This is a genomic window from Ensifer sp. 1H6 (assembly GCF_001976035.1).
In the GTDB taxonomy this organism is placed as follows: Bacteria; Pseudomonadota; Alphaproteobacteria; order Rhizobiales; family Rhizobiaceae; genus Ensifer; species Ensifer canadensis.
Genome location: NZ_MOAI01000006.1, coordinates 167,898 through 224,234, shown reverse-complemented (window position 1 = coordinate 224,234; position 56,337 = coordinate 167,898). Strand labels below are relative to the sequence as shown.

Annotated in this window: 53 protein-coding genes, 1 tRNA gene and 2 pseudogenes (1 of these 56 cut by a window edge); 23 read left to right on the top strand and 33 right to left on the bottom strand. The window is 62.5% G+C overall.

Annotation, left to right across the window (positions count from 1 at the left end):
- Positions 1–235: 235 nt before the first annotated feature.
- The gene (locus BKP54_RS09795; protein WP_025425755.1) at positions 236–706 is read left to right on the top strand and encodes an aminoacyl-tRNA deacylase; all 471 of its coding nucleotides are present in this window, start codon (positions 236–238) and stop codon (positions 704–706) included.
- A 159-nt stretch (positions 707–865) separates the two neighbouring features.
- On the opposite strand, the gene BKP54_RS09790 is transcribed toward BKP54_RS09795, so the two are convergent.
- From BKP54_RS09790 to BKP54_RS09770, 5 genes and pseudogenes are all read right to left on the bottom strand, one after another.
- Positions 866–942 (bottom strand) — tRNA-Arg (locus BKP54_RS09790).
- Between the two features lie 161 nt (positions 943–1,103).
- A complete protein-coding gene (locus tag BKP54_RS09785; protein ID WP_025425754.1) occupies positions 1,104–2,585 on the bottom strand; it encodes a HAMP domain-containing sensor histidine kinase in 1,482 nt (493 codons plus the stop codon).
- Between the two features lie 22 nt (positions 2,586–2,607).
- A pseudogene (locus tag BKP54_RS09780) lies at positions 2,608–4,033 on the bottom strand (FAD-dependent oxidoreductase).
- Positions 4,034–4,049: 16 nt separating this feature from the next.
- A complete protein-coding gene (locus BKP54_RS09775) occupies positions 4,050–4,850 on the bottom strand; it encodes a TVP38/TMEM64 family protein (protein WP_025425752.1) in 801 nt (266 codons plus the stop codon).
- A 243-nt stretch (positions 4,851–5,093) separates the two neighbouring features.
- Positions 5,094–7,097, bottom strand: coding sequence for a methyl-accepting chemotaxis protein (locus BKP54_RS09770; protein ID WP_025425751.1), 2,004 nt, complete (start codon positions 7,095–7,097; stop codon positions 5,094–5,096).
- 388 nt (positions 7,098–7,485) lie between these two features.
- Here BKP54_RS09770 and rpmH point away from each other — a divergent pair, with 388 nt between their 5' ends.
- From rpmH to BKP54_RS09745, 5 genes and pseudogenes are all read left to right on the top strand, one after another.
- On the top strand, positions 7,486–7,620 hold the full coding sequence (gene rpmH, locus BKP54_RS09765; protein WP_081788836.1) for a 50S ribosomal protein L34: 135 nt from the start codon (positions 7,486–7,488) through the stop codon (positions 7,618–7,620).
- Positions 7,621–7,640: 20 nt separating this feature from the next.
- Positions 7,641–8,039, top strand: coding sequence for a ribonuclease P protein component (gene rnpA / locus BKP54_RS09760; protein WP_025425750.1), 399 nt, complete (start codon positions 7,641–7,643; stop codon positions 8,037–8,039).
- Positions 8,036–9,834: pseudogene (gene yidC / locus BKP54_RS09755) on the top strand (membrane protein insertase YidC). The gene rnpA and the pseudogene yidC overlap by 4 nt, the downstream one beginning before the upstream one ends.
- A 192-nt stretch (positions 9,835–10,026) precedes the next feature.
- Positions 10,027–10,680 (top strand): ribosome biogenesis GTP-binding protein YihA/YsxC, encoded by a 654-nt coding sequence (gene yihA / locus BKP54_RS09750; protein WP_025425748.1) that lies wholly within the window; start codon positions 10,027–10,029, stop codon positions 10,678–10,680.
- Between the two features lie 119 nt (positions 10,681–10,799).
- Entirely contained in the window at positions 10,800–11,339 is a 540-nt protein-coding gene (locus tag BKP54_RS09745) for a DUF1269 domain-containing protein (RefSeq protein ID WP_025425747.1), read from the top strand.
- Positions 11,340–11,491: 152 nt separating this feature from the next.
- Here the strand turns inward: BKP54_RS09745 and msrB are convergent, their stop codons facing one another.
- From msrB to BKP54_RS09725, 4 genes are all read right to left on the bottom strand, one after another.
- Positions 11,492–11,992, bottom strand: a complete 501-nt coding sequence (msrB, locus tag BKP54_RS09740) for a peptide-methionine (R)-S-oxide reductase MsrB (RefSeq protein ID WP_025425746.1) — start codon at positions 11,990–11,992, stop codon at positions 11,492–11,494.
- Between the two features lie 221 nt (positions 11,993–12,213).
- Positions 12,214–12,771 carry a fasciclin domain-containing protein gene (locus BKP54_RS09735; protein ID WP_057204278.1) on the bottom strand — a complete coding sequence of 186 codons (558 nt, stop codon included), beginning with the start codon at positions 12,769–12,771 and terminating at the stop codon, positions 12,214–12,216.
- Positions 12,772–12,976: 205 nt separating this feature from the next.
- Positions 12,977–13,699: an anti-sigma factor gene (locus BKP54_RS09730; protein ID WP_025425744.1), complete on the bottom strand. Its 723-nt coding sequence runs from the start codon at positions 13,697–13,699 to the stop codon at positions 12,977–12,979.
- Positions 13,696–14,235: a sigma-70 family RNA polymerase sigma factor gene (locus tag BKP54_RS09725; RefSeq protein WP_025425743.1), complete on the bottom strand. Its 540-nt coding sequence runs from the start codon at positions 14,233–14,235 to the stop codon at positions 13,696–13,698. Before BKP54_RS09725 ends, BKP54_RS09730 begins: the two co-directional genes overlap by 4 nt.
- Positions 14,236–14,391: 156 nt before the next feature.
- On the opposite strand from BKP54_RS09725, the gene argB reads away from it, so the two are divergent.
- Entirely contained in the window at positions 14,392–15,279 is an 888-nt protein-coding gene (argB, locus tag BKP54_RS09720) for an acetylglutamate kinase (protein WP_025425742.1), read from the top strand.
- A gap of 77 nt (positions 15,280–15,356) precedes the next feature.
- On the opposite strand, the gene BKP54_RS09715 is transcribed toward argB, so the two are convergent.
- From BKP54_RS09715 to BKP54_RS09700, 4 genes are all read right to left on the bottom strand, one after another.
- Complete coding sequence (locus BKP54_RS09715) at positions 15,357–16,124, bottom strand: isocitrate lyase/phosphoenolpyruvate mutase family protein (protein ID WP_025425741.1); 768 nt, start codon at positions 16,122–16,124, stop codon at positions 15,357–15,359.
- Complete coding sequence (locus BKP54_RS09710; RefSeq protein ID WP_025425740.1) at positions 16,121–17,200, bottom strand: trifunctional transcriptional activator/DNA repair protein Ada/methylated-DNA--[protein]-cysteine S-methyltransferase; 1,080 nt, start codon at positions 17,198–17,200, stop codon at positions 16,121–16,123. Before BKP54_RS09710 ends, BKP54_RS09715 begins: the two co-directional genes overlap by 4 nt.
- A gap of 80 nt (positions 17,201–17,280) precedes the next feature.
- Positions 17,281–18,195, bottom strand: a complete 915-nt coding sequence (locus BKP54_RS09705; protein WP_025425739.1) for a DMT family transporter — start codon at positions 18,193–18,195, stop codon at positions 17,281–17,283.
- Positions 18,196–18,275: 80 nt separating this feature from the next.
- Positions 18,276–19,073, bottom strand: coding sequence for a sterol desaturase family protein (locus BKP54_RS09700; protein WP_225906198.1), 798 nt, complete (start codon positions 19,071–19,073; stop codon positions 18,276–18,278).
- A 150-nt stretch (positions 19,074–19,223) separates the two neighbouring features.
- Here BKP54_RS09700 and BKP54_RS09695 point away from each other — a divergent pair, with 150 nt between their 5' ends.
- Positions 19,224–19,937: a pyrimidine 5'-nucleotidase gene (locus BKP54_RS09695; protein ID WP_025425737.1), complete on the top strand. Its 714-nt coding sequence runs from the start codon at positions 19,224–19,226 to the stop codon at positions 19,935–19,937.
- A 128-nt stretch (positions 19,938–20,065) separates the two neighbouring features.
- Positions 20,066–20,587: an EF-hand domain-containing protein gene (locus tag BKP54_RS09690; protein WP_158071680.1), complete on the top strand. Its 522-nt coding sequence runs from the start codon at positions 20,066–20,068 to the stop codon at positions 20,585–20,587.
- Positions 20,588–21,031: 444 nt separating this feature from the next.
- Here BKP54_RS09690 and BKP54_RS09685 read toward each other — a convergent pair whose 3' ends face one another.
- A complete protein-coding gene (locus BKP54_RS09685) occupies positions 21,032–21,931 on the bottom strand; it encodes an LOG family protein (protein WP_025425735.1) in 900 nt (299 codons plus the stop codon).
- A gap of 310 nt (positions 21,932–22,241) precedes the next feature.
- Between BKP54_RS09685 and dapD the strand changes: the two genes are divergently transcribed.
- From dapD to BKP54_RS09670, 3 genes are all read left to right on the top strand, one after another.
- The gene (dapD, locus tag BKP54_RS09680; RefSeq protein ID WP_025425734.1) at positions 22,242–23,099 is read left to right on the top strand and encodes a 2,3,4,5-tetrahydropyridine-2,6-dicarboxylate N-succinyltransferase; all 858 of its coding nucleotides are present in this window, start codon (positions 22,242–22,244) and stop codon (positions 23,097–23,099) included.
- A 4-nt stretch (positions 23,100–23,103) separates the two neighbouring features.
- The gene (locus BKP54_RS09675; RefSeq protein WP_025425733.1) at positions 23,104–23,487 is read left to right on the top strand and encodes a DUF805 domain-containing protein; all 384 of its coding nucleotides are present in this window, start codon (positions 23,104–23,106) and stop codon (positions 23,485–23,487) included.
- 156 nt (positions 23,488–23,643) lie between these two features.
- On the top strand, positions 23,644–25,611 hold the full coding sequence (locus BKP54_RS09670) for a DEAD/DEAH box helicase (RefSeq protein ID WP_025425732.1): 1,968 nt from the start codon (positions 23,644–23,646) through the stop codon (positions 25,609–25,611).
- Between the two features lie 93 nt (positions 25,612–25,704).
- Here the strand turns inward: BKP54_RS09670 and BKP54_RS09665 are convergent, their stop codons facing one another.
- A complete protein-coding gene (locus BKP54_RS09665) occupies positions 25,705–26,022 on the bottom strand; it encodes a multidrug efflux SMR transporter (RefSeq protein WP_025425731.1) in 318 nt (105 codons plus the stop codon).
- 82 nt (positions 26,023–26,104) lie between these two features.
- Here BKP54_RS09665 and BKP54_RS09660 point away from each other — a divergent pair, with 82 nt between their 5' ends.
- On the top strand, positions 26,105–26,506 hold the full coding sequence (locus BKP54_RS09660) for a helix-turn-helix domain-containing protein (protein ID WP_051509149.1): 402 nt from the start codon (positions 26,105–26,107) through the stop codon (positions 26,504–26,506).
- Positions 26,507–26,508: 2 nt separating this feature from the next.
- Here BKP54_RS09660 and BKP54_RS09655 read toward each other — a convergent pair whose 3' ends face one another.
- Positions 26,509–27,420, bottom strand: a complete 912-nt coding sequence (locus BKP54_RS09655; protein WP_025425729.1) for a LysR family transcriptional regulator — start codon at positions 27,418–27,420, stop codon at positions 26,509–26,511.
- A gap of 140 nt (positions 27,421–27,560) precedes the next feature.
- Here BKP54_RS09655 and BKP54_RS09650 point away from each other — a divergent pair, with 140 nt between their 5' ends.
- The 5 genes from BKP54_RS09650 (at position 27,561) to BKP54_RS09630 (ending at position 34,963) form a co-directional block, all read left to right on the top strand.
- Positions 27,561–28,385, top strand: coding sequence for an alpha/beta hydrolase (locus BKP54_RS09650; protein ID WP_025425728.1), 825 nt, complete (start codon positions 27,561–27,563; stop codon positions 28,383–28,385).
- Between the two features lie 84 nt (positions 28,386–28,469).
- Positions 28,470–29,675: an efflux RND transporter periplasmic adaptor subunit gene (locus BKP54_RS09645; protein WP_057204285.1), complete on the top strand. Its 1,206-nt coding sequence runs from the start codon at positions 28,470–28,472 to the stop codon at positions 29,673–29,675.
- Between the two features lie 140 nt (positions 29,676–29,815).
- Positions 29,816–33,001 (top strand): multidrug efflux RND transporter permease subunit, encoded by a 3,186-nt coding sequence (locus BKP54_RS09640; protein WP_025425726.1) that lies wholly within the window; start codon positions 29,816–29,818, stop codon positions 32,999–33,001.
- 185 nt (positions 33,002–33,186) lie between these two features.
- On the top strand, positions 33,187–34,380 hold the full coding sequence (dapE, locus tag BKP54_RS09635) for a succinyl-diaminopimelate desuccinylase (protein ID WP_025425725.1): 1,194 nt from the start codon (positions 33,187–33,189) through the stop codon (positions 34,378–34,380).
- Positions 34,367–34,963 (top strand): hypothetical protein, encoded by a 597-nt coding sequence (locus tag BKP54_RS09630; RefSeq protein ID WP_084814370.1) that lies wholly within the window; start codon positions 34,367–34,369, stop codon positions 34,961–34,963. Before dapE ends, BKP54_RS09630 begins: the two co-directional genes overlap by 14 nt.
- Positions 34,964–35,001: 38 nt before the next feature.
- Here BKP54_RS09630 and truA read toward each other — a convergent pair whose 3' ends face one another.
- The 3 genes from truA to def form a co-directional block, all read right to left on the bottom strand.
- A complete protein-coding gene (truA, locus tag BKP54_RS09625) occupies positions 35,002–35,745 on the bottom strand; it encodes a tRNA pseudouridine(38-40) synthase TruA (RefSeq protein ID WP_025425723.1) in 744 nt (247 codons plus the stop codon).
- A complete protein-coding gene (fmt, locus tag BKP54_RS09620) occupies positions 35,745–36,680 on the bottom strand; it encodes a methionyl-tRNA formyltransferase (RefSeq protein ID WP_025425722.1) in 936 nt (311 codons plus the stop codon). Before fmt ends, truA begins: the two co-directional genes overlap by 1 nt.
- 103 nt (positions 36,681–36,783) lie before the next feature.
- Complete coding sequence (gene def, locus BKP54_RS09615) at positions 36,784–37,308, bottom strand: peptide deformylase (protein ID WP_025425721.1); 525 nt, start codon at positions 37,306–37,308, stop codon at positions 36,784–36,786.
- 151 nt (positions 37,309–37,459) lie between these two features.
- Between def and BKP54_RS09610 the strand changes: the two genes are divergently transcribed.
- The 3 genes from BKP54_RS09610 to BKP54_RS09600 all read left to right on the top strand — a co-directional run bounded on the left by BKP54_RS09610 (position 37,460) and on the right by BKP54_RS09600 (position 42,500).
- On the top strand, positions 37,460–38,650 hold the full coding sequence (locus tag BKP54_RS09610; RefSeq protein WP_025425720.1) for a DNA recombination protein RmuC: 1,191 nt from the start codon (positions 37,460–37,462) through the stop codon (positions 38,648–38,650).
- Between the two features lie 52 nt (positions 38,651–38,702).
- A complete protein-coding gene (locus tag BKP54_RS09605; RefSeq protein WP_025425719.1) occupies positions 38,703–39,602 on the top strand; it encodes a ribokinase in 900 nt (299 codons plus the stop codon).
- 486 nt (positions 39,603–40,088) lie between these two features.
- A complete protein-coding gene (locus BKP54_RS09600) occupies positions 40,089–42,500 on the top strand; it encodes a methyl-accepting chemotaxis protein (protein WP_084814369.1) in 2,412 nt (803 codons plus the stop codon).
- Positions 42,501–42,574: 74 nt separating this feature from the next.
- Here BKP54_RS09600 and BKP54_RS09595 read toward each other — a convergent pair whose 3' ends face one another.
- Entirely contained in the window at positions 42,575–43,519 is a 945-nt protein-coding gene (locus BKP54_RS09595) for a nucleoside hydrolase (protein WP_128090390.1), read from the bottom strand.
- Positions 43,520–43,677: 158 nt separating this feature from the next.
- Between BKP54_RS09595 and BKP54_RS09590 the strand changes: the two genes are divergently transcribed.
- A complete protein-coding gene (locus BKP54_RS09590; protein ID WP_025425716.1) occupies positions 43,678–44,109 on the top strand; it encodes an Hsp20 family protein in 432 nt (143 codons plus the stop codon).
- A 47-nt stretch (positions 44,110–44,156) separates the two neighbouring features.
- Positions 44,157–44,414 carry a DUF1150 family protein gene (locus tag BKP54_RS09585; RefSeq protein WP_025425715.1) on the top strand — a complete coding sequence of 86 codons (258 nt, stop codon included), beginning with the start codon at positions 44,157–44,159 and terminating at the stop codon, positions 44,412–44,414.
- Positions 44,415–44,534: 120 nt separating this feature from the next.
- On the opposite strand, the gene trmB is transcribed toward BKP54_RS09585, so the two are convergent.
- The 13 genes from trmB to BKP54_RS09520 all read right to left on the bottom strand — a co-directional run.
- Entirely contained in the window at positions 44,535–45,233 is a 699-nt protein-coding gene (gene trmB / locus BKP54_RS09580) for a tRNA (guanosine(46)-N7)-methyltransferase TrmB (RefSeq protein ID WP_025425714.1), read from the bottom strand.
- A 99-nt stretch (positions 45,234–45,332) separates the two neighbouring features.
- Complete coding sequence (gene metK / locus BKP54_RS09575; protein ID WP_025425713.1) at positions 45,333–46,571, bottom strand: methionine adenosyltransferase; 1,239 nt, start codon at positions 46,569–46,571, stop codon at positions 45,333–45,335.
- 197 nt (positions 46,572–46,768) lie between these two features.
- A complete protein-coding gene (locus BKP54_RS09570) occupies positions 46,769–47,185 on the bottom strand; it encodes a helix-turn-helix transcriptional regulator (protein WP_025425712.1) in 417 nt (138 codons plus the stop codon).
- Positions 47,186–47,332: 147 nt separating this feature from the next.
- Positions 47,333–48,928 (bottom strand): apolipoprotein N-acyltransferase, encoded by a 1,596-nt coding sequence (gene lnt / locus BKP54_RS09565; protein ID WP_025425711.1) that lies wholly within the window; start codon positions 48,926–48,928, stop codon positions 47,333–47,335.
- Positions 48,929–49,147: 219 nt separating this feature from the next.
- Positions 49,148–50,314, bottom strand: a complete 1,167-nt coding sequence (locus BKP54_RS09560; protein ID WP_025425710.1) for a hemolysin family protein — start codon at positions 50,312–50,314, stop codon at positions 49,148–49,150.
- Between the two features lie 12 nt (positions 50,315–50,326).
- A complete protein-coding gene (ybeY, locus tag BKP54_RS09555) occupies positions 50,327–50,833 on the bottom strand; it encodes an rRNA maturation RNase YbeY (RefSeq protein WP_025425709.1) in 507 nt (168 codons plus the stop codon).
- A gap of 18 nt (positions 50,834–50,851) precedes the next feature.
- Positions 50,852–51,907, bottom strand: coding sequence for a PhoH family protein (locus tag BKP54_RS09550; RefSeq protein WP_025425708.1), 1,056 nt, complete (start codon positions 51,905–51,907; stop codon positions 50,852–50,854).
- 26 nt (positions 51,908–51,933) lie between these two features.
- Entirely contained in the window at positions 51,934–53,331 is a 1,398-nt protein-coding gene (miaB, locus tag BKP54_RS09545) for a tRNA (N6-isopentenyl adenosine(37)-C2)-methylthiotransferase MiaB (RefSeq protein ID WP_025425707.1), read from the bottom strand.
- A 72-nt stretch (positions 53,332–53,403) separates the two neighbouring features.
- Positions 53,404–54,195, bottom strand: coding sequence for a lysophospholipid acyltransferase family protein (locus BKP54_RS09540; RefSeq protein ID WP_025425706.1), 792 nt, complete (start codon positions 54,193–54,195; stop codon positions 53,404–53,406).
- Positions 54,196–54,288: 93 nt separating this feature from the next.
- Positions 54,289–54,786, bottom strand: a complete 498-nt coding sequence (locus tag BKP54_RS09535; protein WP_025425705.1) for an N-acetyltransferase — start codon at positions 54,784–54,786, stop codon at positions 54,289–54,291.
- A 6-nt stretch (positions 54,787–54,792) separates the two neighbouring features.
- Entirely contained in the window at positions 54,793–55,452 is a 660-nt protein-coding gene (tsaB, locus tag BKP54_RS09530; RefSeq protein WP_025425704.1) for a tRNA (adenosine(37)-N6)-threonylcarbamoyltransferase complex dimerization subunit type 1 TsaB, read from the bottom strand.
- A 121-nt stretch (positions 55,453–55,573) separates the two neighbouring features.
- Positions 55,574–56,140, bottom strand: a complete 567-nt coding sequence (locus BKP54_RS09525; protein WP_025425703.1) for a NifU family protein — start codon at positions 56,138–56,140, stop codon at positions 55,574–55,576.
- 108 nt (positions 56,141–56,248) lie between these two features.
- Positions 56,249–56,337: the 3' end of a universal stress protein gene (locus BKP54_RS09520; RefSeq protein WP_025425702.1), read on the bottom strand. Its footprint extends 403 nt past the window's final position; only the last 89 of its 492 coding nucleotides appear in the window; its start codon lies beyond the right edge, outside the window — the gene reads right to left on this strand; its stop codon occupies positions 56,249–56,251.

Here is a 56,337-nt window from a genome sequence, read left to right as displayed (position 1 = left end):
GTTCTTACGGCTCCGCCGAGGCGCATCACGATCGGATGGAACGGAGAACCAGCGCGGTTTTTTTTGATCGCGGCGCTAGTGAAGCGCCGACGAAAACGCCTCGCAAACGTAGCCGGATGCTCAATCAACCGAAGCGCGCGCACGCTTGCGACCATAGGCTCGTCGTTGACTTCGCAGGCGATGAGAGGAAAATGTCTTCTTATGCGTCACAACGTAACACAAGGGGCGCCCAACGATGACTATCGCAAGGAAACTTCAGGACTATATCGACGGCGAGGGTGTCGCCTACGACACCGTCGCGCACCATCGTACGGCAACGACCAGCCAGTCGGCGCGCGCCGCGCATGTTCCGGGCAGCAGACTGGCCAAGTCCGTGGTCGTACACCACGAAATGGGGTACGTCCTCGCCGTTGTTCCGAGTACGCACCGGATCGAGCTCTCCACATTGCAGAGTGTTATGAACAGACGCCTTGGCCTCGCCTCGGAGGAGGAGGTCTGTTCGCTTTTCGCCGATTGCGACATTGGCGCGGTGCCGCCGATCGGATCGGCCTACGATGTACCGGTGATCCTCGACGAAAGCCTCGAAGACGCCAGCGACGTCTATTTCGAAGGCGGCGACCACAAGACACTGGTGCACGTCACCGGACCTAACTTTCGCAGCCTGATGAAGGATGCGCAGGTCGCCCGCTTCAGCCACCTGCCGTAGACGCCGCAATCCTGCATCGTACACCTCGCAGAGGACGACGTGGAGTTGGTGCCTGCGGGGGCAAGTCAAAGTGCTACAGCGTCCTTTGCGCGTCCAATAAGACGCGCGACGCTGTAGGGAATGCTGGAGAAGCGCCTTCAGTTAAGGCTTTGAAATTGTTGGCGCACCCGAAGAGATTCGAACTCCTGACCCCCAGATTCGTAGTCTGGTGCTCTATCCAGCTGAGCTACGGGTGCTTGCCTGAAGCGGTCGAACCGCTTGCGTGAGCGGTTCTCTAAAGGGTCCTTTCGGGGATTGCAAGCGCCGCTCGGCAAAAAATTTCATTTTTACGACGACGCGGTTTCAAGCTGTGGATTTTCACGGCGAAATCAGCGCGCAATCTCACCCGCGAACCCCTTCAATGCCGGGCTTTGGAGCGAAATGCATCGAGCGGCACCGGGCGGTCCGGTAATTCGATGCGAAAAAGCGTTCCGGGCGTCGGCTTTTCCACAAGGGCAATCGTTCCCCCATGGGCGAGCACCAATTCGCGCGCAATCGCCAGGCCAAGACCGGTGCCGCCCGAGCGCGCCGAGCCGCGGAAGGCTGCAAAAAGATTTTCGCGGGCCTTTGCCGGCATGCCTGGGCCGGTATCGTCGACGGAAATGGTGACGACACTGCCCATGCGCATCGCCGAAACGCTGACGACGCGTGGCCGCCCGTCCTCGGCCTCGTGATTCGTCAGCGCCTGGACGGCGTTGCGGCAGATATTGTGCACCACCCGGAACAGTTGCTCGCTGTCGGCGTCGACCTCAAGGTCGTCCTGCACCTGGATCTGGAATTCGATGCCGGATTGCGGATCGATCGAAAGCAGCTCGGCGACATCGGAGACCAGCGGCTTGAGGGCGACGAACCGGCGGTGCGGTTCGGCCTCGGTGGTACGGCCATAGGAAAGAACCTCGCGGGTATAGCCGACGGCCCGGTCGATCGCCCGCAGCAGCGTCGGTGCGAAGCGCTTGACGACGGGATCATCGACATCGGCGAGACGGTCGGAGATCAGCTGCGCCGACGACAGGATATTGCGCATGTCGTGGTTGATCTTCGACACCGCCAGGCCAAGCTCGGCAAGGCTCTTCTGCTGCTTCAGCGTCTTCTGCAGCTCGCGCTGCATGCTCGCCAGATGCTGGCCGGCGACCGCGAGTTCGTCGCGCCCCTCCGGCGGAACGAGCACGCGCGCCGGATTGGACGGATCGTTGGAGAATTCCTGCATGCTCGCCGTCATTCGCCGGATCGGCACGATCAGCATCCGGTTGATCGCAAGGAAGATCAACGTCGCGGTAATCAGCGAGATGATGATCGACAGGAAGAACACGTTGCGGGAATAGACGAGCATCGCCTTGTGCAGGCTGGCATCAGCCATGACCAGCTCGATCACCGCGTCGCTTTCACCGAGCGGCCCGTAGACGCGCACCACCCGGTTGCCACCGAACAGCAGCGTATCGAAGGCATCGCGGATCGCCGCCAAGGCGGTGAAATTGGCGGTGTCGTATTCGCCGTCGATCTCTGATGGCATGTCGGCGGCAGCGATCATCCGCGAGGCATCCTTGCGGCGAATGACGATCGCCTTGGTGCCCGTTGCCATCAGCGTGTCGTCCTGCACGTTTCGGGGCAGCTCGACATTCTGCAGGCCGTCGACGACGACGGCGGCGGCAGCGACGGTGTTCAGCCGATCCTGCAGCCAGCGGATGCGCATGTTTGCGACCGACGGCACGAAGATCAGCACCTCGGCCAGCATGACGAAAACGATCGTCAGCAACAGCAGCTTGCCCGAGAGCCCGCGGAGGAAGCCCGCTGCGGTTCGCGGCGCTTCACTCACCGTCGTCGGCTGCGCCTCTTCGCTCATCGTCCCGAAAAATCCCTGTCCGTCAGCCGAAATACCGCAAGGCCCTGATGGCGGACCGCACGACCGCCTTCCTCGCCAAGGGCGCATAATAGGAGATGACCGCCTGTTTTCCAATCTCGGAAAGGGTCGGATAGGGTGCGACATAGCCGCGGACCTGTTTCAGCGTCATGCCGTTGGCGACCGCAAGCGACCACATGTTGATCAGCTCCCCTGCACCTGGGGCGGCAATGCCGACACCGAGGATGCGTCCGCGGCGGCCGGCGACGATCTTGATCACGCCAGCCTCGACCCCGTCCGTGCGGGCACGGTCGCCTGCGGCAAGATCGGTCCTGATGACGTCGACGGCGCCGAATTTTTCCCGCGCCTCCGTCTCGCTCAATCCAACCTCGGCGATTTCCGGATCGGAGTAGGTGACCTTCGGCACAATCGTCCGATCTTCCCGCGCCGGCAATCGAAACAGCATCTGCTGCAGCACCAGCCGTGCATGATAGCTCGCCACATGGGTGAACTGCAGCCCGCCTGCGACATCGCCGATCGCATAGACGCGGCGATTGCTGGTGCGAAGGTTGGGCCCGACCTCTATGCCTTTCGCATTGTGGTCGATGCCGGCGGCGGCAAGGCCGAGCGATGCGTGGTTCGGCCGACGACCGGCGGCAATCAGGAGATCGCTGCCTTCGACCTGGAAAACGCCGCCTCCATTCTCGCATCGCAGAACGACCCGCCCGCCATCCTGCTCGGCGCCAAGGATCGTCGTTGCCTCGTGCAGGACCACGCCCCCCGTGCCGAAGTGCGGCAATCGCGATCGATGAAAGCTCGGGATCGGCATCCGAAAGCGCGCGCCGGCTCTCGATGACGGTGACGCCGGCGCCAAGCCGGCGATAGGCCTGCGCCATCTCGATGCCAACAGGACCCGCACCGACAATGATCAAATGGGCCGGAAGCCGGGTCAGATCGAACAGCGTCTCGTTGGTCAGGAACGACACTTTGTCGAGGCCCGGAATATCAGGGATCGCCGGCGACGAGCCGGTGGCGACGACGAAACGGCGGGCGCGGACGAGATGGTCTCCGGCGGCAACGGTATTTTCATCGACGAACCGGGCCGAGGATTGCAGCACCTCGACGCCGAGGCCGGTAAAGCGCTCGACGCTATCGTGCGGAGCGATACCGGCAATGACCTCGTGGATGCGGGCATGAAGGCGTTGATAGTCGACGACGGGTTGGCCAGCGGCCAGACCGAAGCGACCCGCCATACGGATCGCCTGCGCGTGCCTGGCGACGGCAATCAGCGTCTTCGACGGCACGCATCCGTGGTTGAGGCAATCCCCACCCATGGTGCCGCGTTCGATCAGGACCACGGGAACACCGAAGGCGGCGGCACCCGCCGCCACGGAAAGCCCGGCGGCACCGCCACCGATCACGCAGATATCCGGATTGATGACTTTCGCCACGCCTGCCCCGTACCCGTCAAACAGCCTTGCGGCGCGACCATACCCGCTTGAAAGCGAGTGGCAATGCCGCAAACAACGCTAATACCACAAGCGCCAAGGTCAATTTCGGCGTTGCGAAATCCGACACCGACAGCTCGCGGCCAACGGCAGCCGAACTGGCGATCACCTCGTCGAGCCCACCGCCGAGCCAGGCATAGGCGAAGGTGGCGGGAACGATACCGATCAGAGTTGCCATCGCAAACGTTCTCAATCTCACCTCGAAGAAGGCGGGCGCGATGTTGACGACGAAGAACGGGAAGATCGGCGTGAGCCGCAGGACGAGAAGATAGAGAAACGCATTGCGGCAGAAACCATCGGCAAAACGCGCGAGGAATGGCCCGGCACGCCGCCGCAGGAGATCGCCGAACATGCTGCGGGCCGCCAGAAACAACAGGCACGAGCCGAGCGTCGCGGCTGCAACGACGAGAAGGCCGCCACCGGCGCAGCCGAAGAGAAAGCCGGCAAAGATCGTCAGAACCGAAGCAGCCGGGATCGAGAAGACCACCACTGCTACGTAGACCAGGAAAAACAGACCGGCGGCCTGAAGCGGATAGGCTTCGACATAGAGGCGCAACGCCTCACGGTGATGGACGAGTGCGCTCAGAGACAGATAACGCTGAAGTCCGAAGGCATAGGAGGCAAACCCGCCGGCGACAAGAAGGGCCAACAGCACCAGACGCCACGCGACCTTGCCGCGGTCTTCGGGCGAGCCCTCGTCCGGTGCCTCCGACGGCGTTGGACGGGCATCCCCGGCTCTGTTGATGGCGCTTCGGTTCATGTGATTTCGTTTCTTGGAAAAGTCTTTCCTTGCAGTATCGGCAATCCATACCGGAGACCAATAACGAATGGTCGCGTTGCAAAACGACAGCGTGAACGGGCCGACAAGACAACTCACGTTGCCGTTACACGAGAGCGTGGCGGCAACGACGGGGCGATGATTGCAGATTATCCACGGAAAACGCCCGCGGAGACGTCAGTCGTCCGCGGGCGTCGATTGGTGCGATCCGTCAAACTGGTCGGATCAGAACTCTTCCCAGTTGTCCCTGGCGACGGCCGCCGAAGATCCGCCGCTGAAGGCGCGGGCGACGTTGCCCATCATCCGGCGGGCGGGCGAATCCACCGGACGGCTGGTTTCCCGCGCCGGTGCGATCGTGCGTGCCGCCGAAGTGCCGTCGAGCTTGAAGTAGGCGATCAGGCTCGCAAGGTTGTTGGCTTCCGCCGACAGCTTGTGGGTCGCGGCATTCGCCTCTTCCACCATGGCGGCGTTCTGCTGGGTGACCTGGTCCATCTGGTTGACGGCGGTGCTGACTTCGCCGAGGCCGGTCGACTGTTCGCGTGCGGCCGTTGCGATCGAGTGGATATGATCGTTGATCTTGAGCACGCGCTCCTCGATCTCGCCAAGCGCCGCGCCGGTTTCCTGCACGAGCCGGACGCCGGTTGCGACTTCCGAGCCCGACTTCGAGATCAGGGCCTTGATGTCCTTGGCAGCACTGGCCGCACGCTGAGCAAGCTCGCGAACTTCCTGAGCGACAACGGCAAAGCCTTTACCGGCATCACCAGCACGGGCAGCCTCGACGCCGGCATTCAGCGCCAGCAGGTTGGTCTGGAAGGCGATCTCGTCGATGACATTGGTGATCTGGCCGATCTCGCTCGATGCCTGCTCGATCCGGCCCATGGCCTCGACCGCGTTGCGCACGACTGCGGCCGATTCGGCAGCGCTTTCCTTGGCTTCGTTGACCATTACGGTCGCTTCCTGCGCCCGCTCGGTCGAACTCCTGACGGCGACGGTGATCTCGTCGAGTGCCGCAGACGTCTCTTCGAGTGCTGCGGCCTGCTGCTCGGTGCGCTTCGACAGATCGTCGGCGGCGGAGCGAAGCTCGGACGAATTGCCGTTGATCGAGTCCGTGGTGACACGCACTTCGCGCAGCGTCTTCTGCAGCGTCGACAGCGTCTCGTTGACGTTCTTCTGCAATTCGGCGAAGGCGCCATGGAACTGGCCGTTCATGCTCTGGGTCAGGTCGCCGGCGGCAAGGCTGGCGACGACGCGGCGCGTTTCGGCAATGCCGGCATCGACGCTGCCGACGAGTTCGTTGACGCTCGACGCAAAACGATTGAGATCGTCGTTCTCGTAGTCCTTGCCGATGCGCTTGGTGAAATCGCCGGCGGCCGCAGCCGAGACGACGACGCCGATGCTCATCTGCAGATCGGCGCTCTTTTCGCGCAGCGCCGCTTCCTGGGCGTTGAGATCGCGAACGGCAAGGCCATTCTGCTTGAAGATCTGCACGGCCGCAGCCATCTCGCCGATTTCGTCCTTGCGGTCGGCAAAGGGTACGTTGGCGGAAAGATCGCCGCCGGCGAGCAGCTTCATCTTGCCGGTGAGATCGAGGATCGGACGGCTCAGATGATTGGTGCCGATATAGAAGGCGGTGCCGATACCGACGGCGAGCCCGAGCCCGGCGATGCCGAGAATGATGACGATGACCGAACGTTCGAACGAAGCGATGTCAGCCTTGACGGTCTCGAGCGTTGCCAGGTTGGCTTCGACGACGGCGTCGATCTCGCCCTGGAAGGCCTTGCGGTTGGCGCGGTTGGCGTCGGTGTTGCCCTGCTCGTTGGCCGCCTGCGGCGATACCTCCTGGCCAAGACGCGCGGTTTCGACGCGGAACGTCTTGAACTCCTCAGCGCGCTTGACCAGCGCATCGAACGAGCCGAGCTTGTCGGCCGGCACCAGGGGTCGCCACTCGGCAAACAGCGCATCGATTTTTTCGAGGTTCTTCAGAATGCCTTCGGCGAAGGGCTTTGCCTTTTCGATGGTGGGCGCTGCGTAGATTCCGCGCGCTTCCATGACGACGCCGGTCACCAGTCGATTGAGATGCTCGCCGTTGAAGGCACGCTCAGAAGCGTTCTGGTACTGATGGAACCGGCTGTTGTATTGAGAAACCACCAGCAGCGACATGCCGGTCACCGCGATCGCCAGGAGGCTCATTACCCCGACGATCAGATTGATCTTACCACGTATTTTCATCCCTGCCTCCACGACACCGCAAGACTTGCCCGGTTATCGGAAGGGTCGCGGCCTCATTGCACCGCAGTCACGCTAAAACATTCATGGTTAATAAAGATCGCGGTGGCCGGCCGGCATTCTGGGGAGTGCCGGTTAGCTCCCTGTTTACCAGTCTGAGATAGTGCGTCGCGGCTTGTGCCTGCGAAATCGAGGTCGCCCGGATATCGGGATGCGATCACTTTTGCCCATCGAAGGCCTCGCGTGATTGACTTTCCGGGAAATTTGCCTTTATAAGCCGCCCACGTCCGGCCAAGCCTGCCTGCCCGACAGGCGGAGCTATGTCCGGAACGTAAACGCTCCTTGCTACATGCAAACCCAAGAAGGGCCGCACACCGCGGTATTAAAATAAATGAAGCGTACTTACCAACCGTCCAAGCTTGTTCGCAAGCGCCGTCACGGCTTCCGTGCACGCATGTCCACCTCGGGTGGCCAGAAGGTCCTCGCAGCCCGCCGGGCTCGTGGCCGCAAGCGTCTTTCGGCTTAAGCCGAAGTTGCCCGAAACCAGTGTCCGGGCACATGACGTCAGATAAAGACAAAACGACTGTCGGGCGGCTGAAAAGCCGTCCGCAGTTTTTGGCCGTTCGGGCAGGAGAAAGCCGTAGAGGCCCGCTGTTTCTCCTCGAAGTGCTCGACCGCAACGATCCGGAGGGAGAGGCCCGCGTCGGCTTCACCGTTACCAAGAAACACGGCAATGCCGTCGAGCGAAACCGGATGCGCCGACGCCTGAAAGAGGCGGTGCGGCTTTCCGCCGGGTTTGCAATGAAACCCGGACACGACTATGTGATTGTCGCCCGACGCGATCTCCTGAATGCCCCCTTCGACGCCTTGACCCGGGGGCTTGGCGAGCGCATCGAAAACAAGCCGAAACAGAAGCGGCCGCCGGCCGGTTCCAGGAAACAATGATGGAAAAAAACCGCAACTATTTCGTGGCGATTGGCCTGTCCGTGCTGATCCTCGTCGCCTGGCAGTTCCTTTACGTCAATCCGAAGATGGAAAAGGAACGCATCGCTGCGGAAGCGCTGCAGGCCCAGCAGGCTCAGCAGACCCAATCGCAGCCGGGCACCACGGCTCAACAGCCGGCGACCGGTCAGGCCCTGCCTGGCGGCACAGTTCCCGGGACGGGCGAAAACCGCGACAAGGCGCTTGCCAAGTCGGCGCGCGTTGCCATCGACACGCCTGCGGTTTCCGGCTCCATCAACCTGACCGGCGCGCGCTTCGACGATCTCAAGCTCAAGGCCTATCACGAGACCGTCAGCAAGCAGAGCCCGATCATCACCCTGTTCAGCCCGGCTGAGACACCGACGGTTACTTCACCGAAATCGGTTATGTCGGCGATGCGGCAAGCGGCAGCGTGCCCGGCCCGCAGACCGTGTGGACGCTTTCGGGCGGCGACAAGCTGACGCCCGCAACGCCGGTGACGCTGAGCTTCACCAACGAGAAGGGCATCACCTTCAACCGGACGATCTCGATCGACGAACGCTACATGTTCCAGGTGGTCGACAGCATCAAGAACGGTGCCGCAGAACCGGTGTCGCTCTCCTCCTACGGTCGTGTGACGCGCTTCAACAAGCCGACGACACCGAGCGTCTATGTTCTGCATGAAGGCTTCATCGGGGTCATCGGCGATCATGGCCTGCAGGAAGTCGGCTATTCGAAGATCGAGGACGACAAGGCGATCGAACCCGGCAAGGCGACGGGCGGCTGGCTCGGCATCACCGACAAGTATTGGGCCGCAACGATCGTTCCGCCGCAGGCGACGCCTTACGAGACCCGCTTCTCGCACTTCACAGATGGCCGCGCCCGCTATCAGAGCGACTACAAGAGCGACGCAATCACCATTGCCGCCGGTCAGTCCTCGGAACTCAAGAACCTCGTATTTGCCGGCGCCAAGGAAGTGCCCGTCGTCGACAACTATGAGGCCGCCTATTCTATCCCTAACTTCGACAAGCTGATCGATTGGGGATGGTTCTACTTCATCACCAAGCCGATGTTCAAAATGATGGATTTCTTCTTCCGTCTGTTCGGCAACTTCGGCATCGCCATCCTGACGACGACAATCGTCGTCAAGCTGCTGTTCTTCCCGCTTGCCAACAAGCAGTACTCTTCGATGGCGAACATGAAGAAGGTTCAGCCGAAGATGGAAGAGCTGAAGAAGAAGTTCGGCGACGACCGCATGGGCCTGCAGCAGGCAATGATGCAGCTCTACAAGGACGAGAAGATCAATCCGCTCGCGGGCTGCTGGCCGATCCTCATCCAGATCCCGGTGTTCTTCGCGCTCTACAAGGTGATCTACATCACCATCGAGATGCGCCACGCACCGTTCTTCGGCTGGATCCACGACCTGTCCGCGCCGGATCCGACGACGATCTTCAACCTCTTCGGCCTCTTGCCGTTCGACGCGCCGTCCTTCCTGCACCTCGGCGTCTGGCCGATCATCATGGGCATCACCATGTTCGTGCAGATGCGCATGAACCCGACGCCGCCCGATCCGACCCAGGCGATGCTGTTCACCTGGATGCCCGTTGTCTTCACCTTCATGCTGGCCTCGTTCCCGGCCGGTCTGGTGATCTATTGGGCCTGGAACAACACGCTTTCGGTGCTGCAGCAGTCGATCATCATGAAGCGCCAGGGCGTGAAGATCGAGCTGTTCGACAATCTGAAGAACCTGTTCTCGAAGAAACCCAAGCCGGCGGAGTGACGCCGGCAGACAGAGCCTTCACAAGGCCCCGGACCTCGGTCCGGGGCTTTTTCGTTCGGCCGCTCTAAGCTCACCGTCGAGGGGCTGCGCCAGCAAATCCCGCCGGTTCGATAGCTGCGCCGAGCCGAAAGCTTGACATCGCCGGCCAAAACCGTGAAGCCAAAGCCAATCTTGACGAAGGAATGAACATCGATGGCCGACACAAAGACAAAAGACGACAAGCCGCTGTTCGGCCGGCCGTGGATTTTCATTCGCGGCGTCCCGGCGATGAAGTTCCTGCCGCCGGAAGGACCGACCGAAATTGCCTTTGCCGGCAGATCGAATGTCGGCAAGTCGTCGCTGATCAATGCGCTGGTCGGCCAGAAGGGCTTGGCGCGCACATCCAACACGCCCGGACGCACCCAGGAACTCAACTACTTCGTGCCCGACGGCTATTCCGGTGAAGCGGGCGATCTGCCGCCGATGGCGCTGGTCGACATGCCCGGCTACGGCTATGCCCAGGCGCCGAAGGAACAGGTGGATGCCTGGACCAAACTGGTGTTCGACTATCTGCGCGGCCGCGCGACGCTGAAGCGCGTCTACGTGCTGATCGACTCCCGCCACGGCATCAAGAAGAACGACGAGGACGTGCTGTCGCTGCTCGACAAGGCGGCCGTCTCTTACCAGATCATCCTGACCAAGACGGACAAGATCAAGGCCGCCGGCGTGCCGCGGCTGATCGCCGAGACGCTCGAGAAGATCAAGAAGCACCCCGCCGCATTTCCCGAAATCCTCTCCACCTCCTCGGAAAAGGGAGAGGGCATCGATGAGCTTCGCGCGACGATCGAGCTTGCGCTTTCGCGCTGAGAGCGACGATCGCCCGAAAGTCTTTGATCTCCGTCACTACTCTGACATGCAAACCGCTCTATCTCTGCCGTGCGGTCGCGCGTTTCCTTGCGCGATAGCGTCAAGGATAGGAGAGACACATGTCCGATTTGATCGTTGTGGGATTCGACACGCCTGAAGAGGCCGACAAGGTTCTCGTCAAGCTCGCCGGCCTCAAGAAGGAATATTTGATCGATCTCGAGGACGCCGTCGTCGTCGTGCGCGACGCAGAAGGCAAGGTCCACCTCAAGCAGAGCCTCAACCTGACCGCGATCGGGGCGACCTCCGGTCTCTTGTCCGGCTCCATCTGGGGCGGGCTCGTCGGGTTGCTGTTCCTCAATCCACTCGCTGGCTTTGCCATCGGCGGCGCGCTCGGCGCCGGCGCCGGTGCGCTCTCCGGCTCGCTGACCGACTACGGCATCGACGACGAATTCATCAAGTCGCTCGGCAACACCATCCCGAACAACTCGTCGGCGCTGTTCGTCCTGGTGCGCAAGGTGCAGCCGGAAAAGGTCCTGGCCGAATTCTCAGGCCTGCGCGGCCGCGTGCTGAAAACATCGCTGTCGCCCGAGCAGGAGCAGAAGCTCCAGGCGGCGCTCTCCGACGCCCAGACGCCTTCGCCGCAAGCCGGAACGTTCTGAGCCGCATCAGCGCGATCTTCCTGCGGGCGCATCGTCGACCGCAGGAACGGGCGCTAGTGCGTTCGGCTTAAACGGAGTCGCAGAACTACCATCTTTTTGTTTTCGCGCATTTCCTGCCGGAAAACCGCTTCGCACTTCTCCTGGAAGTGCTCCTAGGCGCTCGCCGCAACGAATGTCAGCGCGAAACCATTGATGCAATGGCGTTTGCCGGTTGGCGGCGGGCCATCGTCGAAGACGTGGCCGAGATGTCCGCCGCAGCGATGGCAGTGGCATTCCGTTCGCGTCATGAACAGTGCGTTGTCCTCGCGCGTTGCCACGCCGCCCGGCAGGGACTGCCAGAAACTCGGCCAACCGGTGCCGCTGTCATATTTGGCTTCGGAGGAATAGACAGGGAGCGCGCAACCGGCGCATTGAAACGTGCCCTTGCGCTTTTCATTGTTGAGCGCGCTGGTAAACGGACGCTCGGTGTCCTCCTGGCGCAGTATCCGATACTGTTCGTCGGTCAGGATCGCCCGCCATTCGGCATCGGTCTTCGTGACCTCGAACGTTTCGGCCGAGGCTGGGCGCGCCGCCAGCGGAAACCCCTTTGCCGCCGCGATCGCGATCACGCTTAGTGTCCCGCCAAAAATCAGAAAATTCCGCCGGTTCACGATCGAACCCTCCTTGTCATGCCCCTTGACGCTGCCGAGGTCGAAGATAGCGGCCGGCCTGTCACGCGGCAAAACAAGACCGATCAAAGCGCCGTGAAGAAGCCGGGTTGAAAGGCCACCGATCGCAAGCGATCGGTGGCAGAAGCGCCGGCGCGCCACGGATGAGACCCCGGCGGCGGATCGCCTGCGAATGTCTGCCGCGGCGATCCGGAGGAAGCGAGAGCTCAGCCCTTCGGCAGCAGCACCTTGTCGATAACGTGGATCACGCCGTTTGACTGCTTGACGTCGGCGATGGTGACCGTGGCCGTGCCGCCGGTCTCGTCCGTGAGTGTGATCTTGCCGCCGTCATCCTTGGCCTGGAGATCGCAGCCGCCAACCGTCTTGACGTCGTGTTCGCCACCATCGCCTTTGACCATCTTGGCGATCGCCGAGGACATCGCGTCGGCGGAGACGACATGGCAGGTCAGAACCTTGGTCAGCTTGTCCTTGTTTTCCGGCTTCAGGAGCGTGTCGACCGTGCCGGTCGGCAAGGCCTCGAAAGCCTCGTTCGTCGGCGCGAAGACGGTGAACGGCCCCTTGCCCTGGAGGGTCTCGACCAGCCCGGCCGCCTTGACCGCCGCCACCAGCGTGGTGTGATCCTTCGAGTTGACGGCGTTTTCGACGATATTCTTGTCCGCATACATCGCCGCGCCACCGACCATCGGGTTCTCGGCATGGGCGATTGCCGCACTTGCGGTCAGTATGGTGATGGCAGCGAACGAACGGATTCCATAGGTGAACATCTTGGTCTTCCTTCCTGTTGAACCTGTCAGGGAGGCGACACCCAGCCGCCTCGTTGAAATTGCCGTTCCCTCCCCGGGAACATGACAAGCAACGGAAGCCTTGGAAAAAGAGTTTCAGGAATTTTCGGATTGCCGGTCGGTTGGGCGAAAAACGACGTGAGAAGCGACCGACGCTGCAGGACCGGGAAGGCCCGCGTGCGCTGAGTTAGAGATCGCGGGCCTTGCCGAGCGCGATGATCGGGCCGGTGGCCGATCCGGTCGGCGAACCGCCAAGCGGCTCGATACTGACGGCCAGAACCGAACCGCGCGAGAATTTCCCGCGCATGGCCGGGGCGATGATGATCTCGCCTTCGCCGGTCTGGGGCAGCACGCCGAGGGAAACGGCCGGGTTGTCGCCGTTGATGAGCCACAGCTCCAGCGATTTTTGCTCGGCCTGCTGTGCGGCAACCGGCGTCACCCGGAGATGGCCGGTCTCGCGATCGAAACGGGCGACGAGATCGACCGAAATGCCCTTGCCGGTCATTTCGGCGACAAGCGGCCGGCCGCCGGACGGCGGTGCAAACAGCCCTGCCATGGACGCGCCCATGACGGCGACGGCAGCAAGCGAGGCGAGTGCGAGACCACGCCAGAGCGCAAGCGATTGCCATATGCCTGCCCGCACCGGGGCCGCGGCAGGCGGGGCCGTTTCGAAGAGCCGGCGCTCGATCGCCGCGAAAATCCGCGCCGGCGGCACGACGGGATCATAGGCTTCGTCGAAGGAGGAGAGATTGTTTTGCCAGCGCGTCACCATGGCGGCGAAATTGCGGTCGGATGCAAGGCGGGCCTCGACTTTGCGGCGGTCGTCGGCGGATAGCACACCCAGCACATATTCCCCGGCGATCACCTCGTCGCGGCGGAAATCTCCTTTGTCTGGGGTGGACGCTGTCATCGCTCCATGCACTCTCTCAACTTCAACAGGCTGCGCCTCAACCAAGTCCTCATCGTGTTCAGCGGCACAGCGTACATTTCAGCCAGTTCCTGGTAGCTCAGACCTTCGACATAGGCACGCCGCACGGCGTCCGCCCGATCGGTTTCGAGCTCCTCCATGCACGCATCGATCCGCCTGCCCTCTGCTCTGACCACTGCCGATTTTTCCGGATCGGCAGCAGGATCAGCCAAATCGTAGGCTTCGTCAATCGCGTTGGCTACGGGTTTTCGCGCCCGGATCAGATCGATGGCACGGTTGCGCGCAATCGCCGCCAACCAGGACATCGGCGTTGACTGGCCGGGCGAAAAACGGTCGGCGTGCTGCCAGATTCTGACGTAGATTTCCTGGAGCGTTTCTTCCGCTTCACTTCGGTCTCTCAGGATACGCAGGCAAATGGCGAAAAGTTTCGGGCTGGTCAGCCGGTAAAGTTCGGCAAAGGCCGCACGATCCCTGAGCGCAACACGGCCGAGCAGTCCGGAAATTTCCTCGTCGATCATTGCCAACCCGACCCGATGCATTCTTGAGATAGGACATAGAGCACAAATCGCTATCCGCCAGCGCGCATCGTCATTGCTGTTTTATGTTGCTCGCCGATCATTCCATCGACGGGAAACTTGCGTTAAACAGCAGCCGGTATTTTTCGAGGGTCCGCCATGTCCGCTAATGAAAGTGAAATCCAGGCACGCCTGCTCACCCAGGCCCTGCCCTACATGCAGCGCTACGAGAACAAGACGATCGTCGTCAAATATGGCGGCCACGCCATGGGCAACGCCGAATTGGGCCGAGCCTTTGCAAGCGACATCGCTCTGTTGAAGCAGTCAGGCGTCAACCCGATCGTCGTGCACGGCGGTGGCCCGCAAATCGGCGCGATGCTGACGAAGATGGGCATCGAATCGAAGTTCGAAGGCGGCCTGCGCGTCACCGACGAAAAGACCGTCGAGATCGTCGAGATGGTTCTGGCCGGCTCGATCAACAAGGAAATCGTCGCCCTCATCAACCAGACCGGCGAATGGGCGATCGGCCTTTGCGGCAAGGACGGCAACATGGTCTTTGCCGAAAAGGCACGCAAGACCATCAAGGATCCGGATTCCAACATCGAACGCGTGCTCGATCTCGGTTTCGTCGGTGAGGTCGTCGAGGTCGACCGTACCCTGATTGACCTGCTCGCCCGCTCGGAGATGATCCCGGTGATCGCGCCGGTGGCACCTGGCCGCGACGGGCACACCTACAACATCAACGCCGACACCTTTGCCGGTGCAATTGCCGGTGCGCTGAACGCCACGCGGCTCCTGTTCCTCACCGACGTTCCCGGCGTGCTCGACAAGGAAGGCAAGCTGATCAAGGAACTGTCCGTAGCGCAGGCACGGGCGCTGATCGCCGACGGCACGATTTCCGGCGGCATGATCCCGAAGGTCGAAACCTGCATTGATGCGATCAAGGCCGGCGTCCAGGGCGTCGTCATCCTCAACGGCAAGACGGCGCATTCCGTGCTGCTCGAAATCTTCACCGAGCGCGGTGCCGGCACGCTGATCGTTCCCTGATCGACAGCAAACCGAAAACACGAAAAAGCGGGATGCGGTTTTCAGGCCGCATCCCGCTTTTGTTTTGGGCTGATTGATCAGGCCTGATAAACGGCCTGGGCCTCCTGCTTCAGCTTTTCCATCATCGCCCGGTAGGGGAAAGGTCCGTAACTGACACGTGCGACGCCGGCGCCGGCGAGCGTCTGCAGGTCCGGCGCACCCGGCCGCATCATCACGTTGACCGGCAGGCTCGAAGCGGCGCAGACCTTGGCAATCAGCGCGGCATCGACCAGCCACGGCACGAAGAAGCCGCTGGCGCCGGCTTCGGCAAAGGCCTTTCCGCGCGCAATCGCCTCATCGACAAGACCGGCATGGCGGCCAGCATCGCTTTCCTGCAGGAACAGGTCGGTGCGGGCATTGATGAAGAACGGCACACTGCGGCGGTCCGCCATTTCGCGGATCGCGCGGATGCGGGCGGCCTGCTTTTCGACCGCATGCACGCCGGATTTGCCGACAACCTGATCTTCGAAGTTGATGCCGATGGCGCCGACGTCGATCAGACGCGAGACATTGGCAGCCCCCGTTGCCGGGTCGTCGGAATAGGCGCCCTCGAAATCGACCGTGACCGGCAGTTCGGTCGAGGCGACGATCAGCCGGGCGATATCGGTAAGCAGCGCCAGCGGAACCTTCTCGCCATCGCCAAACCCATGCGCGGCGGCAATCGACCAGCTGCCGGTCGCAAGCGCCTTGGCTCCAGCCTCGGCCACGGCCTTGGCGCTGCCCGCATCCCAGATATTGTAGAGCACCACCGGATCGCCCTTGCGATGCAGAGCGGCGAATTCGGTGGCCTTTTCAGTCTGGTTCATTGCATTTCCTCCGCAAACAATCCCACAGGTTTCATTTTGCCTTCGTGCCGCAGCAGCCATTGCTTGCGCCACAACCCGCCGCCATATCCCGTCAGCGAACCATCGGAGCCGATGCAGCGGTGGCAGGGAATGACGATGGCGATCTGGTTGGACCCGTTGGCCTTCGCCACGGCACGCACGGCCTGGATCGTATCGACCTCGCGCGCGATGTCACCATAGGAACGTGTCTCTCCGAGCGGAATTTTCACGAGCCTTGCCCAGACCTCACGCTCGAAGGCAGTGCCGCCAGGCGCCAGGGGCGTGCGAAACTCTGCGATATCGCCCGAGAAATAGGCTTTCAGCTCCGCCTCCATCTGGTCGATCGGCGCCGTGCGGCCTGGGACGATCGCCGAGCGGGTCTTGCGCTTCAGGTTTTCGAGCTCGGTCGGCAACGCCTTGCGATCGTGAAACTCGAGAATGTGCAGATGGGTCTTGTCGGCGACCGCCACCATCGGGCCAAGCGGCGTGTCGATGCGGTCGGCAAACAGCAGCACACGGCCCTGCGACATAGCCGGCGCTTCGCCGAGCAATTTGGCAAAGGCGGCGCGAAAGCCGCTCGGCGATTCGTATCCGGCGTCGATCTGCGCATCAATGACCCGGCCGCCCTCGGCGAGTTGGCGGGCGGCAAGGCCCAGTCGCCGATGTCGGGCAAGATCGAGAAAGGTGATGCCGAGATTGCGCTTGAAGGCGCGGCGAACGGTCGACGGATCATGGCCGCGGCGAACCAGGTCGTCCTCGGTCCAGCGCCGTTCGGGTGCTGCCTCCAGTGCCTGCAGCAGGTCATCGACCAGCGGATCCTTGGCACCGACGGTTGCAAGCGGCTTGCAGCGCTGGCACGGGCGAAAGCCGGCTTCGAGGCAGGTGCCGATCGAGCCGACGAAGATGGTGTTCTCGCGCTTCGGCTTGCGAGCGGGACAGGAGAGGCGGCAGAAAATGCCCGTCGTCTTGACGCAGACATAGGCAGCGCCCTCGTATTCGGTGCTGCGCGCAATCAGGGCATCGTAAAGCGTTTCGTCGGAAGGAAGATCGAACAACATGCGGCCCTTCTACCATGTGTGCGAAGGGACGGGCGCCGGTTTTCGGGCGTCTATTTTTCCGGCGATGGTTTGGCGACAGTTCAGATAAGCACGAGCGTCACCACGCCGAGCACGATCAGGAGGCAGCCGAGGAGTTCGAGACGATTGATCCACTCGCGGAAGATGAAGAAGGACGAGGCGAATGTGAAGAGCATCTCGACCTGCGCCACTACTTTCACGATCGCCGCCTGCTGCAGCGTCATTGCCATGAACCAGCCGAAGGAAGCGGAGGCGCCGACGAAGCCGACGACGAAGGCAGGCTTCCACGCAGCGGCAATGCGCTTCAGCTCGGCCGGCTCGCGCAGCACGATCCAGATCAGCATCACCACCGTCTGCAGCAGGATGACGAAGCCGAGCGTGAAGCTCGCCTGCATCATGTAATCCGGTGCCGGCAGGCTGGGCGCGAGCACCAGCGAGGCCGAACGATAGGCCACGGCCGAAAGCCCGAAGAACGTGCCCGAGAGAAGGCCTATCCCGGCCGTGCGGCTGAAAACCGAAGTGACCAGCGAGCGCGGGCTCAGCGTCGTACGCGCAACCGAAATCAGCATGACGCCGACGACGGAGATGGCGATCGCCACCAGCGTGCCCTCGCTCGCCCGCTCGCCCAGGAAGATGAGGCCGAAGAGCGCTGCCTGGGCCGGCTCGGTGCGCGAATAGGCGGTGCCAACCGCAAAGTTGCGGAAGGAGAAGAGGTGCACCAGCAGGAAGGTCGCCGCGATCTGCGCCAGCCCGCCGATGACCGCCCACAGGAAGAATGTGCCGTTCGGCACCGGCAGCGGATGGCCCGCCACGCGCCAGAGCACGATGAGATAGAGCAACGCAAAAGGCAGGCCGAAACCGAAACGCACGAAGGTCGCGCCGGTCGTGCCCATGACGCCCTTCAGGTGTTTCTGCATGGCGGAGCGGACATTCTGAAGGAAGGCCGCAGCGACGGTGATGATTACCCAGGTTTCCATGGCTGCGAGCTAGCACGCGGGTCCTGATATTGCCAAGAACTCCGTACAGTCTCGCCGATATATACCAACCTGCGCTGATATCAGTCCGGCTTTTCCTGAACTTCCGCCAGGTCGACCGCCCGACTGAACGTGAGCGGCTGACCTTCGTCTTCGAAGGCCTTCACGCGCTGATCGTAGTTCGGCGAGATCGTGCCGAGCACGCGATCCCAGAACGAAAAGTAGTTGCCGTAGTTGTACTTGAAGCCGGAATGATGCTGGTCGTGGAACGTCGTGCACAAGAGAGGGGACGGATATCGCGCCGTCGATGAGGCGAAATACTCGAACCCGCAGTGCCCGAACATGCCGTTGAAATGTTCGAACAACCGGTGCCCGATCAGGATCGCCGGCGGAAACGGGACGGCGAAAACGACGACGGCTGAAAAACTCTGCAAGAGGAAGTTGTCGAAGAAATCCTCAGAATAGGTGCTCCAGATCGTTGGTGCGACGCTTCTGTGATGAAGGGCGTGCAGTGGAAACAGCCACTTGGTGTGCAGCAGCCGGTGCATGAAATAGAACCAGGTATCGTAGAGGAACATGCACAGGACAAAGAGCGGCACCGCCGCCCACCAATTGAAGGTCCAGGGCCCGGGCGCCCAGCCCTTTTGCTGGACATAGAGGCCGATCGTCAGCGGCAGGCAGGCGCTGAACATCGACACCAGGCTCTGGCGGACTTCCGCCCTGCGGCGCTTGTCGGAACCGCGTCCCTTCTGAATCTTTCGCTCGGGATTGCGGTCGTTGACCCAGGTCAGGCCATAACCCAGGGCGAAATAGGTAACGACTGTCGTCGCGTAGAATCCGAACAGAAACAGCAGGTAAAACAGTTCGTCCGACATCGGCATCCGGAACCCCTACGTCAAAGCCGCGCCGGCCGAACGATGCCATGTTGTTTTGGCAATTCAAAGTGGAAACGTCTGCGCCGGTAGGGTAGCCCGTGCGGCGGGGTGAATTTTCTCGTTTGTGGCCGCCCATACCCGTGTCATAAGGCGGTCATGAAAAAGCTCGATCGCCTGCCGACCCACGACGAATTCGCCCATGTCACCGACTGGGTCTTCGATCTGGACAACACGCTCTACCCGCACCACGTCAATCTGTTCTCGCAGATCGACCGTAACATGACGGCTTACGTTTCGGCGCTGCTGTCGCTCGAGCCGGCGGACGCGAAGAAGCTGCAGAAAGACTACTACCGCGATCACGGCACGACGCTCAAAGGCCTGATGATCCATCACGGCATCGACCCGAGCGACTTCCTCGAAAAGGCGCATGCGATCGACTACAGCATCGTGCCGCCGGATCCGACGCTGGGCGAAGCGATCAAGGCGCTACCGGGGCGCAAGTTCATCTTCACCAACGGCAGCGTTGCACATGCGGAAATGACCGCTCGCGCACTCGGCATCCTCGATCACTTCAACGACATCTTCGATATCGTCGCTGCCGATTTCGTGCCGAAGCCGGCCGGCGAAACCTATGACAAGTTCATGAGCCTGCACCGGGTCGATACCCGCAATGCGGTCATGTTCGAGGACCTGCCGCGCAACCTTCTGGTTCCGAAAACGCTCGGGATGAAGACGGTTCTACTGGTGCCGCGCAACTTCGAATACGAGTTCGCCGAATCCTGGGAGCAGTCCGGAGACGAGGACGAGCAGATCGATTACGTCACCGAGGATCTCGCCAGCTTCCTCAGGCGCGTGGTCGCCGACCTCTGACCCCGACACATTTTGGCCCGGGAAAAACCCCTTTCCCGCCAAAGACTTAAATTACCAAAGTTTAACTGGTGCTCGCCGTCCCGCTGCCTATCATTCGTTCGGGCATAACCCGATCGAAAGGAAGCATGATGCGGAACAGAACCCTGATCCTTGGCGTAACCGCCCTTGCCGTCGCCGTTACCGGATTGGCTGCGCCATCATTTGCCGCCAGAGACAAGATGACGCCCGAACAGCGGGCCGAACGGATGATCAAGCGACTGGACACCAACAGCGATTCCAAGGTGTCACTCGACGAGTTACAGGCGCACATGACCGCGAACTTCAAGGCATTCGACACCAATGGCGACGGCCAGATCAGTGCCGACGAGATGCAGGCGAAGCGCCAGGCGTTCCGCGACGCCCGCAAGGCCTGGCAGGAAGCCAAGAGCAAGGACGGCAAGGAGCGCGACGCAGCCCTTGCCCAACTGAAGGACGCGCGGCCGGCCATGGTGCCCGGCATGCGGCCAAAGGCCTTCAAGCGCGTCGACGCCGACGGCAACGGCTCTTTGAGCGCTGCCGAGGTCGCAAGTGCTTCAGAAAAAATGTTCAAGCGTCGTGACAAGAACGGCGACGGTGTCATCGACGCCGCCGACTTCACCAAGAAAATTTGATCCATCGGTGCCCTTTCCCGCCGCCCGGTGAAAGGAGTATCCGACGACACCGCCGCGCGCCTGGATTGGCACGCGGCGGTGTCGAAAGCTCCGTGTCAAACAGGGCGGCGGAAATGCACAATCCTTGTTTTGACGCATTGCCGTTACCGAAGCACTAGGCGCGGCTGCTGGCTCAACGACTGGCTCGCCGGCATTGATTGCTGGCGCTGGTTCCGGTTTTGGATGCAGGGCTTAGGGCGGCATCAAACCGAATGACGAAGAAGGCTCTCGATCAGGAACCCGATCGCTCCGGCAAGCGTCATCGCGGCACCCAGGGCGAGGGAGATTGTTTTTCTGACTGATGATCGATTGTCGTTCTGCATGGGCACAAAATACACGAGAACCGGAGGAAATGAAGATGGCCTCCCCTGAGCGAAACCGCTTCGCAAGTTTACCGGAGAGGCGCTATCGCCTGCCGTTCGCCATCGGCACCGACCGCGGATCGACGGTCTCGTAGAAGCGGGAGATGATATCCCAGGCCTCATCGGCGGTTTCGACGAACTGCACCAGATCGATATCGTTCGGCGCGATCGTGCCGAACTCGGCAAGCGCCTCGAAATTGATGATCGAGCGCCAGAACTTTTCCCCGAAGAGAATGAGCGGGACCAGCGCCAGGCGACCGGTCTGCATCAGCGTCATCGTTTCGAACAGCTCGTCCAACGTGCCGAAGCCGCCTGGAAACACCGTGACGGCCTTGGCGCGCAGCAGGAAATGCATCTTGCGGATGGCGAAATAGTGGAAGTTGAACGACAGCTCCGGCGTCACGAAGCGGTTCGGCGCCTGCTCGTGCGGCAACACGATGTTGAGGCCGATCGACGGCGCGCCGACATCGTCAGCGCCACGGTTGCCCGCCTCCATCACACCCGGCCCGCCGCCGGTGACGACGACATATTCCTTGTAGTGCAGCTTGGCGGAATGTTCCGAGACGATCTGCGCGAACTTGCGCGCTTCGTCGTAATAGACCGAGGCTGCTTCCAGGTTCTTGCGCTGGATATCGTTCCTGGCGGCCCAGGCGTCGCCGCCCGGCTCGGGAATGCGCGCGCCACCGAACATCACCACGGTCGAGTTGATGCCGTACTCCTCCAGCATCATTTCGGTCTTCAAGAGTTCGAGCTGCAGCCGCACCGGGCGCAGTTCCTCGCGGCAGAGAAAATCGTCGTCGATATAGGCAAGGCGATAGGAAGGAGAGGCCGACTGCGGCGTCACCGGCACCGTCTGCGCCCGTTGCCGGCTCTGCGAGCTATCGGCCAGCGGATCCCAAACCCCATCCTTACGGCGCAGATTGCGCTTCTTCATGCGTGCCATGCTATCGTCTTTCCCGTCGCGTTCCGGACAATCGGCATCTCGGGCGGACGCGTCCTATCCTGTTTCATCGGTCATGAATGCCCCTGATGCCGCAGTCGACCGCGCTTGCCAAGCCCTGCCGGCAGCGTCGAGCCGAAAAGCGGTCCAACTTTTCCGGAACGGGCCTCGGGCGCCGCGCATTCCAGCCGATACAGAACACCCACGGGCGCACATCGCGTCGCTGCCTAATTTTGTCCTTAAATCGATTCCGATTTTCGGAATTATGCAGTAGAGCTTTCGCAGGATAACCGCCGAACTTTAAGGAATTCCGATGACGAACCACAACCTCGCCTCCCTGTCGCAGACGATCGACGCCGCCTTTGATGACCGCGATTCCGTAAACACCGGAACGCGCGGCGCGGTGCGCGACGCCGTGGAAACGGCACTGAACCTGCTCGACAGCGGCAAGGTGCGGGTGGCAGAGCGTGGCGCCGACGGCAACTGGACCGTCAATCAATGGCTGAAGAAGGCCGTTCTGCTCTCCTTCCGCCTCAACCCGATGGAAATCGTCCGGGGCGGCCCGGGGGAATCCGTCTGGTGGGACAAGGTCGCCTCCAAGTTCGACGGCTGGAGCGTCAACGAGTTCGAGAAGGCCGGCTTCCGCGCCGTGCCGAACTGCGTCGTGCGCCGCTCGGCCTATATCGCGCCGAACGCCATCCTGATGCCGTCCTTCGTCAACCTCGGCGCCTATGTCGGCGAAGGCACGATGGTCGACACCTGGGCCACGGTCGGCTCCTGCGCCCAGATCGGCAAGAACGTGCATCTCTCCGGCGGCGTCGGCATCGGCGGCGTGCTGGAGCCGATGCAGGCCGGCCCGACGATCATTGAGGACAATTGCTTCATCGGCGCCCGCTCCGAGGTCGTTGAAGGCTGCATCGTGCGCGAGGGCTCGGTTCTCGGCATGGGCGTGTTCATCGGCAAGTCGACCAAGATCGTCGACCGCGCCACCGGCGAAGTGACCTATGGTGAAGTCCCGCCCTACTCCGTCGTCGTCGCCGGCTCGATGCCGTCGGGCTCGACCATGGGCAACGGCCAGCCGGCACCGAACCTCTACTGCGCCGTCATCGTCAAGCGCGTCGACGAGAAGACCCGCTCCAAGACCGGCATCAACGAACTGCTTCGAGACTGATCCGATGACACCGGAGGGGCGACGGCCGAGCATGATCTGGCTGTTCTTCAGCCCCTCCGGCCGCATCACCCGCCTGCCCTTTTTCCTGTCCTGGCTTTTCTGGCTGCTGATAGGCGGTTTCGTCGTCGCGCAGATGCTCGCCAACGAGAACCACAGGACCGCGCTGGCGCTCTGGACGCTGGCGCTGATCGTGTCCGGCATCGTTTCCACGCTCTCGATCGCCATGCTGGCGATCAAGCGGCTGCACGATATCGGCTATCCCGGACCGCTGGCGATCTGCCTGTTCATCCCTGTCCTGAGCCCCATCGTCTTCATCGCGCTCTGTCTCTGGCCGGGCACCGAGGGGCCGAACGAATTCGGCCAAACCAGCGATGAACCCGGCGCTTGAGCGGCGCACTGTACATTTCGGGCCCGAACGCGTATGTAGCGCGCCATGAACAGGCCGGCGATAAGATGCTGGCCGCGGCAATCGGCGCCTGATGACGACCTGATCCAAGGTCTTGTTCGTTTACCGGCGCGAAAACCGAAATCCGAAAGACGAGAGATGACAGAATTCGAAGGGATCGCGCCTGCGATCGCCGAGGCGTTGGCAAAACGCGGTTACAACGAGTTGACGCCGGTTCAACAGGCGATGCGCGATCCTGATCTGGCGGGCAAGGATGCGCTGGTATCGGCCCAGACCGGCTCCGGCAAGACCGTCGCCTTCGGCCTGGCGCTGGCACCGACCCTGCTTGGCGACCAGCGCCGCTTCAGCGCGCCCGGCGCGCCGCTGGCGCTTGTGATCGCACCAACGCGCGAACTGGCGCTGCAGGTCAAGCGCGAGCTCGAATGGCTCTATGAGCAGACTGGCGCGACGATCGCGTCCTGCGTCGGCGGCATGGACATGCGCACCGAGAAGCGCGCGCTGGAGCGCGGCGCCCACATCGTCGTCGGCACGCCCGGACGCCTATGCGACCATATCCGCCGCAACTCGCTCGATATTTCTTCGTTGCGTGCCGTCGTGCTCGACGAGGCCGACGAGATGCTCGATCTCGGTTTCCGCGAGGACCTCGAATTCATCCTCGAGGAGTCTCCCGACGACCGCCGCACGCTGATGTTTTCGGCGACCGTACCGCGCTCGATCGCGACGCTTGCCAAGAACTACCAGCGCGACGCCGTGCGCATCAGCACCGCGTCCGAGCAGAAGCAGCACGTCGACATCGAATACCGCGCCCTGACCGTTGCGTCGAACGATCGCGAAAACGCGATCATCAACGTCCTGCGCTTCTACGAAGCGAAGAATGCGATCGTCTTCTGCTCGACCCGTGCAGCCGTCAACCATCTGACTGCCCGCTTCAACAACCGCGGCTTCTCGGTGGTGGCTCTGTCGGGCGAACTCAGCCAGAACGAACGCACCCACGCGCTGCAGGCCATGCGCGACGGACGCGCCCGCGTCTGCATCGCCACCGACGTTGCCGCCCGCGGCATCGACTTGCCGGGCCTCGAACTGGTCATCCACGCCGACCTGCCGACCAACCCGGATACACTGCTGCACCGCAGCGGCCGCACCGGACGCGCCGGCCAGAAGGGCGTCAGCGCCCTGATCGTGCCGGTGAGCCAGCGCCGCAAGGCGGAGCGCCTGCTCGAAAACGCCCGGATCACCGCCAACTGGGCCCGCCCGCCGTCGGCCGACGAGGTCAGCCGCCGCGACGACGAGCGCCTGCTTGCCGACACTAGCTTTGCCGAACCGATCCGCGAAGACGAAGAGGCGATCGTGCGCGCGCTCATCGAGCTTCATGGTGCCGAGCAGATGGCTGCCGCCTTCGTGCGCCAGTTCCGCTCTGGCCGCTCGGCCCCGGAAGACCTGATCGAGGTTGCCGTCGGCGACAGCCGCGCAAAGCCGCGCCGCGATGAGAAGTCTGCACCGCGCGAAGACTATGACGCGCCGCGCGCCGATTTCAGCGATGGCAGCTGGTTCTCGCTCTCGGTCGGCCGCAAGCAGAATGCCGAGCCGCGCTGGCTGATCCCGATGCTCTGCCGCCACGGCAAGCTGACCAAGCGCGACATCGGCGCGATCCGCATGCAGCAGGAAGAGACCTTCGTCGAAATGACCTCCGATGGAGCCGAGCGCTTCCTGTCGTCGATCGGCAAGGAGGGCATGCTGGAGAAGGGCATCCGGGTGAAGACGCTGCCGGGCGCTCCCGATCTGTCGCAGCAGCGCCAGGAGAAGCCGAGTTTTTCCAAGGACAAGCCGAACTTCTCCAAGGACAAGCCAGGTTTCTCCAAGGACAAACCGGCCTTTGCCAAGAAGCGCCCCTATTCGGACGATGCGGCACGCAGTGACGGCGACTTCAAGCCGAAGCGCAAGTTCGACAAGAAGCCGGCTTACGCCGCCGCCCCGGCCCACACCGACGACAAGCCGCCGGAAAACCGCGACGCCTGGACTAAAAAGAAGGCCAAGCCGAACGCCGGCAAGGACGGCGGCTTCAAGCCGAAGCCCAAGGGCAACAACGCCAAGAACCGCCAGAGCTAAGCTTGCCGCAGCAACGGCGTCAGCCCAAATCAAAAAGCGCCGCGATCAAATCGCGGCGCTTTTTTTTGTCTGCAGTTGCGGCGGCTGGCCGTATCAGGCTTCGAGGAAGCGCAGGCCGGCGACGGCGACGATGATCATCGCGATGCAGGTGATCCGCATCCAGGAGACGGGATCCCCGAAAAGCACGATGCCGAGCACCGTGATGCCGACTGAGCCGATGCCGGTCCAGGCGGCGTAGGCAGTGCCGGCCGGCAGGTCGCGCATGGCGATCGTCAGGAGGTAGACGCTGCCGAGCGCCGCTGCGATGCCGATCGCGCTCGGCACCAGTTTCGTCCAGCCTTCGGCATATTTGAGCGCCAGGCCCATGATGATTTCAATCAGGCTCGCCGCTATCAGGATGATCCATGCCATTACCGTCTCCATCGAAATTTCCATCTGGAGAACAATCTGGTAGGGTAGGCACTGGATAGCAATTACGCACCTTTTGGTAACTATGAAAATCTCGACAGACCCGCTCGAAGCACCCATCACCTCCATTCCGGATGTCTTCGACCCGACCTGCTCCTCGCGGCATGCGCTGGAGCTGATCGCCAGCAAATGGGCGATGCTGATCATCTCGGCGCTCGAAGAAGGGCCGATGCGCAACGCCGCGCTGATGCGCCGGCTTGGCGACGTCTCGCAGAAGATGCTGACGCAGACGCTGAAGGAACTGGAGCGGAACGGCCTTGTCATTCGCGAGGACAAGAAGACCGTGCCGCCGCATGTGGAATACAGCCTCAGCGCTGTCGGCCGTTCGCTCAGCGAAACCCTGCTGGTGCTCGACCGTTGGGCCGAGACGCATTTCGGCACTCTCGACGCGGCGCGCGCGCGCTACGACGCCGAGCGGGGCAAATAGGCCTATTCGCCGTCGAGTTGCGACTGGGCGATCACTTTCACCACCCAGTCGGCAAAGACGCGCAGACGGCTGCTCAGGTGTCGGTTCGGCGGATAGACGAGATAGATCGGCATCGATTCGATTTGCCAGTCCTGCAGCACCCTCCGCATCGCGCCGGTCTCAAGATCCTCCCGCACCATGAAGCGGGGCGCCTGGATGACACCGAGGCCGGCACGGGCGGCGGCGAGATAGGTGGTCGATTCGTTGGCGGCCACCGCATAACGACCATGAACCTCGATCTCTTCCGCGCCGCGCTTGAAATAGAACGGCATCTGCTGGCCGGTCTGCGGGCGGAAATAGCCGACGACATAACAATTCTTCGAAAGATCGGAGGGATGTTGCGGCGTCGAGCAACGGTCGAGATAGTCGGGTGCCGCGCAGGCGACGAAGCTCATGTCGGTGATGCGCCGGGCAATCAGCGACTGGTCGGTCAGGGTGCCGACACGAATGGCGCAGTCGACATTCTCGGCAACATAGTCGACGGTGCGGTCCGAGACGCCGAGATCGATCTGGATGTCAGGGTAGCGCTTGTGGAATTCGGACAGAGCCGGGATAACGATGAGATTGGCCATGGCGCTTGCCATCTCCACGCGCAGCCGCCCCTTCGGCAGCGTCTGGGCGCTCGACAGGCTGCCGTCGAGCTCATCGAGGTCGGTCACGAGGCGCGCGGCCCGCTCGTAATAGAGCGCGCCATCCGGGGTCACCAGAACCCGCCGCGTCGTGCGATTGAGCAGCTTGGTGCGCAGATGCGCTTCCAATCCCTGGATGAGATTGGTGACGGTCGCCTTGGGCATATTGAGCGAAGCGGAAGCACGTGTGAAATTGCCGGTTTCGACAACGCGGAGAAACGCGCGCATGGCCGTGAGCTGGTCCATTTTCAATAGCCATTATTGTTCGAGATACTGAATAGTGTAGTCGGATTAGACGGACTATTCCAGACAGAAGACAATGTTATTCTCCCATCATGGCGGGTTGTCGCCTCATGTGGGATGACCCCGTGGCAAAGGCAAGAGAGATGGGTGAACGCTTTACGGTAGAGACGATGCAGACGGGCAAAGGTTCGTGCCCGGCACGTGTCTATAGTGGCGAAACGCTGCTCAACCCGCCGCCCGTGGTGCTGCACCTGCATGGCGGCTCCTTCGTCGGCAGCTCGATCGCAGCCGGCGAACGCGTCGCCAAGGCGCTTGCGGCGGCCGGTGCCATCGTCATCTCGCCGGAATATGCGTCGGCCTGCCTCAATCCGTTCCCGGCCGCACTCGACGTCACCTATTCCATGCTTTCTTCGATGCGTGCGCGTTGCCCGCAGTTCGCGCATAAAAAATCGTTGCTGTTCATCGCCGGCGAGGAGGCGGGCGGCAACGTGGCAGCCGGCGTGGCGCTGATGGCTCGCGACCAGTTCCTCACCGACCTCAAGGGGCAGATCCTCCTGTCGCCGATGCTGGATCCGTGCCTGGCGACCGCATCGTTTCGCAAATACTGTCCCGAGGGTTCGGTGCAATCGATCGCCGAAGGCTGGCAACGGTATCTGGGCGAATGCGGTGGATTCACGCATCCCTATGCCGCTCCGGCGCACTGTACGCGGCTCGCCGGCCTTGTTCCCTCGCTCATCCTGACCAGCGAGGAATGCCCGATGCGCGACGAGACTGCTGCCTATGCAGACCGTCTTCGCCAGGCGGGCGTGAGCGTTCAGTCCCATATTCTTCCCGGCCGCGCCGGGTGGATACCGGAAAATACCGTGAACGCTGAAACCTGGGCATCCCAGGAAGAAACGATTACCGGCATCTTTTCCCGCTTCTTCCAGCAGGCGGGGGCGAAGCCGGCTGAAATGACGATGCGTTAGCCAAGGACGACAGGGCCGCCGGCCTTTCCCTTTCGCTGACGACAGCAGCAAAAACGCCGGCTCCCAACCGGCAAGGAGAGAAAAATGAAATCGACAGTGACCCGCCGGGCCCTCTGGGGCGCCGGCCTGAGCATCCTATTGTCCGCCGCCGGCGGTGCCGCGGTTCTTCTTGGCCTGCCGCAGCACTTCGAGGCGGATGCCGCAACCGAAACGGCAGCCGCGCTTCCACCGGCCGTGCCGGTTTCGGTGGCCAAGGCGCAGTCGCGCCGCATCACCACCTGGGAAGATTTTTCCGGGCGGCTGGAAGCGATCGAACGCGTCGAGATTCGCCCCCGTGTCGGCGGCGCCATTCTCCAAGCCCACTTCCGCGAGGGTGCACTGGTGAAAAAGGGCGACCTTTTGCTCACCATCGATCCCGAGCCCTATGCGGCAGCCGTCGACCGGGCTGCAGCCGAGGTCGCAGCAGCCGAGGCGCGGGTGGCGCTCGCCAGGACGGAACTCGACCGCGGACGCAAGCTCGTGACCACGAGCGCCATCCCACAGAGCGGCGTCGACCAGCGCCTCAGCGCCTTCGACGAGGCGCAGGCGAGCGTGCGCTCCGCCAAGGCCGCGTTGCGCACGGCCGAACTCGACCTGGAATACACCGAAGTCAAGGCACCGATCTCCGGCCGCGTCGGCCGGCTGGAAGTGACCGCCGGCAACCTCGTCGCCGCCGGCTCCGCTTCGCCGGTGCTGACGACGCTGGTCTCGGTCGACCCGATCTACGCAAGCTTCAGCGCCAGCGAAGAAGTGGTCACCACTGCACTCGCCCGGCTCCAGGCCTCGGCCGGCGGCAACGCCATCGAGCGCATCCCGGTGCAGATCGGCACCGCTGCCGACGAAGGCACGCCGATCTCCGGCCATATCCAGCTCATCAACAACGAGGTGGATGCGGCGACCGGCACGATCCGCGTCCGCGCCGCGCTTGAAAATGCCGACGGGCGGCTGATCCCCGGCCAGTTCGTGCGCATCCGCATCGGCGAACCGGAGCCCGAAGAAAAGCTCGTGATCAGCGATCGCGCCATCGGCTCCGACCAGGACAAGAAATTCGTGTTCGTCGTCGGCTCCGACAACAAGGTCGAGTACCGCCAGGTGAAGCTTGGCCCGAATTCCGACGGGCTGCGCATCGTCGAAAGCGGCCTGAAGACCGGCGAGAACATCGTCGTCAACGGCCTGCAGCGGGTACGCCCGGGTGTGCTCGTGGCACCGCAGCAGGTCGAAGAAACGACGGCGTCGATCGCAACCAAGTAGGACATGACGGCACCCGCTTCGGCTGTCGCCGAGGCGGGATTGGCCGCCCAGACATCACTTAGCAGATCCCGGCGCGTGGCGAGTGTTCTTGCCGCGACAGCCGGAGATTTGCCTGAACTCGTCCCAAGGGGGATACGTCAATGAACTTCTCACGCTTCTTCGTCGACCGCCCGGTCTTCGCGGGCGTTCTTTCGGTCCTGATCTTCGTGGGCGGCCTGCTCGGCATGACCGGCCTGCCGATCTCCGAATATCCCGAAGTCGTGCCGCCGCAGATCGTCGTGCGGGCGCAGTATCCCGGCGCCAACCCGGCTGTTATCGCCGAGACGGTGGCAACGCCGCTCGAAGAACAGATCAACGGCGTCGAGGGCATGCTCTACATGCAGAGCCAGGCGACGGCGGACGGTCTGATGACGCTGACCGTCACCTTCGAACTCGGCACCGACCCGGACCAGGCCCAGCAGCTGATACAGAACCGCGTCGCGCAGGCCGAGCCGCGCCTGCCCGAGGAAGTGCGCCGTCTCGGCGTCACGACCGTCAAGAGCTCGCCGGACCTGACGCTCGTCGTGCACCTGTTGTCGCCCAACGGCCAGTACGACATCAACTATCTGCGCAATTACGGCGTGCTCAACGTCAAGGATCGGCTCGCCCGCATCGACGGCGTCGGCCAGGTACAGATCTTCGGCGGCGGCGACTATTCGATGCGCATCTGGATCGACCCGCAGAAGGCTGCCGAACGCGGTCTTGCGGCAAGCGACGTGGCCAACGCCATCCGCGCGCAGAACGTTCAGGCCGCCGCCGGCGTCATCGGCGCCTCGCCGTCGGTTCCCGGCCTCGACCTGCAGCTTTCCGTCAACGCGCAAGGCCGCCTGCAGACGCCTGAGGACTTTGCCGACATCGTCGTCAAGTCGGGCGCCGGCGGCGAGGTCACGCGGCTTGGCGACGTCGCACGCGTCGAAATGGGCGCTGCCGACTATTCGCTGCGCTCGCTGCTCGACAACAAGGCCGCCGTCGGCATGGGCGTCTTCCAGGCGCCGGGCTCAAACGCGATCCAGATCTCGGAAAACGTTCACAAGGCCATGGCCGAGCTGAAGCTGACCATGCCCGACGGCGTCGACTACGAGATCGTCTACGACACCACCCAGTTCGTGCGTGCCTCGATCGAGTCGGTCATCCACACCCTGCTTGAAGCGATCGCGCTGGTCGTCATCGTCGTCATCGTCTTCCTGCAGACCTGGCGCGCCTCGATCATCCCGCTCGTGGCGGTGCCCGTCTCGATCGTCGGCACCTTCGCGGTGATGTACGTCTTCGGCTTCTCGATCAACGCGCTCAGCCTGTTCGGCCTGGTGCTGGCGATCGGCATCGTCGTCGACGACGCCATCGTCGTGGTCGAAAACGTCGAACGTAACATAGAGCAGGGTCTGTCGCCGGTACAGGCGACCTACCGTGCGATGCAGGAGGTTTCCGGACCGATCATCGCCATTGCGCTGGTGCTCGTCGCCGTGTTCGTGCCGCTTGCGTTCATCACCGGCCTGACCGGGCAGTTCTACCGCCAGTTCGCACTGACGATCGCCATCTCGACGGTGATCTCCGCCATCAACTCGCTGACGCTTTCCCCGGCGCTCGCCGCCCTCCTCCTGCGCAATCACCATGCGCCGAAGGATTGGCTGACCCGTGCCATGGACAAGGTGTTCGGCTGGTTCTTCCGCGGCTTCAACCGCTTCTTCGGTCGCAGCTCGGAAGCCTATGGCCGCGGCGTCGGCAGGATCCTGTCGCGCAAGTCGCTGATCATGGGCGTCTATGTCCTGCTGCTCGGCGTCACCTTCGTGCTGTTCCGCGCCGTTCCCGGCGGCTTCGTGCCCGCCCAGGACAAGCAGTATCTGATCGGCTTTGCACAGTTGCCTGACGCAGCGACGCTCGACCGCTCGGAAGACGTCATCCGCCGCATGAGTGATATCGCGCTCAAGCATCCCGGCGTCGAAAATGCCATCGCCTTCCCCGGCCTGTCGATCAACGGCTTCACCAACTCGTCGAACTCCGGCATCGTCTTCGTGGCGCTGAAGCCGTTCGAGGAGCGCACGACGCCCGAGCTTTCGGGCGGGGCGATCGCCATGCAGCTGAACCAGGAATTCGGCGCGATCCAGGATGCCTTCATCGCCATGTTCCCGCCGCCGCCCGTCCAGGGGCTGGGCACCACCGGCGGCTTCAAGCTGCAGATCGAGGACAAGAACGGCCTCGGCTACCAGGCACTCGACGAGGCGACCAAGGCCTTCATTGCCAAGGCCTACCAGACGCCGGAGCTGGCTGGCATCTACTCGAGCTTCCAGATCAACGTGCCGCAGCTCTACGCCGACCTCGACCGCGTCAAGGCGCGCCAGCTCGGCGTCGAAGTGACCGATGTGTTCGAGACGCTGCAGATCTATCTGGGCTCGCTCTACGTCAACGACTTCAACGCCTTCGGCCGCACCTACAGCGTGCGCGTCCAGGCCGATGCAAACTACCGCAGCCACGCCGACGACATCGGCAAGCTGAAGGTGCGTTCGCAATCGGGCGAGATGATCCCGCTGTCGGCACTGTTGAAGGTCGAGCAGACGGTCGGCGCCGAGCGGGCGATCCGCTACAACGGCTTCCTGTCGGCCGACATCAACGGCGGCCCGGCGCCGGGCTTCTCCTCGGGCCAGGCTCAGGCCGCGATCGAGAAGATCGCCGCGGAAACGCTGCCGCCCGGTATCGCATTCGAGTGGACGGATTTGACCTATCAGCAGATTCTTGCCGGCAATTCGGGCATGCTCGTCTTCCCGCTGGCGCTGCTCTTGGTCTATCTCGTGCTGGCCGCCCAGTATGAAAGCCTGACCCTGCCGATCGCGATTATCCTGATCGTGCCGATGGGCATCATGGCCGCCCTTGCCGGCGTCTGGCTGACCGGAGGCGACAACAACGTCTTCACGCAGATCGGCCTGATCGTGCTTGTCGGGCTTTCCGCCAAGAACGCGATCCTGATCGTCGAGTTCGCCCGCGAACTGGAACTATCAGGCAGCACCGCCGTCCAGGCGGCGATCGAAGCGAGCCGGCTGCGCCTGCGGCCGATCCTGATGACCTCGATGGCCTTCATCATGGGTGTCGTGCCCCTGGTGATCTCCACCGGCGCCGGCGCCGAAATGCGCTCGGCCATGGGGGTCGCGGTCTTTTCCGGCATGATCGGCGTCACCGCCTTCGGCATCTTCATGACGCCGGTGTTCTACGTGCTGATCCGCAAGCTCTCGGGCGAGCGGCCTCTGAAGCACGCCGGAGCGCATATCGAAGCACCTCATCTCGCGCCCGGAGAATGAGGTAATCTTGCCGCATATGCGCTTTGAGCGGGCCGGATCTGATCCGGCCCGCTTACGTTGAAGACAGACGGATAGCCTCAGCCGTCGGCTGCACACCCATCCTGCGTGACAGCCGCGCAACGATCGGATAAACCAGCACCCTCAATCCCATTGGCCCCAGCGCCACGCAGACGGCATATCGCTACATGACCTCGACCGATCCGATCGCCAATCTCGCCACCCTCATCCGTTGCCCCTCCGTTACCCCTGCCGAAGGCGGCGCGCACTCAGCGCTTGAAGCCATGCTCAAGCCGCTCGGCTTTGCCGTCGACCGGGTCACGGCCAAAGACGCGGGTACGCCCGATATCGAGAACCTCTATGCCCGGCTCGGCAGCGACGGCCCGCATCTGATGTTTGCCGGCCATACCGACGTGGTGCCGGTCGGCGACGACGGCGCGTGGACCCACGGTCCGTTTTCCGCCGATATCGCCGGCGGCGAAATGTATGGCCGCGGCGCGGTCGACATGAAGGGCGGCATTGCCTGCTTCGTCGCAGCCGTCGCCCGCCACATCGAAAAGCATGGGGTCCCCAAGGGCTCGGTTTCGTTCCTCATCACCGGCGACGAGGAAGGCCCTGCGATCAACGGCACGACGAAACTTCTCGGCTGGGCTGCCGCCAAGGGCGAGCGTTGGGACGCCTGCCTTGTCGGCGAACCGACCAATCCAGACCGTCTCGGCGACATGATCAAGATCGGCCGCCGTGGCTCGCTTTCCGGCCGGATCACCGTCAACGGCGTCCAGGGCCACGCGGCCTATCCGCACCTGGCGGACAATCCGGTGCGCGGCATCCTGCAACTGACCCAGGCACTGATGGACCCGCCCTTCGACAACGGCACGGAAAACTTCCAGCCGTCGAACCTGGAAGTGACGACCATCGACGTCGGCAATGGCGCCGTCAACGTCATCCCTGCGAAGGCGGCTGCTGCCTTCAATATCCGCTTCAACGACACCTGGACCGCCGAGAGCCTGATGGCGGAGATCATCGCCCGCCTCGACCGCGCGGCAACGGACGGCGCTCTGCGGGCAGGCCGCGACCCGGTCCGTTACGAGATCACCTGGAACGAACGGCCGAGCCACGTTTTCCTGACGCGCAACAATGCGCTGATCGATTCGCTGTCAGGCGCTATCGAAGCGGTCACCGGCCAGCAGCCGAAACTTTCGACCACCGGCGGCACCTCGGATGCGCGGTTCATCAAGGACTATTGCCCCGTCGTCGAATTCGGGCTTGTCGGCCAGACCATGCATATGGTGGACGAGCGTGTCGCCGTCGCCGATCTCGAAACGCTGACGGAAATCTACGAAACCTTCATCTTCAGCTGGTTCGGCCATGCCGCTGCTTGAGGAGGTTCTTTCCTATATCAAGGGCCTCTGGCTGCTGATCCAGGGCAATGGCGAAGGCTTCCGCTGGCTCGATTTCAGCGAGAGCGGATTGTGGCGTTCGTTTACAGCGATGCTCTGGTGCCTGCCGGCCATTCCCGTCACCTGGGCATCCTGGCGGCTTTATTATCTCTCTGCAATGCCAACAGGAACCACTGTCGGCTTCGGCTTCGTCTTCAAGCTTCTGGTTGTCGATCTCGCCAGCTGGCTGCTGCCGCTGGTGCTGGTCTTCGTCCTGGCGCGCCCACTCGGCTTTGCCGCCGCCGTGGTGCCGATCGTCGTCACCACCAACTGGCTTTCCGTGCCGCTGTCCTATGCGATGGCGGTGCCGGCGGCGATCCGCCTCGTCATTCCCGGCAGCGAAGGGCTGACGAGCCTGATCTGGCTGGTGCTGCTCTTCGTCAGCATCGGCATACTCTTCCGGCTGCTGCGCATCATTACCGGAAACCAGACCTTGCTGGCCACGGCGCTGACGGCGCTTTTCCTGCTGCCGTCGATGATGATGGGCGAATTGCTGCAGCAGTTCTTCGGCCTTATCCCGACCTGACAGACGTCACGCGCCATCTGCGCGCGACGTTACCTTCCTCAGTAATCGACCTGCATGAAATAAAGCCCGTCGGGCGGCGCCACCGGACCGCAGGCCTTGCGGTCGCGCGCTTCGAGTGCCGCCTGCAGCTCGTCCGGCGTCCATTTGCCTTCGCCAACCAGCTTCAGCGAGCCGGCGAAGGAACGGATCTGATTGTGCAGGAAGCTCTGCGCCGTGGCGCGAATTTCGATCAGATTGCCGGTGCGAGAGACATCCAGCCGGTCGAGCGTGCGCATCGGGCTTGTCGCCTGGCAATGGACGGAGCGGAAGGTGGTGAAGTCGTGGTGGCCGACGAGCCGTTGCGCGCCTTCATGCATCGCCTCGTGATCGAGCGGCTTCGTCACCCACCAGGCACGCTTCGCCTCCAGCGCCAGCCGCGACGGACGGCAGATGATGCGGTAGAGATAATGCCGGCGCAGCGCCGAAAACCGTGCGTCGAAGGCGTCTGTGACTTCCTGGGCGTCGAGGATCGAGACGCCCTCGCCGGCCATGCCCAGATGCGCGTTCAGCGCATTGCGCAGCGTGTGAGGTTTCCACTCGCGCGTCAGGTCCGCATGCGCCACCTGCCCGACGGCATGAACGCCGGAATCGGTCCGCCCGGCACCGCGGATCGAGACGGTTTCGCCGGTCAAGGACAGGATCGCTTTTTCGATCGCGCCCTGGACGGAAGCGCCGTTGTCCTGGCGCTGCCAGCCGACATAGTTGGAGCCGTCATATTCGACGATCAGTCGAAAGCGCGGCATCAGCCGACCCTCGTGCCGGCGGCGATGGGCGTACCGCGCAGGAAATCGGCAACACTGAGAGCCTTGCCGCCTGCCCGCTGCAGCCGCGTCGGCCGCACGGCACCGTCGCTGCAGGCAATGGTGAGAGTGTCGTCGAGCACCGTTCCGGCGGTTCCTGCCGCCGTCACGCGCTCGGAGTTCAAAACCTTGATGCGCTCCGGCTTGCCGGCGATCTCGAGCTCAAACCAGGCGCCGGGAAAAGGCGACAGGCCGCGAATATGGTCGTGCACTTCGCGCGCGGTCCTCGCAAAATCGATGCGAGTCTCGGCCTTGCTGATCTTGGCGGCGTAGACGACGCCCTCGCCCGCCTGCTCGGTCAGTGGCAGGTCATCGGCCTCAAGCTTGCCGATCGCTTCCTTCATCAGGTTAGCGCCGACCTGCATCAGCCGGTCATGCAGCTCGCCCGCCGTCATCGTCTCGCCGATCTGCACCGCCTTGGTGAGCGCGACCGGGCCTGTGTCCAACCCCTTGTCCATCTTCATCACCATCATGCCGGTCTCATGGTCGCCGGCCATGATGGCACGCTGGATGGGAGCCGCACCACGCCAGCGCGGCAAGAGCGAGGCATGGCCATTATAGCAGCCGAGCCGCGTTCCGGTCAGGATCGCTTCCGGCAACAGCAGGCCATAGGCGACGACAACGGCAACGTCAGCATTGAAATCACGGAAGGTCTGGCGATCGGCTTCGTCCTTGAAGTTGACGGGCGTGAGCACGGGAACGCCGAGCAGCTCGGCCGCCTGGTGCACCGGCGACTTCTGCAGGTCGAGCCCGCGCCGTCCGCCGGGCCGCGGCGGCTGGGTATAGACGGCAACGATCTCGTGACCTGCCCCTGCGAGTGCGGCAAGCGTCGGTACGGAAAATTCCGGCGTTCCCATGAAGATGATGCGAAGCGACAAGGCGGATACTCCGACCGTTTGAAATCAGGCCCCTTCAAACGGGTTTACGCGCCTCAAATCAAGCCCCTCAACGACAAAGCGCCTGCGGGCGCTTTCCTCGGGATCAGATCGCCTTGGCGCCGCGGGTCTTTGCAGCCTTGGTGAACCTGCGGATCACCATGTCCCGCTTGAGCTTGGAGATGTGGTCAATGAACAGCACGCCGTTCAAGTGATCGATCTCATGCTGCAGGCAGGTCGCCAGCAGGCCGTCGGCCTTGACGATCTGTTCCTTGCCGTCACGGTCGAGGTGCTTGACGGTGACCTCCGCCGGACGCTCCACCTCGGCATAATAATCCGGAATGGAGAGGCAGCCTTCTTCATAGACCGAGAACGCGTCGGACGAAGCGACGATTTCGGGATTGATGAAAACGTGCGGGGTCTTCTCGTCGCCTTCCTTGGAGACGTCGAGAACCAGCATGCGTTTCGCCACGCCGATCTGGATGGCGGCGAGCCCGATACCCGGGGCGTCATACATCGTCTCGAGCATATCGTCGGCCAGGCGACGGATGTCGGCATCGATGGTTTCGATCGGGGTCGAGACCTGACGCAGAACAGGATCGGGAAGGATGATAAGCGGCTTGATCGTCATATCGCTCCCATAACCGATCTTTCCATCCGGGTGCAAGAAAATTGGCGCGCACGCTACGGGCATCGCGGCAATGTCGTCTCCCGTTAACCGCGCCGGGTAAATGTTCTCGTTTTGATCTGGTCTTCAAAAAAGAATCTGTTAGGCTTGCCGCATGGAACCTGCGCCAATTTCGTTTGACCAGCCTGTTTTTCTCATCGGCACCGTGCCGGTCACTGTCGCCCATCTCTGCATGGTTCTGGCCGTGCTGGCGATTGGCTTCGTGCTGATGACCGTTTCGCGGCGGCGGCGGGCGGGCGACGACGAGCGTCACGAGCAGATGGCCATGCTGCTGGCAGCGCAGACGGAAATGCAGGGCCGCATCGCGGCAATGGCCGACGTGTTCGGCAGCCGCCAGGCGGAACTGAACCAGACGCTGAGCCAGCGGATCGATGGCATGACGCACCGGATCGGCGCCTCGATCAGCGAGCAGACCAAGGCGACGCACGAAAACCTGCGGCGATTGCAGGAGCGCCTGGCAGTGATCGACACCGCCCAGAACAACATCCAGTCGCTGGCCAAGGACATGGCCGGGCTGCAGGCCATCCTTTCGAACAAGCAGACACGCGGCGCCTTCGGCCAGTCGCGTATGGAAACGATCGTCGCCGACGGCCTGCCGATGGGCGCCTTTGCCTTCCAGACGACGCTTTCCAACGGCGCCCGGCCGGACTGCACCATCCGCATGCCGAACGACCAACCGCCGCTGGTGATTGACGCGAAGTTTCCGCTGGAGGCCTGGAACGGCATGCGGGACGCTGCAACGCCTGAGCGCCGGCAACAGATGGTGCAACTGTTCCGCCGCGACATGGAGGTGCATGTCCGCGATATCGCCAGCAAGTACCTGATCCCCGGCGAGACGCAGGAGACGGCTTTCCTCTTCGTTCCCTCGGAATCGATCTTCGCTGAAATCCACGAGCATTTCGAAGCGATCGTCCAGAAGGCGCATCGCCAGCGGATCGTCATCGTCTCGCCGTCGCTGCTGCTCCTGTCGATCCAGGTGATCCAGTCGATCCTCCGTGACGCCCGCATGCGCGAGCAGGCGCATCTCATCCAGGGGGAAGTGGGGCGGCTGATGGAGGACTTGACGCGCCTCGACGAACGGGTCCGCAAGCTGCAGGGTCACTTCGCCATGAGCCAGAAGGATGTCGAAGAGATCCTCATCTCCTCGGGCAAGCTTTCCCGCCGCGGCGCCAAGATCGAAGCGCTGGAACTTGAGGCGGAAGGTGCGGCACGACCGGAAGAACCGCGCCATGCCGTCGACAATCGCGTCGGGCAATTGCGCCTCAGGGTGGTTGACGAGGACTGACGGTCTCGGGCACTCTCCGGCCAAAATCAGCAATTCGACGGGACATCTTCACATGATCACTGTTTTTGGGTCCATCAATATGGACCTGATCGCCACGACCGCGCGTCTGCCGAAGCCGGGCGAAACCGTTGCCGGCTCGGGCTTTTCGACTGCCGCCGGTGGCAAGGGCGCCAATCAGGCGCTGGCCGCACGGCGTGCCGGCGCCATCGTTCACATGGCCGGCGCCGTCGGCTCGGACAGCTTTGCCGACGGCGCGCTCGAATTGCTGCGGGAGGCCGGCGCCGACCTGTCCTTGACCAAAACCGTCGAGGAGCCGACGGGCACGGCCCATATCCTCGTCGGCGGTGAAGGCGAGAATGTCATTGTCGTCGTTGCCAGCGCCAACGCAACGGTCAACGAAGCCGATGCAGTTGCCGCCGTTGGTGGCCTGAACGCCGGCGACACCCTGATGCTGCAGCTGGAGATACCGGCAGCGTCGGTGGAAAAGGCGCTCTCGGAAGCCCGGCGCAAGGGCATTCGCTCCGTCATCAATATCGCGCCCCTGACCCCGGAAGCGGCCCGCCTCGGCCGGCTGGCCGATATCGTCATCGCCAACGAGACGGAGTTCGAACTTTTGGCCGGCAAGACCGGGATCGAAGGTCACGAACGCGAAGAGGCAATGAGAAAGCTGCACGCCGAAACCGGCCACACAGTCATCGTCACGCTGGGCGCGGAAGGCGTCATCGCCGTGCACGAAGGCGAGGTCCATCGCGCCCGCGGCCTAAAGATCGACCCGGTCGATACCGTCGGTGCCGGCGATACGTTCTGCGGTTACCTGGCTGCAAGCCTCGACGAGAAGCTCGCATTTCCCGACGCGCTCCGACGCGCCGCGGTGGCGGGTTCACTCGCCTGCCTGAAGCGCGGCGCCCAGCCCTCGATCCCGCTTGCCTCGGAAGTCGAGCCGCGCATCTAAGGGCCTGATCCGATCTTGAAGTGCGTTGCGATCGTTCGATTGCCGCACTTCAAAGCTCTCGCTTTTGCCGATGTCGTTATCGCAAATAGCTGCACACTTTTCCGGGCAGACTTTGACGCCCGTCGCGCGACCTGGTTTGAACGGCGAGGCTTTCCGTTCCTGCTGTGCCGAAAGCGCCCTTTCAGCGGGCAACGACCCTGAAAATCACTCTTCGACAGCCTTTGCGCAATCCGGACAGTCTTTGTCGCGGAGGTAAAACTTTGCGCGGAAATTCTCCATGAGCGGCGCATGAATTGGCCGTTGCGTTGGCCCAATCTTAAGATTTGCTCGGCTATTCAAGACCATGAGAAAGCCGGTTCCCCAAGGAATGGGCAGCCTCCTTAATGCCGGTCGGCATCTGGCGCTCCATGATGGAGTTTCACCCACATTGTGAAATGCGTTCGCCGCAGGTTGTCTCCTGCGGACCTCCCAGCACGTGAGGATTTCATGTTCAAGTTCCAAGCCAAATCGCTGGCGACCAAGCTGATCGCGGTGACAGGCGGCACGATCGCGCTCGTGTTGCTCGCCTCGAACTTCGTTCTCATCTCCCAGACACAGGAGCGCGTCGAAACGCTGGTGCTCGACCAGGCAACCGGCGAAGCGAAAGCCATCGCTTCTGATATCGCCGGCGGCATCGGCGAACTGGCAAGCGCTTCGCGCTCGATGGCCGGCATCCTTGGCCGCAGCCACGCGGAAAAATCGATGGAACGCGCCGGTGTAATCAACATCCTCAGGGCCAATCTCGAACAGAACCCATTCGCCTTCGGCAGCTGGTTTGCCGAAGAGCCCAAGGCCTTTGACGGCCGCAAGGAGGACGTGGCCAACAACAAGGAGCTGGGTGCCAACGAGGAAGGCATCTTTGCGCCCTACTGGTCGAAAAACCGCGAAAACGAGATCCAGTTCTCGACCTTCCGCGCGGACTACGCGGCGGAATGGTACAGCCTTGCGGCAAAGAGCGGCAAGGGCGCAATCACCCCGCCCTATACCGCGCAGGACACCGATGTCCCGACTGCGATGAGCTCGATCGCCTATCCGGTCACGTCCAACGGCAAGCTGATCGGCGTTTCTGGCGTCGACATCTCGCTCGCTTCGCTGGCGGACGGCCTCTCCAAGCTGAAGCCGTTCGAAACCGGCCGCGTCTACCTCCTGTCCCAGACCGGCAAGTGGCTGGTCGCGCCGATCCCGGAGCTTTTGCTCAAGGATTATGACGGCGAAGGCAACGAGGTCGTCAAGAAGGCACTGGCTTCGGGAACTTCGGGCGTCGTCAAGAACCTGTCCTACGACGGCAACGAGCCCTTCGACCGCGTTGTCTACCCCTTCGCCGTTTCGGGTGTGAACACCAGCTGGATCGTGCTCGTCGACGTGCCGCGCACGGCGATCAACGCGCCGGTCCGCGACCAGACCTACATGATGATCATCGGGGGCCTGGTCGTTCTCGGCGCGGTGCTGCTCGGCCTTTACTTCGCAGTCCGTGGTTTTGTCCAGCAGCCGCTTGCAGGCCTCGTCAGGGACGTCCGCAACCTCAGCAACGGCGACTACGGCAATTCGATCACCGGCCAGGACCGCTCCGACGAGACGGGCCAGGTGGCAAAGGCGCTCGAAGGCTTCCGCCACCAGCTGGCCGACACCAAGCGGCTCGAAGGCGAAGCCCGCCACGAGCGCGAGCAGGCGGAACACGAGCGTAGCCGTTCCGAGACCGAGCGGACCGAATCCAGCGCCCTCCAGCGCGACATCGTCGCCCGCCTCGGCAAGGGTCTTTCGCACCTCTCCTCCGGCGATCTCGCCTTCCGCATCACCGACGAATTCCCCGGTGAATATGCCCAGCTGAAGCGCGACTTCAACGCGACAATGGACAGCCTCGAAGAGACGATCCGCACCGTCAACCACTCCGTCGTCAACATCGGCAACGGCACCAGCGAGATCAGCAGCGCCGCCAACGATCTGTCGCACCGCACCGAACAGCAGGCGGCAAGCCTGGAAGAGACGGCGGCAGCTCTCGACGAGCTGACCTCGCAGGTCAACGCCAGCGCCGAGAACGCCAAGGTCGCCGCCAAGTCGGTGGACGTGGCCAGCAGCGATGCCGGACAGTCCGGCGAAGTGGTGCAGAAGGCGATTGCCGCGATGAAGGGCATCGAGCAGTCGTCGCACGAGGTCAGCCGCATCATCGGCGTCATCGACGAGATCGCCTTCCAGACCAACCTGCTGGCGCTCAACGCCGGCGTCGAAGCCGCGCGCGCCGGTGACGCCGGCAAGGGCTTCGCCGTCGTCGCCCAGGAAGTCCGCGAGCTTGCCCAACGCTCGGCAAACGCTGCCAAGGAGATCAAGACGCTGATCAACACCTCGGCGGGCCAGGTGCGCGAAGGCGTCGACCTCGTCGGTCGCGCCGGCGGCGCGCTCGAAAAGATCGCCGAACAGGTGGTGCAGATCAACGGCCTCATCCGCCAGATCTCGAGTTCGGCTTCCGAACAGGCCGTCGGCCTCAAGGAGATCAACTCGGCCGTCAACCAGATGGACCAGGTGACCCAGCAGAACGCCGCGATGGTCGAAGAAACCACTGCCGCCGGCATGGCGCTCAACGAGGAAGCACGCTCGCTGAGCACGCTGGTCGCCCGCTTCCGCGTCGCTCAGCGCTCGGGAACGACGGCAGCCCAGCCGAACTCGACGGAGATGTTGCGCGGTACGGCCGAGCGCATGCGCTCGGCCGAACGCCCGGCACCCGCACCGGCTCCTACCTATGCCCGCGACACCCGTCCGGCACCGAGTGCCGCGCGCGCCGGCTATACGCCATCGACCCAACGCGTCCTGACACAGACGTCCGGCGCCAACGCGTTGGCACAGGACAATTGGGAAGAGTTCTGATCCAGTAATCGATAAAGCAAAAAAACGGCGCCTCTCGGGGCGGCGTTTTCTTTTGTGGTTTTGGCTCGCGGCGATCAGATGCGCGCCAGCCGCTCTGTCAACAGGTCGAAGAAACCCTGATCGTCGATATGACGCATGACCTTGGCATTGTGCGTGCGGCCCGTGACCTGCCACCAGTCGACCACGGTCATGCCTGATGTCAGCGGCGACTGAACTTCGATCTCGACATTGCAGTCACGACCGGTGAAAAGCTCCGGCCGCAGGAGGTAGGCGATGACGGTCGGATCATGCAGCGGGCCGCCGTCGGTGCCGTACTTTTCGATGTCGAACCGCTCGAAGAATTCCAGCATTTCCGCCATGGCGATCGCCGGTGCGCTGCCGATCTCACGGATCTTCGCCACGCGCGCCTTGTGCGTCAGCACCCGGTGGGTGACGTCGAGCGGCATCATCACGATCGGAATACCCGAACGGAAGACGATGTCGGCCGCTTCCGGATCGACATAGATGTTGAATTCGGCCGCCGGCGTGATGTTGCCACCCTCAAAGAAGCCGCCGCCCATCATCACCAGTTCGCGCACCCGCGGTGCAATGTCCGGCGCCTTCTGAAGGGCAAGCGCGACGTTGGTCAGCGGACCGAGCGTGCAGAGCGTGACCGTGCCAGGTGCTTCAGCGCGCAACGTGTCGATGATGAAGTCGACGCCATGCTGGGCCTGAAGCGCCATCATCGGCTCGTCGAGAACAGGTCCGTCGAGACCGGTCTTGCCGTGCACATGCTCGGCAGTGACGAGCGGACGGGCGATCGGCCGGTCGGCGCCGGCGAAGACCTTGACTTTGGTCCTGTCGCACAGTTCGCAGATGATGCGGGCATTGCGCGCGGTCATGGCCAGAGGAACGTTGCCGGCGACCGTCGTGATCCCCAGGATATCGATTTCTTCCGGACTGCCGAAAGCGAGCATGATGGCGGCGGCATCGTCCTGCCCGGGATCAGTGTCTATGATTATTTTTCTCGGCACAGGCACGCTTGTGTTCCTCCTTCGGATTCTCGCGCTGCGGACTATGATTTGCGTGCACGCCGGAGGCAAGCGGCTTGCGCTCATTGCGCACAGCTACCATATTGGAAGGGGATGCTGCTTGGCAGGTCCGCAGAATGGTCGCTTGATCTTACAAGGACTTGGGAATGAGCAGAATTACGCCTTTCACGAGCCCACTCCTGCTGGGTTTCGACACAATGGAAAAGACCCTTGAGCGTATCGCCAAGGGAAATGACGGCTACCCGCCCTACAATATCGAGCGCATCCGCGGCGACGATTCGGTCGATGCGCCAGAGCGATTGCGCATCACGCTCGCCGTCGCCGGCTTTTCCGAAGAAGATCTCGACGTCACGACCGAGGAAAACCAGCTCGTCATTCGCGGCCGTCAGATCGACACCGGCGATCGCGATTACCTGCACCGCGGCATTGCCGCCCGGCAGTTCCAACGCACATTCGTGCTTGCCGACGGCATGAAGGTGCTTGGCGCGGAATTGCGCAACGGCCTGCTCTCGGTCGATCTCGTTCGTCCGGAACCGGTGCGTATGGTAAAGAAAATTAACATTTCAGTCCCAGAGTAGGATAACCGGCGGGATTTTCCCCTGGCCGGCGACCACGGAGTACCACCATGGGACTGAAAGCCATCACCTCGTCATTGTCAAAAAACGACCTCGCACATCTGGGAGAGGGCGAAGTCGGCTATATCAGAAAGATGCGTTCGGAAGAGGTTTCCCGCTGCTTCCCGGAAGCGCCTGAAATGGGACCGGGCATCGATCTGTGGGCCCTGTTCGGTGCGGACGGCACGCCGATCCTTTTGACCGACAACCGCTCCAGCACCTTCTACAAGGCTGCAGAAGACGATCTGAAGACCGTCAGCCTGCATTGATCGTCAGCTGCGGCGAAGCTCGCCGCTGGAACGTCAAGGCGCTGCGCGTCAAATCTGGCGCGCAACAGAAGCTGCTGCAACGCTTCGAGTGTCCTTAATATGCTGTGCGTAGACCGCCGCTTAAACGCGACGGAAGGTAAGATAGGCGGAACTCCGCCCTTCCCTGCGCGCCTTGGCCTCGTAGCGCGTGCTCGGCCAGCCCTCAAACGGCGTCAACCAATCCGATGCCTGTTCGGCCGTCCATTCGAAGGCGGCATGGTCGCGGCAATGCAGCAGCGTCCAGTTGACGTAGGTGTCGATATCGGATGCGAAGCAGAAGAGGCCGCCGGGCTTCAGCACCCGTGCGAAGCGGTCGAGATTGACGCTGGAGACGAAACGACGCTTCCAATGCTTGCGCTTCGGCCAGGGGTCAGGATAGAGCAGGTCAACCTGGTCGACGCAGGCGTCCGGCATCCAATCGAGCACCTGCGTGGCGTCGTCATTGTAGAGACGAATGTTGGAGACACCCTTCTCCTCGATCTGCCCGATCAGCTTCGCCATCGAATTGACGAAGGGTTCGACGCCGATGAAACCGGTCGAGGGGGTCTCGGCCGCGCGGTGGATCAGATGCTCGCCGCCGCCAAAACCAATTTCCATACGGACGCGATCGACCGGCTCGGGAAAGAGCGACTTCATGTCCTGCGGCGCGGCAGTGCCGAGATCGAGCTTCAGCTTCGGTAGAATGGTTTCGAGGTGTGCCGCCTGGCGCTCGCGCAAGGGCTTGCCCTTGCGGCGTCCGAAGAAGGCTTCCGTGGCGCGGCTGCGGCGCGGTTCAGTCATGACAATCTTCCTTCAACGAGCAAGGCGGACACCCCTTTCGGGGGCATCCGCCTTTATCTTTAGCGGCCGGACGTTCTGTGTCCGGCAAATGTCGAAGCGTCAAGCCCCGATGGCTTCCTTGAGCGGCTTGACCAGATCAAGCTTCTCCCAGGAGAACGAGCCGTCACGGCCGGCCTTGCGACCAAAGTGGCCATAGGCAGCGGTCTTGGCGTAGATCGGCTTGTTGAGGTCGAGATGACGGCGAATGCCGGTCGGCGACAAGTCCATCGTCTTGCGGATCGCGCTTTCCACCTGGTCCTCGGAGACCTTGCCAGTGCCGTGCAGGTCGACATAGACCGAGAGCGGCTGGGCAACGCCGATGGCGTAGGAAAGTTGGATCGTGCAACGATCGGAGAGGCCGGCAGCAACGACGTTCTTGGCGAGGTAGCGGGCTGCATAGGCAGCCGAACGGTCGACCTTGGTCGTGTCCTTGCCCGAGAAGGCGCCGCCGCCATGCGGAGCTGCGCCGCCATAGGTATCGACGATGATTTTGCGACCCGTCAGGCCGGCATCCCCATCCGGGCCGCCGATGACGAACTTTCCGGTCGGGTTGATGTACCAGGTGCAATCGCTGGCGATCTTCAGATCGTCAAGCGCTTCGCGGATATAGGGTTCGACGACCGCACGAACCTTGGTCGAATCCCAGCTCTCATCGAGATGCTGGGTGGACAGAACGATCGAGACGACTTCCGCCGGCTTGCCGTCGATGTAGCGAACGGTGACCTGGCTCTTGGCATCCGGGCCGAGCTTGGCGACTTCGCCGTCGCCCTTCTTGCGGGCGGCTGCGAGCAGATGCAGGATGCGGTGCGAATAATAGAGCGGCGCCGGCATCAGTTCCGAGGTCTCGCGGCAGGCGTAACCGAACATGATGCCCTGGTCGCCAGCACCCTCTTCACCCTGCTTGTCGGACGCGCTGTCGACGCCCTGGGCAATGTGTGCGGACTGGAAGTGCAGGAGCACGTCGATCTTGGCCGTTTTCCAGTGGAAACCGTCCTGCTCGTAGCCGATGTCGCGGATCGCCTTACGTGCGGCAGACTTGAACTTCGAGGGGTTGATGACGTCGTTGCCGTTCTTGTCCTTCTTCAGAAGGCTCGGCGGCAGGCGGACTTCGCCGGCGATCACAACGCGGTTCGTCGTTGCCAGCGTTTCGCAGGCAATGCGTACGCCCCAGGGATCGACACCGGTCTTGGCAGCTTCGCGGTAGACCAGATCGACGATCTCGTCGGAGATACGGTCACATACTTTGTCCGGGTGGCCTTCGGCTACGGATTCACTCGTGAACAGGTAGTTTGCACGCATGCGGGAATTCCCCTCAAGAAGATAAGCGCTGGCATCGTGTTAGTGGTTTTGCGACCGAAAAACAAGCGAACAACGACATAAATATATCTTTATATCGACATCGGAGCCAATCACTTCCGATATCAGAGGGAAACGGCGGACAAGAAAAAAGCGGCACAAATGGCCGCTTTGTTTTCCAATCCCGATGGGTTTCGGGACTATTCGCTTTCTGCTTCCGCAGCCAGAGCCTTGACGAGGTCGACAAGCTTGCGACGCACCTTGGGATCGTTGATCTTGACGAACGCGCGATTGAGCTGAAGGCCTTCCGAGGAAGAGAGGAAGTCGACAACGTAGTTCGAGCTGGAGGCTTCGGCCAAGCCGGAAGCGCTGGTGTTTTCACCGGGAGCGTCTTCGAAGAAGAAGGAAACGGGGACGTTCAGGATGCTGGAAATGTTCTGCAACCGGCTGGCACCAACGCGGTTCGTGCCTTTTTCGTACTTCTGGATCTGCTGAAAGGTGATCCCCAGGCTTTCGCCCAGTTTTTCCTGGCTCATGCCAAGCATCGTGCGGCGAAGGCGAATCCGGCTACCGACGTGAATGTCGATCGGGTTCGGCTTCTTTTTATTTTCCATCATATCTGCGTTCCTAAACACGCTGTTTCGATCATCCACGGACTGGCGTGGGGACACCGCACACCGCTGCAACCGCAACGGTGAAGACAAACGAGTCGCCACAGCAGAAACCGATGGTCCGGTCCACTATGCAATTTTAGGGGTTTTAGGTCAATTCTTCCTAATATTAAAACTAACACGCGAGAAGGCTGCAACCAGCAGGAGGAAGATTGCGCACAACCCGAAAATGCGGCTACGAATGACCTCATTCGTGGGCGTAGGAAGCCTTCCCGGCAGAATTGTGTCGATCACTCCCCTATAATTGTAGGCCAATCCTACCACTAAAACCCCACGTGCATCAACAATCGCTGATATACCATTATTGGCTGCACGGATAAGGGGTAATCCCGTTTCCACTGCACGCAACTGCGCCTGATGGAAGTGCTGACGGGGGCCCGGCGTGTCGCCGAACCAGGCATCATTGGTGATGTTGAGCAGCGCGTCGGCGCCGCGCGCATCAGTGCCGATCTCGTCGGGGAAAATCGCCTCATAACAGATGAGCGGGTAGAACGTGCGCCCGCCGGGCAAGGTCAGTAGCGACCGGGTCTTGGCGGCCGAGAAACCACCCGGCAGGGCGGCCGCGACCGAGCTTAGGCCCCAGGACGAGAGCATGTCCTCGAACGGCAGATATTCACCAAAGGGAACGAGGTGCACCTTGTCGGCAGCACTCATGATCTGCCCGCGTTCGTCGATGACGTAGATCGAGTTGTAATAGCGCGGCGGCAGGCCGGCGCCGGCATCTTCCGCTCGCACCGCGCCGGCAATGAGGATCTGCCCGTCATCGAGCACTTCGGCAATGCGCGCAAGCGCATCGGGACTGTCGGTGAGGATGAACGGGATCGAGGTTTCCGGCCAGACGACGATATCGGGCTTCTTGGTTTCACCTTCGGCTGGTGCCGTGGTCAAAGCCAAATGCTCCTCGAAGATGGCGCCGCGCTCGCTATCATCGAGTTTCTTTGCCTGATCGATCACCGGCTGAACGAGGCGAACGGCAAGCGGCTGATCCGGTCCGCCGGGCGCCGGCAGCGCAAGCCGATAAAAGCCGAAGCCGGTATGGGCCGCGAAAAGCGCCACAGCAAGGCTGAGACCAATACGGCTGCCCTTGCCGGTCGCGATAAGGGCCGGCGCCGCAAAGACGAAAACCGCCAGCATGTTGATGGTTGCGAGGTTCAGGACACTTGCCGACTGCATCATCAACGGCATCGGCATCGCCGCATAGCCGATCGCATTCCAGGGAAAGCCGGTAAAGATGAACGAGCGCAACCATTCAGCCAAGCCAAAACCCAGCGCCAGTGCTGCGATCCGGCCCACGCCATCCGACCAGAGGATGCGGGCAATCAGGGCCGCGAGCGCGTAGAACAGGGCAAGGCACGCCGGAAGCCCTACGACTGCCAGCGGCAATGCCCAGGCGAAGCTGTCCGCCTCCACCAACAGTGCGTTACCAAGCCACCAGAGCCCGCCGAGGAAATAGCCGAAACCGAACGCCCAGCCGATGCAGACTGCCGGCCAGAGCCGCCGGATTACGCCGCCGTCCGGATGGCCGGTCGCGCCGTCGAGCAGCCAAACGAGAACAGGAAAGGAGAGGAAGGCAGCCGCAAAGATGCCGAACGGCGGCTGTGTCAGAACAGCCAGGAGGCCCGCGGCAAACGCGAGCAATAGCCGGGGGGCGCCCGACAGAAGCATGATCCTGCCAGCCAGTCTTTCCATGCAGCCTCCTGTTGGCGCAGGCCGCGAAACACGACGCTGCGCGGGAAGAACAACCGAATCAGTTGCCGGCAGTGTTCCAAAAAAGTGGCTGCTTGTCCCCTTTGCAGCACCACGCGTCGAATTTGACGCGCAAAAGGGACGCCACCGATCGAGGATCGGTGGCCGTTCTCAGCGAAGGTCGAGACCGAGCTTCGCTGAGAAAACAATGTGGGGAAAAGCCTATTGCTCTCCGGCGGCGGCCTGTTGCGGCTCGGTACCGTTGCCGCGATTGGCGGGCGCCTGTTCCTGTGCCAACTCGCCTTCGGATCGCACGATGCGACGACGGGCCGGCGGACGCTTGCGCATGATCCGCACCCGCTTGACGCGGCGAGGATCGGCGTCGAGGATTTGGAACTCAAAGCCTGGCAGTGCCTGCACCACCTCGCCCCGCACCGGAATCCGCCCCAGCGACGCGAAGATCAGGCCACCGAGCGTATCGACATCCTCAAGCTGTTCGCGAACGTCGAAATCGGAACCGATCGCTTCGGCGATCTCCTCCAGCTCGACGCGGGCATCGGCGACGAAGACGTCCTCCGAGGTCTTGGCGAACATGACCTCGTCGTCGTCATGCTCATCCTCGATGTCGCCGACGACCATCTCGACGATGTCTTCCAGCGAAACGAGACCATCGGTGCCGCCATATTCGTCGATGACGAGCGCCATCTGGATACGAGCGGCCTGCATGCGCTGCATCAGGTCCGAAGCAAGCATCGACGGCGGCACGAACAGGAGCTGGCGGATTATGCCCACCTCCTCCAGCGACTTGCCGAGATCGACACGCGACAGATCGAAGGTCGCTTTCGGCGATCTTGGTGTCTTTTCAGCCGAAGACGACGACGCGGCGGTAGTCTGAGCCTTGCCGTTGCGACGGCGGTTGCGGGCCTGCTTGGTCACATAGGCGAGCAGGTCGCGAATGTGGATCATGCCGCGCGGATCATCCAGACCTTCGTTGTAGACCGGCATGCGCGAGCGCCCCGATTCCTCGAAGATCACCATCAATTCGCCAATGGTGATGCTCTGGTCGACGGCTTCGATATCGGCGCGCGGGACCATCACGTCTTCGACGCGGACTTCGCGGAAGCGCAGGATGTTGTTGAGCATCGCCCGCTCTTCGGGCGAAAATGCCGTGTTGCTGTCGGCGTCCGTCAGCAGTGCGTCGGCAAGGTCCTCGCGGAGGCTCGAAGGATTGGCACCACGCAAAATGCGCGCGGCCCGGCTCCAGAAGGACGATGTGGATTTGGTGCCCTCTTGTCGAGTGGCGGTGCTACTACTGCCCGCCTCCGCCTCTCCGGAGGCATCGGCCTCCTCGGTCGCCATTGCGACGGGCTGTGTTTTAAAGTCGCTCATTGGTCCAAACTGTTAATCCGGGGATCGGTCCCCGTAAGGATCAGATAAGCCAAGACGCGCCAAAATGCGAGTCTCCAGGCTTTCCATTCTTTCGGCTTCATCATCTACCATATGATCATAACCGAAAAGATGCAGGAATCCATGCACGAGAAGATGCGTCAGATGCGCATCGAACGTCTTCTCCAGACCCTCAGCTTCGCGCTCGAGGGTTTCGCGCGCAACGATGATGTCGCCGAGCATCGGCCCCGGCATCTTGCCGGGCGTCAGCGGAAACGCCGGGAAGGAAAGCACGTTGGTCGGCTTGTCCTGGCTGCGCCATTCGGCATTGATCATGCGAATGGAAGCGTCGTCGGTGAAAACCAGCGACAGCTCGGGCTGCATCTTCGGGAACGGCTGGCCCTCTTCCGCAGTCAGGAAGGCTGCGGCCGCCTCGAGCACCGGCGACGAAAAGGCGAGAAGCGTCTCTTCGTCGGGCCAATTGCCCTCCTCGACGCTGATCTGGATATCCAATGCAGTCATGATCGCAACGACCGCCGATCAGCGGTCGCTCTGCTCGCTTTCATCGTGCACGGCGGTCTGGGCCTCGTAGGCCCGGACGATGCGTGCCACCATCGGATGGCGCACGACGTCGACGTCCTTGAACCGGACGACCGAGACACCCTCGACGCCGCGCAGGATCTGCAAGGCCTCGACCAGACCCGATTTGACGCCGCGCGGCAGGTCGACCTGGCTCGGGTCACCGGTCACGATCATCCGGCCGTTTTCGCCGAGACGGGTCAGGAACATCTTCATCTGCATCGATGTGGTGTTCTGGGCCTCGTCGAGAATGACGGCGGCATTGGCAAGCGTGCGACCGCGCATGAAGGCCAGGGGTGCGATTTCGATGACGCCTGCCGTGATGGCACGCTCCACCTTGTCGCCCGGCATCATGTCATAGAGCGCATCGTAGAGCGGCCTGAGATAGGGGTCGACCTTCTCCTTCATGTCGCCCGGCAGAAAGCCGAGGCGTTCGCCGGCTTCGACGGCCGGACGGGAAAGCACGATGCGGTCGACGGCACCACGCTCAAGAAGCTGCGCCGCATGGGCAACCGCGAGGTAGGTCTTGCCGGTACCGGCCGGACCGACGCCGAAGACGAGCTCGGAACGCTCCAGCGCGCGGATATAGGCATCCTGCGTCGGCGTGCGGGCGACGATCGTCTTCTTGCGCGTTGAAATCTGCGCCATCGTCAATTTGGCTTTTTTCTCCATGGTCGGCAATTGCAGCTGGTCGTCGGCAGCGACCGCCATGCGGATCGCGCCTTCCACATCCGACGTATCGATCGATCCGCCACTCTGCAACCGTCCATAGAGAAAATCGAGTGCGCGGCGCGCCTGATTGGTGGCAACGACATCACCTGAGATCGCAACGGAATTGCCGCGCGGGTGCGCTTCGATCCGGAGGCGCTCCTCGAGGAGCTTCAGATTCTGATCGAACTGCCCGAAGAGTTCGCTGGCGAACCGGTTGTTCTCGAATGTGAGCACGAAGTGATTGGCGTCTGTCGCAGTTGTTTTCGACTGGCGCGATGATGAAGAGATCAGTTCGTGTCCGTTCAAGCGGTTCAGGCTCCTGTGTTTGGTCCTTACCCGATCATCTCGGCAAACAGACTGTTCGGTCCCGCCTTGATGATTCGCACCTTGATAATGTCACCGATTTGCGATGCTTTTGCATCAACATTCACGGGCTGCAGCCAGGGGGACCGGCCGACGAGTTGCCCGGGCATGCGGCCCGGCTTCTCCAAAAGCAGGTCGATTTCGCGTCCGACACAGGATTCGGCAAAGGCGCGCTGCTGCGAAATCAGCAAAGCCTGCAATCTTTCCAGACGCTTGGCTTTTACGTCCTCCGGAACCTGATCCTCGAGGTCGGCGCCGGGCGTGCCGGGACGGGTCGAATATTTGAACGAAAATGCCTGTGCATAACCCACGGCCTCGACCAGCCTTATGGTCGCTTCGAAGTCTTCGTCGGTCTCGCCGGGGAAGCCGACGATGAAATCACCCGACAAGGCGAGGTCCGGCTGCACCGCGCGGATGCGCGCGATCAGCGCCAGATACTCGGCCGCCGTATGCCGCCTGTTCATCGCCTTGAGGATGCGGTCGGAGCCTGCCTGGACCGGCAGGTGCAGATAGGGCATCAGCTTCGGCATCGATCGATGCGCCTCGATCAGGCTGTCGTCCATGTCGCGGGGGTGGCTGGTGGTGTAACGCAGCCGCGCCAGCCCCTCGATGTCGCCAAGACATTGCAGCAGATCGCCGAGGCCCCATTCGCGGCCGTCGGGGCCGAGCCCATGCCAGGCGTTGACGTTCTGGCCGAGCAAGGTGATCTCGCGCACACCGGCTTCGACCAGCTTTTCCGCTTCCGAGACGATCTGGGCGACGGGACGGGAGACCTCCGATCCGCGGGTATAGGGAACGACGCAGAAAGTGCAGAACTTGTCGCAGCCTTCCTGCACCGTCAGGAACGCTGTGACGCCGCGCGCGCGGGTCCTGGCCTTGTCGGGTGCCGGCAGATGCTCGAACTTGTCCTCGACGGCGTAGTCGGTCTGGACGACGCGCTCGCCGTTGCGCGCACGCTTCAGCGCTTCCGGCAGACGGTGATAGGTGGTCGGCCCGATGACGAGGTCGACCGCCGGCGCGCGGCGCAGGATCTCGTTGCCTTCGGCCTGGGCAACGCAGCCAGCAACGCCGATCACCATCTCCCGGCCCTCGAGCGCCTTCGCCTTCTTCAGATCGCGCAGGCGACCGAGTTCGGAATAGACCTTCTCTGCCGCCTTCTCGCGGATGTGACAGGTGTTGAGCAGGACGAAGTCGGCATCCTCAAGCACATCCGTCGAGACATAGCCGTCACGCGTCAACGCATCCGACATGCGGTCGGAATCGTAGACATTCATCTGACAGCCGTAGGTCTTGACGAAAACCTTGCGGGCCGGCGTGCGTTCGTCGCCCGTTGCGGGCGTCGTCAGAAGAGCTGTTTCCTGGGTCATGCCGGTTCTTTAGTGCAAAGCGGGTCAGAATTGAAGTATTTTTGCCTGCCGGCATTCACGTGGCCACCAGCGTCAGGCCCGTCCGCGCAGGCGGTCCGACAGCATCGAGCGGATGCGCTGCTCGATCACGCGGCTGACTTCCTTGCGGTTGGTGTGGTGGTCGTAGTCGACGGCCTCGCCGAAATCGACATCCACCTCGATCGCCCCTTCGCGCAGGATACCGAGCAGATGCGGCACCAAGCCGGTATCACCGGGCCAGGCGGCGATCGGCCTGTTGAAGCGCCCCATCGGCATTCCGTGAATGCCCGTATAGGATATGGCGACCGGCTGAACGTGGACCATGCCGGTCGGTGAATGCGGCACAGCAGAAGCGGCTGCGCCGAACAGCGACGTCTTGATTTCGAGCAGGCGGTTGCCGTCGGAGGTCGTGCCTTCCGGGAAAAGCACGACGATCTCGCCGCAAGCGAGCCGCTGGCCGATCTCGCTGACCTGCTTTCCGGTCGACCGCTTTTGCTCGCGCACGACGAAGATCGATGCCTGCAACCGCGCGAGAATGCCGAAGACCGGCCATTGCTTGACCTCGGACTTGGCGACGAAGACGACGTCGGCAACCGAAGACAACACCAGGATATCTTTCCACGAGGCGTGGTTGGCGCACAGAAGCAGCGGCCGGCGGCGTTCGGGCATGCCATGGACGCGCACCTTGATGCCGAGCAGATAACAGGCCATGCGGTGCCAGTAGCGCGGCAACAGGCGGCGCGGCTTCAGATCGAGCCAAAGGCAGACGATCTGGATCGGCATCAGCACGAGCGAGGCCAACGCCAGCACCAGCGCGAACAAAATGATCCGCAGCCAATTGATCATCGAAAAGGATTTCCTGCGCCGTTCACGCGCCACTCCGCATGGTTGCGCGAAGCCCCGGTTCATCCGGGGCGTGCCGAACCAATCCGGTTCGCACTAGCGAAGATCGAGCCGCATGACAAGCGCAGCGGTGCGCTGTCCTGTCTTGTCCTGGTAATAGGCGCGGCGTTCGCCGACCTTGAGGAAGCCGAGCTTACGGTAAAGCCCGATCGCGGCCTGATTGGTCTCGTCCACTTCGAGGAACAGCGTGTCCGATCCCTTGACCGAAGCTTCGCGCATCGCCGCCTGCATCAGCCGCCAGCCGAGGCCGGAACGGGCATAGCGCGGATCGACGCCGATGGTCAGGATTTCGGCCTCGCCGGCCACCGCACGCGACAGAACGAAGCCGCCGAAGGCAGGCCGGAGCGAGCCGTTGGTCTGGCGAGCGACAAAGCCGAACACCGTGTCCTGGACCAGCAAGGCGTGGATTTCGCCATCGCTCCAAGGCGCCGCGAAGCGCTGGCGATGCAGGCCGGCGGCGGCGATGAGATCCGGCTCTTCCAGCGGGAAGATGTCGAATTCGGCACGGCGCGTGAAGTAATCGGTGAAGTTCATCTGTGTCTAGGCTCGGGCAACGGCAAAGCCCGCTTGCGGCTTGGCGTCGGGCCCACGAAGATATAGCGGCTTCGGCTTGGCCGAGGCTGGATCAGCAATAACACCGAGCCGCGCAACGACTGCGATATCGACGAGATCCGGGGTCTTGACCGGCGTCAGAGAGGCGAGCAGTTCGGCGCCCGAACCGGCCACGCATCCCTCGAAACCGGCAAAGCGGTCGCGGGCAACCGTGACCGACAGCGCTTCCGGCTCCGTGACGGCATGGCCTGCGGCATCGTAGGCCTGGACATAGACCTCGTCGCGCTTGGCGTCGATCGCGACCAGCACCGATTTGCCCGGCGCCGCGGAACGGGCTTCTTCTGCGATAACGTGAAGGGAGGAAATGCCGACCGCGGGCTTGCCAAGCGCAAGCGCCAGTCCGCGCGCCGTCGCGACCCCGACACGGATACCGGTGAACGATCCCGGGCCGATGGTGACGGCGATGCGGTCGATATCGCCGATCGGGCGATCGGCTGCGACGAGCGCCTCGTCGACGAACTCCATCAGCCTTTCGGCATGGCCACGGCCGATGTCGGCACCGGATTGCCCGAGAACTGCCGACGAACCACTGTCATAGATGGCAGCGGAACAGCCGGACCCTGATGTGTCGATGGCAAGTACGATCATTTCAGTTGCAGCGATTTCCAGACGCATCATGCCGCGAAGCCCGATCGGCATCGCGGTTACGCTTACTCACACTAGTGATCAGCTGCAGCCTCGAAAGGCGCAGCCGTTCGCCATCGCGATATCAGACGGCTTCGACCGCTTCCACCTCGGGAACGAAATGCCGCAGCAGATTCTGCACGCCATGCTTCAGGGTCGCCGTCGACGACGGGCAGCCAGAGCAGGCACCCTTCATGTTCAGGAACACGGTACCGTCCTTGAAGCCGCGGAAGGTGATGTCGCCACCGTCCTGAGCCACCGCCGGGCGAACCCGGGTTTCGAGCAGTTCCTTGATGGTTGCGACAATGGTCTCGTCGCCGGGCTCGAAGAATTCGTCTTCTTCGTCCAGCTGCTCGGCGCGGCCCGCTCCGGCCATGATCGGCGCACCGGACATGAAGTGCTCCATGATCGAGCCGAGGATGGCGGGCTTCAGGTGCTGCCACTCCTGCCCGTCCTTGCTGACGGTGATGAAGTCGTAGCCGAAGTAGACACCGCTGACGCCAGGGATCGAGAACAGGCGGGCAGCAAGCGGCGAACCGGCGCGTGCTTCTTCCTCGTCGCGGAATTCGGCAGTGCCGCTTTCCAGAACGACCTTGCCCGGCAGGAACTTGAGCGTGGCCGGGTTCGGCGTGGCTTCGGTCTGGATGAACATGTCTCTCTCCGTCTCGCCGGGATCGGTTCTCTCAACCGGCTCTTTAGAATAATTCAAAAGAATATAAGATCTTCGTTCCGCCCTCGCAAGAGCGCAAAGAGACGCAGCTCAGCTGAGCGCGTCGATTTCCTCGTCGGTGAGCAGATCCGGGATGACCGTCACCGGGATCGGGAAGGCGGCCGCCTTGCCGGCGATCG

What these genes read in the sequence shown, in the direction of transcription:
- BKP54_RS09795 (WP_025425755.1), top strand. Translation starts at nt 236, where the DNA reads ATGACTATCGCAAGGAAACTTCAGGACTATATCGACGGCGAGGGTGTC.
- BKP54_RS09785 (WP_025425754.1), bottom strand. Translation starts at nt 2,585, where the DNA reads ATGAGCGAAGAGGCGCAGCCGACGACGGTGAGTGAAGCGCCGCGAACC.
- BKP54_RS09775 (WP_025425752.1), bottom strand. Translation starts at nt 4,850, where the DNA reads ATGAACCGAAGCGCCATCAACAGAGCCGGGGATGCCCGTCCAACGCCG.
- BKP54_RS09770 (WP_025425751.1), bottom strand. Translation starts at nt 7,097, where the DNA reads ATGAAAATACGTGGTAAGATCAATCTGATCGTCGGGGTAATGAGCCTC.
- rpmH (WP_081788836.1), top strand. Translation starts at nt 7,486, where the DNA reads ATGAAGCGTACTTACCAACCGTCCAAGCTTGTTCGCAAGCGCCGTCAC.
- yihA (WP_025425748.1), top strand. Translation starts at nt 10,027, where the DNA reads ATGGCCGACACAAAGACAAAAGACGACAAGCCGCTGTTCGGCCGGCCG.
- BKP54_RS09745 (WP_025425747.1), top strand. Translation starts at nt 10,800, where the DNA reads ATGTCCGATTTGATCGTTGTGGGATTCGACACGCCTGAAGAGGCCGAC.
- BKP54_RS09735 (WP_057204278.1), bottom strand. Translation starts at nt 12,771, where the DNA reads ATGTTCACCTATGGAATCCGTTCGTTCGCTGCCATCACCATACTGACC.
- BKP54_RS09730 (WP_025425744.1), bottom strand. Translation starts at nt 13,699, where the DNA reads ATGACAGCGTCCACCCCAGACAAAGGAGATTTCCGCCGCGACGAGGTG.
- BKP54_RS09725 (WP_025425743.1), bottom strand. Translation starts at nt 14,235, where the DNA reads ATGATCGACGAGGAAATTTCCGGACTGCTCGGCCGTGTTGCGCTCAGG.
- argB (WP_025425742.1), top strand. Translation starts at nt 14,392, where the DNA reads ATGTCCGCTAATGAAAGTGAAATCCAGGCACGCCTGCTCACCCAGGCC.
- BKP54_RS09715 (WP_025425741.1), bottom strand. Translation starts at nt 16,124, where the DNA reads ATGAACCAGACTGAAAAGGCCACCGAATTCGCCGCTCTGCATCGCAAG.
- BKP54_RS09710 (WP_025425740.1), bottom strand. Translation starts at nt 17,200, where the DNA reads ATGTTGTTCGATCTTCCTTCCGACGAAACGCTTTACGATGCCCTGATT.
- BKP54_RS09705 (WP_025425739.1), bottom strand. Translation starts at nt 18,195, where the DNA reads ATGGAAACCTGGGTAATCATCACCGTCGCTGCGGCCTTCCTTCAGAAT.
- BKP54_RS09700 (WP_225906198.1), bottom strand. Translation starts at nt 19,073, where the DNA reads ATGCCGATGTCGGACGAACTGTTTTACCTGCTGTTTCTGTTCGGATTC.
- BKP54_RS09695 (WP_025425737.1), top strand. Translation starts at nt 19,224, where the DNA reads ATGAAAAAGCTCGATCGCCTGCCGACCCACGACGAATTCGCCCATGTC.
- BKP54_RS09690 (WP_158071680.1), top strand. Translation starts at nt 20,066, where the DNA reads ATGCGGAACAGAACCCTGATCCTTGGCGTAACCGCCCTTGCCGTCGCC.
- BKP54_RS09685 (WP_025425735.1), bottom strand. Translation starts at nt 21,931, where the DNA reads ATGGCACGCATGAAGAAGCGCAATCTGCGCCGTAAGGATGGGGTTTGG.
- dapD (WP_025425734.1), top strand. Translation starts at nt 22,242, where the DNA reads ATGACGAACCACAACCTCGCCTCCCTGTCGCAGACGATCGACGCCGCC.
- BKP54_RS09675 (WP_025425733.1), top strand. Translation starts at nt 23,104, where the DNA reads ATGACACCGGAGGGGCGACGGCCGAGCATGATCTGGCTGTTCTTCAGC.
- BKP54_RS09670 (WP_025425732.1), top strand. Translation starts at nt 23,644, where the DNA reads ATGACAGAATTCGAAGGGATCGCGCCTGCGATCGCCGAGGCGTTGGCA.
- BKP54_RS09665 (WP_025425731.1), bottom strand. Translation starts at nt 26,022, where the DNA reads ATGGCATGGATCATCCTGATAGCGGCGAGCCTGATTGAAATCATCATG.
- BKP54_RS09660 (WP_051509149.1), top strand. Translation starts at nt 26,105, where the DNA reads ATGAAAATCTCGACAGACCCGCTCGAAGCACCCATCACCTCCATTCCG.
- BKP54_RS09655 (WP_025425729.1), bottom strand. Translation starts at nt 27,420, where the DNA reads ATGGACCAGCTCACGGCCATGCGCGCGTTTCTCCGCGTTGTCGAAACC.
- BKP54_RS09650 (WP_025425728.1), top strand. Translation starts at nt 27,561, where the DNA reads ATGGGTGAACGCTTTACGGTAGAGACGATGCAGACGGGCAAAGGTTCG.
- BKP54_RS09645 (WP_057204285.1), top strand. Translation starts at nt 28,470, where the DNA reads ATGAAATCGACAGTGACCCGCCGGGCCCTCTGGGGCGCCGGCCTGAGC.
- BKP54_RS09640 (WP_025425726.1), top strand. Translation starts at nt 29,816, where the DNA reads ATGAACTTCTCACGCTTCTTCGTCGACCGCCCGGTCTTCGCGGGCGTT.
- dapE (WP_025425725.1), top strand. Translation starts at nt 33,187, where the DNA reads ATGACCTCGACCGATCCGATCGCCAATCTCGCCACCCTCATCCGTTGC.
- BKP54_RS09630 (WP_084814370.1), top strand. Translation starts at nt 34,367, where the DNA reads ATGCCGCTGCTTGAGGAGGTTCTTTCCTATATCAAGGGCCTCTGGCTG.
- truA (WP_025425723.1), bottom strand. Translation starts at nt 35,745, where the DNA reads ATGCCGCGCTTTCGACTGATCGTCGAATATGACGGCTCCAACTATGTC.
- def (WP_025425721.1), bottom strand. Translation starts at nt 37,308, where the DNA reads ATGACGATCAAGCCGCTTATCATCCTTCCCGATCCTGTTCTGCGTCAG.
- BKP54_RS09610 (WP_025425720.1), top strand. Translation starts at nt 37,460, where the DNA reads ATGGAACCTGCGCCAATTTCGTTTGACCAGCCTGTTTTTCTCATCGGC.
- BKP54_RS09605 (WP_025425719.1), top strand. Translation starts at nt 38,703, where the DNA reads ATGATCACTGTTTTTGGGTCCATCAATATGGACCTGATCGCCACGACC.
- BKP54_RS09600 (WP_084814369.1), top strand. Translation starts at nt 40,089, where the DNA reads ATGTTCAAGTTCCAAGCCAAATCGCTGGCGACCAAGCTGATCGCGGTG.
- BKP54_RS09590 (WP_025425716.1), top strand. Translation starts at nt 43,678, where the DNA reads ATGAGCAGAATTACGCCTTTCACGAGCCCACTCCTGCTGGGTTTCGAC.
- BKP54_RS09585 (WP_025425715.1), top strand. Translation starts at nt 44,157, where the DNA reads ATGGGACTGAAAGCCATCACCTCGTCATTGTCAAAAAACGACCTCGCA.
- trmB (WP_025425714.1), bottom strand. Translation starts at nt 45,233, where the DNA reads ATGACTGAACCGCGCCGCAGCCGCGCCACGGAAGCCTTCTTCGGACGC.
- metK (WP_025425713.1), bottom strand. Translation starts at nt 46,571, where the DNA reads ATGCGTGCAAACTACCTGTTCACGAGTGAATCCGTAGCCGAAGGCCAC.
- BKP54_RS09570 (WP_025425712.1), bottom strand. Translation starts at nt 47,185, where the DNA reads ATGATGGAAAATAAAAAGAAGCCGAACCCGATCGACATTCACGTCGGT.
- lnt (WP_025425711.1), bottom strand. Translation starts at nt 48,928, where the DNA reads ATGGAAAGACTGGCTGGCAGGATCATGCTTCTGTCGGGCGCCCCCCGG.
- BKP54_RS09560 (WP_025425710.1), bottom strand. Translation starts at nt 50,314, where the DNA reads ATGAGCGACTTTAAAACACAGCCCGTCGCAATGGCGACCGAGGAGGCC.
- ybeY (WP_025425709.1), bottom strand. Translation starts at nt 50,833, where the DNA reads ATGACTGCATTGGATATCCAGATCAGCGTCGAGGAGGGCAATTGGCCC.
- miaB (WP_025425707.1), bottom strand. Translation starts at nt 53,331, where the DNA reads ATGACCCAGGAAACAGCTCTTCTGACGACGCCCGCAACGGGCGACGAA.
- BKP54_RS09540 (WP_025425706.1), bottom strand. Translation starts at nt 54,195, where the DNA reads ATGATCAATTGGCTGCGGATCATTTTGTTCGCGCTGGTGCTGGCGTTG.
- BKP54_RS09535 (WP_025425705.1), bottom strand. Translation starts at nt 54,786, where the DNA reads ATGAACTTCACCGATTACTTCACGCGCCGTGCCGAATTCGACATCTTC.
- tsaB (WP_025425704.1), bottom strand. Translation starts at nt 55,452, where the DNA reads ATGATCGTACTTGCCATCGACACATCAGGGTCCGGCTGTTCCGCTGCC.
- BKP54_RS09525 (WP_025425703.1), bottom strand. Translation starts at nt 56,140, where the DNA reads ATGTTCATCCAGACCGAAGCCACGCCGAACCCGGCCACGCTCAAGTTC.